This is a genomic window from Flavobacterium rhizosphaerae (assembly GCF_046000445.1).
In the GTDB taxonomy this organism is placed as follows: Bacteria; Bacteroidota; Bacteroidia; order Flavobacteriales; family Flavobacteriaceae; genus Flavobacterium; species Flavobacterium rhizosphaerae.
In genome coordinates this window covers 1-57671 of record NZ_JBELPZ010000006.1, presented here as the reverse complement: position 1 = coordinate 57671, position 57671 = coordinate 1, and the positions used below count along the sequence as shown (strand labels likewise).

General features: G+C 40.0%; 50 protein-coding genes and 1 pseudogene (1 of these 51 running past the window's edge). 28 read left to right on the top strand and 23 right to left on the bottom strand.

Annotated features, from left to right (window positions below; translation table 11 throughout):
• From ABS766_RS07715 to ABS766_RS07705, 3 genes are all read right to left on the bottom strand, one after another.
• Positions 1 to 867 carry the 5' portion of an outer membrane beta-barrel protein gene (locus tag ABS766_RS07715; protein ID WP_408084554.1) on the bottom strand. Its footprint begins 345 nt before the window's first position, so 867 of the gene's 1212 nt are visible here — the first part of the coding sequence; it begins with the start codon at positions 865 to 867; the stop codon falls past the left edge of the window.
• 35 nt (positions 868 to 902) lie between these two features.
• Positions 903 to 2135, bottom strand: coding sequence for a porin family protein (locus ABS766_RS07710; RefSeq protein WP_408084553.1), 1233 nt, complete (start codon positions 2133 to 2135; stop codon positions 903 to 905).
• 83 nt (positions 2136 to 2218) lie between these two features.
• Positions 2219 to 2617, bottom strand: coding sequence for a lipocalin-like domain-containing protein (locus tag ABS766_RS07705; RefSeq protein WP_408084552.1), 399 nt, complete (start codon positions 2615 to 2617; stop codon positions 2219 to 2221).
• Between the two features lie 216 nt (positions 2618 to 2833).
• On the opposite strand from ABS766_RS07705, the gene ABS766_RS07700 reads away from it, so the two are divergent.
• A complete protein-coding gene (locus tag ABS766_RS07700; RefSeq protein ID WP_408084550.1) occupies positions 2834 to 4990 on the top strand; it encodes a TonB-dependent receptor in 2157 nt (718 codons plus the stop codon).
• A 64-nt stretch (positions 4991 to 5054) separates the two neighbouring features.
• On the top strand, positions 5055 to 6206 hold the full coding sequence (locus ABS766_RS07695) for a peptidoglycan DD-metalloendopeptidase family protein (protein ID WP_408084549.1): 1152 nt from the start codon (positions 5055 to 5057) through the stop codon (positions 6204 to 6206).
• Between the two features lie 5 nt (positions 6207 to 6211).
• Here the strand turns inward: ABS766_RS07695 and ABS766_RS07690 are convergent, their stop codons facing one another.
• Positions 6212 to 7054 carry a fructosamine kinase family protein gene (locus ABS766_RS07690; RefSeq protein WP_408084548.1) on the bottom strand — a complete coding sequence of 281 codons (843 nt, stop codon included), beginning with the start codon at positions 7052 to 7054 and terminating at the stop codon, positions 6212 to 6214.
• 161 nt (positions 7055 to 7215) lie between these two features.
• Between ABS766_RS07690 and ABS766_RS07685 the strand changes: the two genes are divergently transcribed.
• From ABS766_RS07685 to ABS766_RS07660, 6 genes are all read left to right on the top strand, one after another.
• Positions 7216 to 7839, top strand: coding sequence for a hypothetical protein (locus tag ABS766_RS07685; protein WP_408084547.1), 624 nt, complete (start codon positions 7216 to 7218; stop codon positions 7837 to 7839).
• A 36-nt stretch (positions 7840 to 7875) separates the two neighbouring features.
• Positions 7876 to 9225: a histidine kinase gene (locus tag ABS766_RS07680; RefSeq protein WP_408084546.1), complete on the top strand. Its 1350-nt coding sequence runs from the start codon at positions 7876 to 7878 to the stop codon at positions 9223 to 9225.
• 18 nt (positions 9226 to 9243) lie between these two features.
• Positions 9244 to 9537, top strand: coding sequence for a 2TM domain-containing protein (locus ABS766_RS07675; RefSeq protein ID WP_408084545.1), 294 nt, complete (start codon positions 9244 to 9246; stop codon positions 9535 to 9537).
• 18 nt (positions 9538 to 9555) lie between these two features.
• Positions 9556 to 9855, top strand: coding sequence for a 2TM domain-containing protein (locus tag ABS766_RS07670; RefSeq protein ID WP_408084544.1), 300 nt, complete (start codon positions 9556 to 9558; stop codon positions 9853 to 9855).
• A gap of 2 nt (positions 9856 to 9857) precedes the next feature.
• A complete protein-coding gene (locus tag ABS766_RS07665) occupies positions 9858 to 10178 on the top strand; it encodes a 2TM domain-containing protein (RefSeq protein WP_408084543.1) in 321 nt (106 codons plus the stop codon).
• An 89-nt stretch (positions 10179 to 10267) separates the two neighbouring features.
• Positions 10268 to 11023, top strand: coding sequence for a LytR/AlgR family response regulator transcription factor (locus ABS766_RS07660; protein WP_408084542.1), 756 nt, complete (start codon positions 10268 to 10270; stop codon positions 11021 to 11023).
• A 271-nt stretch (positions 11024 to 11294) separates the two neighbouring features.
• Here the strand turns inward: ABS766_RS07660 and ABS766_RS07655 are convergent, their stop codons facing one another.
• The 3 genes from ABS766_RS07655 to ABS766_RS07645 all read right to left on the bottom strand — a co-directional run bounded on the left by ABS766_RS07655 (position 11295) and on the right by ABS766_RS07645 (position 13551).
• The gene (locus ABS766_RS07655) at positions 11295 to 11477 is read right to left on the bottom strand and encodes a CsbD family protein (protein WP_408084541.1); all 183 of its coding nucleotides are present in this window, start codon (positions 11475 to 11477) and stop codon (positions 11295 to 11297) included.
• Positions 11478 to 11634: 157 nt separating this feature from the next.
• The gene (locus ABS766_RS07650; RefSeq protein ID WP_408084540.1) at positions 11635 to 12588 is read right to left on the bottom strand and encodes a transketolase family protein; all 954 of its coding nucleotides are present in this window, start codon (positions 12586 to 12588) and stop codon (positions 11635 to 11637) included.
• Positions 12589 to 12702: 114 nt separating this feature from the next.
• Positions 12703 to 13551: a transketolase gene (locus ABS766_RS07645; RefSeq protein ID WP_408084539.1), complete on the bottom strand. Its 849-nt coding sequence runs from the start codon at positions 13549 to 13551 to the stop codon at positions 12703 to 12705.
• 412 nt (positions 13552 to 13963) lie between these two features.
• On the opposite strand from ABS766_RS07645, the gene ABS766_RS07640 reads away from it, so the two are divergent.
• Entirely contained in the window at positions 13964 to 14596 is a 633-nt protein-coding gene (locus tag ABS766_RS07640; protein ID WP_408084538.1) for an outer membrane beta-barrel protein, read from the top strand.
• 262 nt (positions 14597 to 14858) lie between these two features.
• Here ABS766_RS07640 and ABS766_RS07635 read toward each other — a convergent pair whose 3' ends face one another.
• A complete protein-coding gene (locus ABS766_RS07635; RefSeq protein WP_408084537.1) occupies positions 14859 to 15986 on the bottom strand; it encodes a DUF6438 domain-containing protein in 1128 nt (375 codons plus the stop codon).
• A gap of 113 nt (positions 15987 to 16099) precedes the next feature.
• On the opposite strand from ABS766_RS07635, the gene tgt reads away from it, so the two are divergent.
• From tgt to ABS766_RS07600, 7 genes are all read left to right on the top strand, one after another.
• Complete coding sequence (tgt, locus tag ABS766_RS07630) at positions 16100 to 17230, top strand: tRNA guanosine(34) transglycosylase Tgt (RefSeq protein WP_408084536.1); 1131 nt, start codon at positions 16100 to 16102, stop codon at positions 17228 to 17230.
• 80 nt (positions 17231 to 17310) lie between these two features.
• Positions 17311 to 18387 carry an LptF/LptG family permease gene (locus ABS766_RS07625; RefSeq protein WP_408084535.1) on the top strand — a complete coding sequence of 359 codons (1077 nt, stop codon included), beginning with the start codon at positions 17311 to 17313 and terminating at the stop codon, positions 18385 to 18387.
• On the top strand, positions 18374 to 19315 hold the full coding sequence (locus ABS766_RS07620; RefSeq protein ID WP_408084534.1) for a DMT family transporter: 942 nt from the start codon (positions 18374 to 18376) through the stop codon (positions 19313 to 19315). The genes ABS766_RS07625 and ABS766_RS07620 overlap by 14 nt, the downstream gene beginning before the upstream one ends.
• Before the next feature lie 73 nt (positions 19316 to 19388).
• Positions 19389 to 20342 carry an acetyl-CoA carboxylase carboxyltransferase subunit alpha gene (locus tag ABS766_RS07615; protein ID WP_408084533.1) on the top strand — a complete coding sequence of 318 codons (954 nt, stop codon included), beginning with the start codon at positions 19389 to 19391 and terminating at the stop codon, positions 20340 to 20342.
• A 152-nt stretch (positions 20343 to 20494) separates the two neighbouring features.
• Complete coding sequence (gene dnaB / locus ABS766_RS07610; RefSeq protein WP_408084532.1) at positions 20495 to 22039, top strand: replicative DNA helicase; 1545 nt, start codon at positions 20495 to 20497, stop codon at positions 22037 to 22039.
• Between the two features lie 221 nt (positions 22040 to 22260).
• The gene (locus tag ABS766_RS07605) at positions 22261 to 23523 is read left to right on the top strand and encodes an asparagine synthetase B (protein WP_408084531.1); all 1263 of its coding nucleotides are present in this window, start codon (positions 22261 to 22263) and stop codon (positions 23521 to 23523) included.
• A 232-nt stretch (positions 23524 to 23755) separates the two neighbouring features.
• Entirely contained in the window at positions 23756 to 25165 is a 1410-nt protein-coding gene (locus tag ABS766_RS07600; protein WP_408084530.1) for a serine hydrolase domain-containing protein, read from the top strand.
• 277 nt (positions 25166 to 25442) lie between these two features.
• Here ABS766_RS07600 and ABS766_RS07595 read toward each other — a convergent pair.
• From ABS766_RS07595 to ABS766_RS07565, 7 genes and pseudogenes are all read right to left on the bottom strand, one after another.
• Positions 25443 to 25553: pseudogene (locus tag ABS766_RS07595) on the bottom strand (hypothetical protein); the annotation flags it as partial.
• Between the two features lie 145 nt (positions 25554 to 25698).
• Complete coding sequence (locus tag ABS766_RS07590) at positions 25699 to 27639, bottom strand: glycoside hydrolase family 97 protein (RefSeq protein ID WP_408084529.1); 1941 nt, start codon at positions 27637 to 27639, stop codon at positions 25699 to 25701.
• Positions 27640 to 27670: 31 nt separating this feature from the next.
• The gene (locus ABS766_RS07585; RefSeq protein ID WP_408084528.1) at positions 27671 to 28003 is read right to left on the bottom strand and encodes an L-rhamnose mutarotase; all 333 of its coding nucleotides are present in this window, start codon (positions 28001 to 28003) and stop codon (positions 27671 to 27673) included.
• 121 nt (positions 28004 to 28124) lie between these two features.
• Positions 28125 to 28961 carry an amidohydrolase family protein gene (locus ABS766_RS07580; RefSeq protein ID WP_408084527.1) on the bottom strand — a complete coding sequence of 279 codons (837 nt, stop codon included), beginning with the start codon at positions 28959 to 28961 and terminating at the stop codon, positions 28125 to 28127.
• 2 nt (positions 28962 to 28963) lie between these two features.
• Positions 28964 to 29764 carry an SDR family oxidoreductase gene (locus ABS766_RS07575; RefSeq protein ID WP_408084526.1) on the bottom strand — a complete coding sequence of 267 codons (801 nt, stop codon included), beginning with the start codon at positions 29762 to 29764 and terminating at the stop codon, positions 28964 to 28966.
• Positions 29765 to 29779: 15 nt separating this feature from the next.
• Positions 29780 to 30793 carry a zinc-binding alcohol dehydrogenase family protein gene (locus tag ABS766_RS07570; protein ID WP_408084525.1) on the bottom strand — a complete coding sequence of 338 codons (1014 nt, stop codon included), beginning with the start codon at positions 30791 to 30793 and terminating at the stop codon, positions 29780 to 29782.
• Between the two features lie 26 nt (positions 30794 to 30819).
• Positions 30820 to 32484: an alpha-L-fucosidase gene (locus ABS766_RS07565; RefSeq protein WP_408084524.1), complete on the bottom strand. Its 1665-nt coding sequence runs from the start codon at positions 32482 to 32484 to the stop codon at positions 30820 to 30822.
• Between the two features lie 174 nt (positions 32485 to 32658).
• On the opposite strand from ABS766_RS07565, the gene ABS766_RS07560 reads away from it, so the two are divergent.
• The 5 genes from ABS766_RS07560 (at position 32659) to ABS766_RS07540 (ending at position 38356) form a co-directional block, all read left to right on the top strand.
• A complete protein-coding gene (locus tag ABS766_RS07560) occupies positions 32659 to 33510 on the top strand; it encodes an AraC family transcriptional regulator (protein ID WP_408084523.1) in 852 nt (283 codons plus the stop codon).
• Between the two features lie 152 nt (positions 33511 to 33662).
• Complete coding sequence (fucP, locus tag ABS766_RS07555) at positions 33663 to 34970, top strand: L-fucose:H+ symporter permease (RefSeq protein WP_408084522.1); 1308 nt, start codon at positions 33663 to 33665, stop codon at positions 34968 to 34970.
• A 13-nt stretch (positions 34971 to 34983) separates the two neighbouring features.
• Positions 34984 to 36624: a UxaA family hydrolase gene (locus tag ABS766_RS07550; RefSeq protein ID WP_408084521.1), complete on the top strand. Its 1641-nt coding sequence runs from the start codon at positions 34984 to 34986 to the stop codon at positions 36622 to 36624.
• Positions 36625 to 36720: 96 nt separating this feature from the next.
• A complete protein-coding gene (locus ABS766_RS07545) occupies positions 36721 to 37485 on the top strand; it encodes an SDR family NAD(P)-dependent oxidoreductase (RefSeq protein ID WP_408084520.1) in 765 nt (254 codons plus the stop codon).
• 16 nt (positions 37486 to 37501) lie between these two features.
• Positions 37502 to 38356 (top strand): fumarylacetoacetate hydrolase family protein, encoded by an 855-nt coding sequence (locus ABS766_RS07540; RefSeq protein ID WP_408084519.1) that lies wholly within the window; start codon positions 37502 to 37504, stop codon positions 38354 to 38356.
• Positions 38357 to 38765: 409 nt separating this feature from the next.
• On the opposite strand, the gene ABS766_RS07535 is transcribed toward ABS766_RS07540, so the two are convergent.
• The 5 genes from ABS766_RS07535 to ABS766_RS07515 all read right to left on the bottom strand — a co-directional run bounded on the left by ABS766_RS07535 (position 38766) and on the right by ABS766_RS07515 (position 46261).
• Positions 38766 to 39440, bottom strand: coding sequence for a choice-of-anchor tandem repeat GloVer-containing protein (locus tag ABS766_RS07535; protein ID WP_408084518.1), 675 nt, complete (start codon positions 39438 to 39440; stop codon positions 38766 to 38768).
• 12 nt (positions 39441 to 39452) lie between these two features.
• Positions 39453 to 41591, bottom strand: coding sequence for a T9SS type A sorting domain-containing protein (locus tag ABS766_RS07530; protein ID WP_408084517.1), 2139 nt, complete (start codon positions 41589 to 41591; stop codon positions 39453 to 39455).
• A 127-nt stretch (positions 41592 to 41718) separates the two neighbouring features.
• Entirely contained in the window at positions 41719 to 43623 is a 1905-nt protein-coding gene (locus tag ABS766_RS07525; RefSeq protein ID WP_408084516.1) for a T9SS type A sorting domain-containing protein, read from the bottom strand.
• An 811-nt stretch (positions 43624 to 44434) separates the two neighbouring features.
• Positions 44435 to 45295: a helix-turn-helix domain-containing protein gene (locus ABS766_RS07520; protein WP_408084515.1), complete on the bottom strand. Its 861-nt coding sequence runs from the start codon at positions 45293 to 45295 to the stop codon at positions 44435 to 44437.
• Positions 45296 to 45550: 255 nt separating this feature from the next.
• Positions 45551 to 46261 (bottom strand): hypothetical protein, encoded by a 711-nt coding sequence (locus tag ABS766_RS07515; RefSeq protein ID WP_408084514.1) that lies wholly within the window; start codon positions 46259 to 46261, stop codon positions 45551 to 45553.
• Between the two features lie 378 nt (positions 46262 to 46639).
• Here ABS766_RS07515 and ABS766_RS07510 point away from each other — a divergent pair, with 378 nt between their 5' ends.
• Positions 46640 to 48277 (top strand): helix-turn-helix domain-containing protein, encoded by a 1638-nt coding sequence (locus tag ABS766_RS07510; protein ID WP_408084513.1) that lies wholly within the window; start codon positions 46640 to 46642, stop codon positions 48275 to 48277.
• Positions 48278 to 48350: 73 nt separating this feature from the next.
• On the opposite strand, the gene mobB is transcribed toward ABS766_RS07510, so the two are convergent.
• Both mobB and mobA read right to left on the bottom strand, forming a co-directional pair.
• Positions 48351 to 49610, bottom strand: coding sequence for a conjugal transfer protein MobB (mobB, locus tag ABS766_RS07505; RefSeq protein WP_408084512.1), 1260 nt, complete (start codon positions 49608 to 49610; stop codon positions 48351 to 48353).
• Positions 49607 to 50050 (bottom strand): conjugal transfer protein MobA, encoded by a 444-nt coding sequence (gene mobA, locus ABS766_RS07500; RefSeq protein WP_408084659.1) that lies wholly within the window; start codon positions 50048 to 50050, stop codon positions 49607 to 49609. Before mobA ends, mobB begins: the two co-directional genes overlap by 4 nt.
• Positions 50051 to 50661: 611 nt before the next feature.
• Between mobA and ABS766_RS07495 the strand changes: the two genes are divergently transcribed.
• From ABS766_RS07495 to ABS766_RS07485, 3 genes are all read left to right on the top strand, one after another.
• The gene (locus tag ABS766_RS07495) at positions 50662 to 51447 is read left to right on the top strand and encodes a ParA family protein (protein WP_408084511.1); all 786 of its coding nucleotides are present in this window, start codon (positions 50662 to 50664) and stop codon (positions 51445 to 51447) included.
• Entirely contained in the window at positions 51434 to 51835 is a 402-nt protein-coding gene (locus ABS766_RS07490) for a DUF3408 domain-containing protein (RefSeq protein WP_408084510.1), read from the top strand. Before ABS766_RS07495 ends, ABS766_RS07490 begins: the two co-directional genes overlap by 14 nt.
• 110 nt (positions 51836 to 51945) lie before the next feature.
• Positions 51946 to 52470 (top strand): conjugal transfer protein TraD, encoded by a 525-nt coding sequence (locus ABS766_RS07485; RefSeq protein WP_408084509.1) that lies wholly within the window; start codon positions 51946 to 51948, stop codon positions 52468 to 52470.
• A 14-nt stretch (positions 52471 to 52484) separates the two neighbouring features.
• On the opposite strand, the gene ABS766_RS07480 is transcribed toward ABS766_RS07485, so the two are convergent.
• Positions 52485 to 55757 (bottom strand): dsDNA nuclease domain-containing protein, encoded by a 3273-nt coding sequence (locus ABS766_RS07480; RefSeq protein WP_408084508.1) that lies wholly within the window; start codon positions 55755 to 55757, stop codon positions 52485 to 52487.
• A gap of 246 nt (positions 55758 to 56003) precedes the next feature.
• Between ABS766_RS07480 and ABS766_RS07475 the strand changes: the two genes are divergently transcribed.
• The 3 genes from ABS766_RS07475 to ABS766_RS07465 form a co-directional block, all read left to right on the top strand.
• Positions 56004 to 56309: a DUF4134 domain-containing protein gene (locus tag ABS766_RS07475; RefSeq protein WP_408084507.1), complete on the top strand. Its 306-nt coding sequence runs from the start codon at positions 56004 to 56006 to the stop codon at positions 56307 to 56309.
• An 11-nt stretch (positions 56310 to 56320) separates the two neighbouring features.
• Positions 56321 to 56653, top strand: coding sequence for a DUF4133 domain-containing protein (locus tag ABS766_RS07470; RefSeq protein ID WP_408084506.1), 333 nt, complete (start codon positions 56321 to 56323; stop codon positions 56651 to 56653).
• A partial coding sequence (locus tag ABS766_RS07465; protein ID WP_408084505.1) for a TraG family conjugative transposon ATPase occupies positions 56650 to 57671 on the top strand: 1022 nt, incomplete at its 3' end. The genes ABS766_RS07470 and ABS766_RS07465, both read left to right, overlap by 4 nt.

Sequence of the window (57671 nt, the reverse complement as noted above, 5' to 3'; positions counted from 1 at the left end):
CTGCGTTTTAGAATAATCTTTTCCGCCGCTATTTTCGTAGCTTTGGTAATTAGGATCTATAAATAAAGACCATTTATTATTATTGAAAGGCAAAACAACTTCTGCTTCAGCACCCAGGCGTAATACCGCTTTAGTATCAAAATCAAAATCCCGCTGTAAATTTTGTATTACATAGGCTGATACCGATGTAAAGGCTACACCGGGAGTAATCCTTACATGAAATTGTTCTTTTGTCGGACGGCTTATTTTTTTAAACTCTGTGGCGTTATTGCCATTATATTCTAAAAAAAGTTTTGTAAGCGATTTGGCCTCATATTCAACTTTTTTATAACGTTCAGTATCTGTTATCCGGTCCTTCATTAAAGTATAAAGCTGGCCTTTATAATCTGTATTATAAGCTACTGCATTGCCAACCATGTAAGGCTTATAAACCAACTGCTCAGCCATACCCAAAGGGGTGCTTGTAAAAAAACGGATCAGGTTAGCATCTTCATATTTAAATAATGTAATATCGCCTTCAACAAGTACCCTGAGATAAATTGTTTCCGTTTGCCAATCCGGTTCTTTATGCTGGCTCATCCTGCTCATGTTTTCAGTAGCCCTGTCAAGGGCTACAGTATGGCGTATAAATTTAGATACATTAGTAATGCCAAATTCTTTTACCTGCTGCATAGTTGCAGTTTTAGGCTCACCGGTTTCGGTTACTTTATATTCAAAGTTTACAGGGTTACTTTTCCAGTCTTTATTTTTTATAAGACAGTTTGTGGCATTACCATTATTATCTATAAAATAACCTGGTTCATAATGGGTTTGCGCAAAAAGGGTAACTGCTGAAAAAAGCATCAGCAGGGTATATATTTTTTTCATGGTAAGTTGGTTCAAGAGTTGAAAAAAGAGGGGTATTAAAATATTTTGTATCCTATTATAATATTTAAAGATGAGTATTCTGCTCCGAAGTTGTCATAATTATGCAAAATGCCCCGCTCAAAGCCATAACGTGCTTCTATACTGAAATCGCTATAACTAAAACCTAATCCGGCAGCAAAATTTGTGGTTTTTGTAATGTTATCATTTTTTAAAGAATACCCCGTGCTGCCTACACGCTCAGGAAAAGTATATTGGACATAGGAATCGCCCATATTAAAACTAAAAACATAAGCGATATCTATAAAAAATTTAGATTTATTATTTAAGTACATATAATAACGCGCGCCTACCGGTAATTCTAAAAACTGATATTTTAGTTCCCAATCCGGGGTTACATAATTAACTCCTTTAGTTCCTTTTTTTTCGCCTTTATATGCCTGATAGTTAGGGTCTACAAATAAAGACCATTTGTTATTATTAAAAGGTAACAATAATTCTGCTTCTGCCCCTATACGCAATACTGGCTTAGTATCCATATCGATACCCGCATTGGTATTAGAAGATTGGTAAACAGAAGACGACACAAAGCTTATGCCTGGCGCAAATTTTACATGAAAACTGGATTTGTTTTGCCTGCTGCTAAGGTTATTAACCTGGGTTTCTGCATTGCCGTTATATTCTAAAAATAATTTTACAAGTGACTCTTTATTGTATTTTATGTTTTTGAAACTTTTAATATCCTGTAATTTGTCTTTCATTACATTATAAAGCTGCCCTTTATATGCGGTATTGTAAGCAACGGCACTACCGGTTTTATACGGTTTGTAAATAAGCTGTTCAGGCACTTCCATGGTTTCTGTTATATAAAAGTAGCGCACCAGATTGCCATCTTCATATTGATATAAAGTAATTTTACCCTCAACAAGCGCTTTTAAAAAAACAGTCTCTTTTTTCCAGTCCGGCTCTTTAATGACGCTTAAATGGTTAACATCGTTAGGAGCCCTATCAATATCTATACTATACCTGATAAATTTATAGGTATTATTTACATTAAATTCCTTTACATCATTTATATGGGCTTTTTGTACCTCACCAGCCTCGGTAAGCTTATACTCAAAAGATTCGGGATTGTTTTTCCAGGCAATGTTTTTAATAAGGCATTGTGTGGTTGCATTTTGGTTATTAATAAAATAGCCTTGCTCATAATGTGTTTGTGAAAAACAATGCAGCACAGATAGCAATACCAGTGCCAATAAGGTTTTTTTCATTGTTTGATTGAATTTGTTGGTGCTGCAATATAGATAAAATTTAATATTGCAAACAACGAAAAAAATATAAAAACAGGTTTTACTTAACGCTCAAAAACCTTAACAATATCATTAGATGTATTTGTCCTGATTACCAGGTTGTTTTTGTCAAAAGCAAAGATTCCCTGTTTCATGTTGTCAATAAATAATACCTTATCATTTTCTTGTTCTGCAATCCTATATATATAAGTACCACTGGGTACGCCGGCATATATATTTATTGCACTTGGGGTAGAAACACTGTTTTGAACAGTAATACTGTTTTGTGCAGTATTAAAAATCCATACAACATCATCCTCATCAAAATCCATTTCTGCACCTTCTTTGTCGGCGCTGTGTTTTAAAACCCACATACCGTCAATTGTTTTTTCCTGCCCGTCATCTTCACTACAGCCTGAAAAAAATAATCCTGAAAATAATATGCATAAAAATACGATTCTCATATACTTCTCTTTAAATCAATTGTTTAAGATTTAAACTGAGGGCTAATTTATGAAAAAATTAAGATATACAACGTTTTAGCAGAATTTTTTTAGCTGACATTATTTAAAATATAGATAATCCCGTTTCAATTCATCCTTTTAAATCAACAGTTCGGTATATATATTTATGCTAAAAGTAAACCCCGTTACATCTTTGCTGTGCAAAACAAAACAGCCATGAAACAAACAGTTACTTTTTTATTTTTTATTATGGTACTACTCCCGGTAGCAGCCCAAACAACCCTGTCTGGTCAGGTAACCGATAAAAAAGGTTACCCCATAGCTACCGCTAATGTGTATATTGAAGGTACCTATGACGGGGCAGTTACTAACTCTGACGGAAACTTTTCATTTACTACACAGTCCACAGGGATGCAAACAATGGTTATTACCTTTCTTACTTTTGGGGATGTACGCGAAAGTATAAGTATAGAAGATTATAAGCCGACGGTTTTTATACTGAAACCATCAGAAAACACGCTGGATGCCGTGGTAATTTCTGCTGGAACCTTTAGTGCAGGCGATAACACTAAGGTAAATGCACTTAATGCATTAGATATTGTTACCACGGCAGGTTCGGCAGGTAATATAATAGCTGCATTGCAAACATTGCCGGGCACCCAGACGGTAGGTGAAGATGGCAGGCTGTTTGTGCGCGGGGGCGAGGCTGATGAAACCCAAACGTTTATTGATGGGGTACGCGTGGCACAGCCGTATGGCGCTACTGCCAACAATGTACCGGCCCGCGGGCGTTTTTCACCATTTTTATTTAAAGGGATGACCTTTTCTACCGGGGGGTACTCGGCGGAATACGGAGAGGCGCTTTCCAGTGTATTGTTGCTTAATACTATAGACGAGGCAGACCAGGACAAAACCGAAATATCAGTAATGACGGCCGGCCTTGCGCTGGGAAATACCCAAAAATGGGAGAAAAGTTCTTTAAGCTTTAATGGAGCTTATATGAATTTACAGCCTTACCAATGGTTAGTACCCCAAAAGCTGGACTGGAACAAGCCCTACCAGAATTTTTCGGGTGAATCAGTTTACCGTTACCATTTTAACAGCGGCCTTTTAAAAGTATATACTGCTTTTAGCCGTACAGATTTTGACCTGAACCAGAAGGATATTAACCAGCTGCAGCCGGCTAGGGTAGATATGGTAAATGATAACCTGTATTTTAATACCTCTTACAAAGGCATGTTTGGTACACAATGGACAATAAACACAGGAGTATCATACGGGTACAGCCATAATGCCATAATGCTTAACAAAAATACCGTAGATAACGGTGAACACAGCGCCCACCTGAAACTTAAACTTACCAAGGGCTTCACAAGGCATTTTAAGCTGAGTTTTGGCAGTGATTACTTTATAACTGATTTTAAAGAAGACTATGCCGAGCCTACGGGGTTTACATTTAACAGCGGATATAATAATGGCATAGCTGCAATATATACGGAGGCCGATATTTTATTTTCAAGCAAATTTGCCTTAAAGGCCGGGTTAAGGGGGTCACATTCTGATATTGTAAATGTAACAAGCCTTGAGCCACGTATTGCCCTAGCGTATAAGGCAGGTAAAAAAGGGCAGTTCTCTTTGGCATATGGTGATTTTTACCAGACCCCAAGGCAGGATTACCTCAAGTATGATAAAAGCCCTGAGTATGAAAAAACGGCGCACTACATTTTTAATTATATGTATAATGGCGACGGGCAAACGTTTAGGGCAGAATCATATTATAAAAGTTATGATAACCTGGTAAAATACAACACATCCACAGCACAATATAACAGCGTATATAATAACAACGGTTATGGATATGCCAGGGGTATAGACTTGTTTTGGCGCGATGCCAAACTGTTTAAAAACACAGAATACTGGGTTTCCTATTCCTATATTGACAGTGAAAGGGATTATAAAAATTATGAAAAACAGGTAACGCCCAACTATATAGCCACCCATAACCTTTCGGTGGTAACTAAATACTGGATAACCAGTTTACGCTCCCAATTAGGGGTAACGTATAGTTTTAATTCAGGGCGGCCGTACAATAACCCTAATCAGGCTGCTTTTATGGATGCCCGTACCAAAAGCTATAACAATCTTAGCCTAAGCTGGGCATGGTTGTTCACACAACAAAAAATCGTGTACTTTTCGGTGTCAAATGTACTGGGTACTAACAATGTGTTTGACTATACTTATGCAGATAATCCCGGCGCGGACGGACAGTTTGCCCGCCACGCCGTTACACAGCCTGCCGACCGGTTTTTCTTTGTGGGCTTTTTCTGGACAATAAGCAATGATGAAACCTCTAACCAGCTTGATAACCTGTAATTAACCCGGATGCAGCCATCCTGCTTTTAACAAAAAGCGGCACAATATATGCACAGTTACAGGCATGAAGAAGAATGTAATAATTTACGGACTTTCGGCGCTTGCTGTGTTGCTGTTAGTAATATCATGCCCGGGATGCTCCGGTATTAAAGCAGGCGTAAACAAAATTACCGATGCTTTTACCAACCCTACTGCCCGTGAGGTATATGCCCGTGAATTTGACGGTAATAAAAACGAGCTGGCGCAGTGGGAGGCTGCTTATGCTGCTGCACAGCATGACAGCCTTGAAATACCGCTGCCTTATGGCGAAAAAGGAACGTTTAGCCCCTACCGCAATTTTGTTTATAGTTATACTATAAACCTGCAGGAGGGTGAGGTTTTGGAGGTTGCTGTTGATAAAGATTCACTAAGTCAGCGAGTGTTTATAGATGCTTTCCAAAAAAGGGATGCTGATTTTGAGTTAATGGAAAGCAGCAAGCCTGGTGAAACCAGCCTTAGCGTACCAATTAAAGAAACCGGTATGTATAAAGTTATATTGCAATCTGAAATGGCTGCTGCTACCGGCTTTCTTATTACTATAAATAAACAGCCACTATTTGATTTTCCGGTGGCAGGCAGGGGCAATGCCGATATTGGCAGCTTTTGGGGTATGGAGCGCGACGGGGGCAAACGCCGCCACGAGGGTATTGACATTTTTGCACAAAGGGGCACCCCCGTAGTAGCCGTTACCGATGGCGTAATAGGCTATACGGGTGAGCGTGGGCTTGGCGGCAGGCAGGTGTGGCTGCGTACAGCTGTTTTTGGCAGCTCATTATATTATGCCCATCTTGACAGTATAGCCGTAACCAATGGCCAGCGTGTAACAACAGGTGATACCCTGGGCTTTGTGGGTAATACGGGCAACGCACGTTTTACACCACCTCACTTACATTTTGGTATTTATAAACGCGGCGCGGTAAACCCGTTGCCCTATGTGTATAAAACTGGTGAGGTAAATAAAACGGGGTATCCGCAGAGTTTTACTACGGCAAGCCTGAGTGTAAAAAGCCGCGCCAACTTAAGGCAGGGGCCTTCTACGCAAACCAAGGTTATAGATACACTTTCTGCCAACGATACTGTTGCGCTGCTGGGCCAGCATAATGACTGGCTCCATATACAAACACCCGGCGGGCAAAAAGCTTTTTTACATAAAAGCCTGGCAAATAAACTTGAATAAGCCTTTTAAAACCGCTTCAGTATTTCTTTTACACTGTTTATATAATTTCCTCCAAAAGCATATGCATGAAATAACAATGGGTATAGCTGGCTATAGGGCAGGCGTTCCTGCCAGTTTTGCTCTAAAGGGTAAACTTCATTATACCCCTCATAAAATTTTGCCGAAAAACCTCCGAAAAGCCGGCTCATGCCCAAATCCATTTCACGGTGCCCGTAATATACTGCCGGGTCAATAAGCGCAGTATCTTCATTTTCAAGGCTTATATAATTGCCCCCCCACAAATCGCCATGCAACAGTGCTGGCACCTCATCAGGAAATAACTCCCCAATGCGGCTGCAAAAGTTTTCAGCAGCAACCCTGTTTTCTTTATAAAACGTGCGGTTATCTACAATTAATTTTACCAGGGGCATAATGCGGCATTCGGTGTAAAAATCCTGCCAGTTGGTGTGCTGTGTATTAGGCTGCCGCCAGGTGCCCAGATAATTATCTTCCGTAAAACCAAAAAAAGGCTGTGGCTTTTGATGCATAGTAGCAAGCTGGCGGCCAAATTTCACCTGAGATTCAGGCGTTTCATTACCGGCTTGCAACCACTCTAAAATCAGGTATTGGTAATTGTCAGATTCACCATAGGTAACCACTCGTGGTGTTTTTAATATATCAGACTGGGCAAGGCTTTTAATTCCATTAGCTTCTTTTTTAAATAGTTCAGGATATTTTATTAGTGAATTTACTTTCATGAAAAAGTTTCCTTCAACTGCTTCAAGTTTATAAGTCTTATTAATATCCCCACCGCTTACAGCGGTAGTTTTTAAAATTTTAAAAGGTAATTTTGATAATATTTTGTTCATTTAGTAATTTTTTAACCGGATGCAATGGTTGCTCCAAAAGTACAGAAAATTACAACTCATCCTCTTGATTCTACAATTCGGTAACACTCTTTTTATATACTGTGATATTGTGTGCAAATTTGCTTCATCAAAAACAACAATAACCTTTTAATTTATTAATTATGATACGATTATTTATTATGTTAGTGGTATTGGTTACCAGCACAGCAGGGGCACAAACCCAGTATGAAACCGGCATGCAAAAAGCTTTTGGGCTTTGGCAAGAAGGAAAACCGGCAGAAGCTTCGGCACTTTTTGAGCGTATAGCTGCTGCCGAAAAAGATAACTGGCTACCGTATTATTATACGGCATTAGTAAATACTACTGAAGCTTTTACTACTAAAGATAAAGAAACAGTAAAGGCATTGCTAACCAAGGCGCAGGCTGCACAAGATACTGCTATGTATCTCTCTATGGATAATGCAGAGTTGCTGGTAATGCAGGCGCTTATACATACCGCATGGATAACCTATGACCCTATGACAAATGGTATGAAGCTTAGTGCAAAAGTAAATGAACTGTATGCCAAAGCCAGTAAGATTGCGCCGGAAAACCCAAGAGTAGTGCTTAATAAAGCCGAATTTGAAATGGGTTCTGCCAAATACTTTGGCACTGATACAGCCCCGATTTGCAAACAGTTGGAACGTGCTGTTACACTTTTTGCTAACTTTAAGGCAGAAACACCTTTTCACCCAAACTGGGGTAAAGAGAGGGCAGAAGCCATGTTGCAGGAATGTAATAAGTAACAGGAATGTAATAAGTAATACGTTTTAAAATAAGCTATGAAAACCATTTTTAAAGAATTGTTTAAGTCAATAGGGCTGGGCCTCATCATCTTTTTTGTATTGCTTGTGGTAAGGCTGGCAACTGGTGCTGCCATAACCATAGATTATGCCCTGTTTGTAAACTTTCTTTATACAATGCTGTACAGCATAACGTTGTATATGGCTAACATGTTGGTTTTTTTAGGTTTAGACAGGTTTTGGAAAGGTAACCGTGTTTCTTTAAAAAGGCTGGCAACGGGTTTTGCAGTGTCATTGATACTATCGTTACTTATAATATTGCTGCTGCGTATTTTTGAGGACATTGCTATTGAAGGGCAAAGCTGGCAAGAGTTTTGGGCAGAAGAAACGTTAGCCGAATATTATGTTGCCATGATTATTACTATAGTAATCACATTTGTTATACATGCCTTTTACTTTTATAAGAGCTACCAGGAGAATAAGGTAAACCAGCAAAAAATTATTGCCGGAACGGCATCAGCAAAATACGAAAGCCTTAAAAACCAGATAGATCCCCATTTTTTGTTTAACAGCCTTAATGTATTAAGCTCTTTAATTGAAGAAAATCCTGAGAATGCCCAGCGGTTTACCACATCTCTTTCTAAAGTGTACCGCTATGTGTTAGAACAAAGGGATAAAGAGCTGGTTAGTGTGGAAGAAGAACTTGCCTTTGCAAAAACGTATATGAACCTGCTTAAAATGCGGTTTGAAAACAGCGTTTTTTATGAAATGCCCGAAAAACTACCGGACCCCGAAGCTAAAGTAGTACCACTTTCGCTACAGTTGTTGCTGGAAAATACCATTAAGCACAACATAGTAAGCCAGCAAAAGCCATTGCATATAAGGATTTATGAAGAAAAAGGATACCTGATAGTGCAAAATGATTTTCAAAAGAAAGAAATAATGCAGGGCAGGCGTGGTGTGGGGCTACAGAATATTATAAGCCGCTATGCCATAATAACTAACCGCAAGGTGCTGGTAGAGCAGACTGAAAAATATTTTACTGTAAAACTACCGGTATTAACTAAACAAGTAACTATTATGGAACCTTTATATACACCCAATGAAAGCGAAAACGCTTATTTAAGGGCACAGAAAAAAGTAGAAGATATTAAAGGCTTTTACGGTAATTTATTTTCTTATATACTTATAAATACAGGCCTTGCCATATTTAACGCAATTGTAAGCCCACAGTACTGGTGGTTTTTATACTCTGCAGTAGGCTGGGGTATAGGCGTGGTGATACACGGGCTTACAGTATTTAATTTTATGCCGTTTCTGGGATCTGACTGGGAAGACCGTAAGATTAGGGAGCTGATAGAAAAAGAGCAGAATAATAAATGGAAGTAACCAATAAACTGATTTATAATGAATATTAGTGAAAAAGATGCTTATAGTAAAGCAAAGAAAAAGGTAAAAGAAATTAAGGGTTTTTACTACCACCTAACTTGTTATTGTGCTACCATGCCCATTGTTATTTATATAAACCTAAAATTTGTACCTGGGTTTCACTGGTTCTGGTTTTCTCTATTGGGCTGGGGGGCAGCAATACTAATTCATGGCGTGGTGACTTTTGACCGGTTTCCATTTCTAGGAAAAGATTGGGAAGAACGAAAAGTTCAGAAGATGATGGAAAAGAAACGTAATAACAATTGGGAATAATTTTTAAATTATAAAATCATGTATAATTCTGAAAATGAATATTATGACTATAGCTTAGCAAAAAAGAAAGTAAAGAAAATTAAAAGTTTTTATTACCATCTTACCTGTTACTGTATTATTATACCAATCATCATTTTTGCCAACCTGATGTTTGATCCCCAGTTCCACTGGTTTTGGTTTTCTCTTTTGGGTTGGGGTACGGGGCTACTGATACACGGGCTGACGACTTTTGATTTTTTACCCTTTTTGGGTAGAGACTGGGAAGAGCGTAAGCTGAAAGAACTTATAGAAAAAGAACAACATAAAACTAAATTTTAATAATGGAAAATTCATCAGACCAGTATAGAAAAATGGAGCGGGCACGCAAAAGAGTAAAGGCTATTAAAGGATTTTATAAACATTTTACCATTTATATTATTGTTAATATGCTATTACTTATTGTCCATTGGTTAACAATGGAACCTGGTGAGCAGTTTTTAACCTGGAATACTTTTACGACGGCATTTTTTTGGGGTATAGGCCTGCTTTGCCATGGGTTTGCAGTATTTGGTACCGATTTTTTGTTTGGTGCCGAATGGGAGGAGCGTAAGATTAAAAAATATATGGGGGAGGATAACACTAAACACAAAAAATGGGAGTAATCTTAAAAGTCATAAAGTCATAAAAATATAAAGCCGGTAAACTCCCAAATAACCTACAACTAAGAACCATAAACAAACAACCAAGAACAATGAATGTTATTATTATTGAAGATGAAAAACCGGCGGCAAGATTGCTGCAACGCAAACTGCAAAAGCTGGACATAGCTACTGATGTTATGCTGCATTCGGTTGAAGAAGCAATAGCTTGGTTTTCATCCAACCCTCAACCCGATCTTGTTTTTTTGGATATACAGCTTTCTGACGGGCTTTCGTTTGAAATATTTGATGCCGTGCCCATAAGCAGCGCTATAATTTTTACTACAGCTTATGATGAATATGCCCTGCGTGCCTTTAAACTGAATAGTATAGATTACCTTTTAAAACCTATTGATGAAGAAGAGCTGGAGATAGCCGTAAAAAAATATAGGAACCTTAAAACGGAACCCCAAAAGCTGATGTTGGATTTTAACCAGATAAAGAATATGCTGGTAAACCCTGTTGATAAAGATTATAAAAAACGCTTTACCATTAAAATGGGGCAGCGCCTTAAAATGATTAATGTAGAAGATGCTGAATGTTTTTACAGCGAAAATAAAGGCACGTACATACATACTACAGACAATCGCGATTACCTGCTTGAACTAACCCTGGAGCAACTTGAACAGGAACTGGACCCAAAGCAGTTTTACCGCGTGAGCCGCAAGCATATTGTTTCGGTAAATGCTATTAAAGATATTGTTGTATATACCAACAGCCGCCTTAAAGTAATGTTGCCTACCTATACTGCCGATGAGGTTATAGTAAGCCGCGAAAGGGTTAACGATTTCAGGGAGTGGCTGGGATGAGTATGTCGTTAACAGTTTTTAGTTTACGGTTAACAGTTTACAGAAAAGTATTACTGTTGTTTAAAAATCCCAAGAAAATTTTGTATGTAGGGTAGGGGTTGAAATATCTTTCACACTTTTCACACACGATGTTTAATTTTTATCCATTTTGTGAAACAAAAAGGGTTTTTCGCCCTTTTTAAGTTATGGATAAAAAAAAACTGTTCGGCAAACAAATATGCTGTTTACAGAACAGTTTTAGAACTGTGGTTTGTGCTTTGAAGGAAAAGGTTTATTCAAACAGAGACATAATCTCTTTTTTGGCTTTGCCTACTTTCTTTTCAACGCGTCCCCACATTTCATCTTCCTTACCTTCTTCGTACGTTAGGTCGTCGTCAGTAAGTTCTCCATATTTTTGTTTCAGTTTTCCTTTCATTTCATCCCAGTTTCCGCGGATTTCTGTTGAATTTGGCATAATATTTTTATTTAAGTGGTTATTAATTATAGTATAAAGTTACACCTGTAAAACCATAAAAGCCAAACCTTTGGGATAAGTTTAACCCACTGTGAACAAAATCAAAAAATCCCAATCGCTACCGATTGGGATTTTAAATATAAGGAATAATTATTTCTTATTTCCTGCTAATGGCTTTTTCGGCTGCCGCTATAATTGCATCGCTATTCAGGCCGTATTTATCCATAAGCTGGGCAGGGGTGCCGCTTTCTCCAAAGCTGTCGTTTACCGCTACAAACTCCTGTGGCACAGGGTTTTTAAGCGATAGCACACGGGCAACGCTCTCACCAAGCCCACCAAGTATATTGTGTTCTTCGGCAGTAACCACACAACTTGTTTTACCAACCGATTTTAATATAGCTTCATCATCCAGCGGCTTAATAGTGTGTATGTTAATTACCTCTGCTGATATACCTTTTGCTTCCAGCGCTTCAGCAGCCAACAGGGCTTCCCAAACCAGATGGCCGGTAGCCACTATGGTAACATCGGTACCCTCGTTAAGCATTACTGCCTTGCCAATAACAAACTCACCGTTTTCAGGCGTAAAGTTAGCCACGCTTGGGCGGCCAAAACGCAGGTATACCGGGCCATGGTGATCGGCAATAGCAATAGTAGCTGCTTTTGTCTGGTTATAATCACAGGTATTAATAACCGTCATACCCGGCAGCATTTTCATAAGGCCTATATCTTCCAGTATCTGGTGCGTAGCGCCATCTTCACCCAGTGTAAGCCCGGCGTGAGAGGCACATATCTTCACATTTTTATCAGAATACGCAACACTCTGGCGAATCTGGTCGTACACCCTTCCGGTAGAAAAGTTGGCAAATGTACCGGTAAACGGTATACGGCCCCCAATAGTCATACCGGCTGCCATACCAATCATGTTAGCTTCGGCAATACCTACCTGAAAGAAACGCTCCGGGTGGTTCTTTTTAAAATCATCCATTTTAAGCGAACCAATAAGGTCAGCACACAAGGCTACCACATTAGGGTTAGTCTGCCCAAGTTCTGTAAGGCCGGCGCCAAATCCTGAACGGGTATCTTTATTTCCTGTATTTGTATATTTTTTCATTTTATTTCAGAATTGAGTAATTAGATTTTAGTATTTAGATATGAATATTGAGCAGATTCTATTGTCTCTCATTTATTATCTGAAATCTCTATACTAAAATCTCATATCTATAAATTAATAATCGCCCAGTGTACTTACGTTTTGCTCAATTGCTTTTGCAAGCTGCTCATCATTAGGCGCTTTACCGTGCCATGCGTGGGTGTGCATCATATAGTCTACACCGTTGCCCATTTCTGTATGCAACAGTACTACTACAGGGCGTCCCTGCCCGGTTTTGGCCTTGGCTTCCTGCATGCCAGCAATAACAGCTTCTATATTGTTTCCTAACAGTATTTCTACAACATCCCAGCCAAAAGCTAAAAATTTAGCGCTAAGGCTTCCCATAGGCAATACCTCGTCAGTAGGGCCGTCTATTTGCTTGCCGTTAAGGTCTACTGTGGCAATGAGGTTATCTACTTTGTAAGCTGCAGCATACATGATAGCTTCCCAGTTCTGGCCTTCCTGTAGTTCGCCATCACCATGCAGGGTGTATACCAAATGGTTATCGCCGTTAAGTTTTTTAGTTTGTGCGGCACCAATGGCTACGCTAAGCCCCTGGCCCAGTGAGCCTGAAGCAATCCGTACGCCTGGCAGGCCTTCATGTGTGGTTGGATGTCCCTGTAGCCTTGAGTTCAGCAGGCGGAAGGTAGCCAGCTCACTTACAGGAAAATATCCGCTGCGAGCCAGTACACTATAAAAAACAGGAGAGATATGCCCGTTAGAAAGGAAGAAGATATCTTCATCTTTACCATCCATATCCCATCCCTCTTTGCGCTCCATAAGTACCTGGTAAAGCGCTACCATAAATTCGGTACAGCCAAGCGATCCGCCCGGGTGGCCGCTGTTTACAGCATGTACCATACGCAGGATGTCGCGTCTTACCTGAAAGGTTAAGTCGTTAAGTTGTTGTATTGTAGGTTTCATTTGCAAATGATTGAATTAGACGCGGCAAAAATAGGCTGAATTTTAATCAGGGGCAAATGAAATGTTAAGGAAAAGGCAGCTAAAGACTTTATTTTGTAAGTGTTTATGGTACACAAAAAATATTATTTAGCCATTATATTTATTTACAGTGTCATACCGTTTTCTTTAAATCCGCTCGCACGGCATAGTTTTTGGTATAAATGAGGGTAATTTGCCGCTGTTAACTATTCCGTAATATTATCGGACTTTTTAGCATGTTATTAAATATAATTTTGCAAACAATATAAGCTACAATTATTGGCAATACACTGTTACAGATAAATGAAATGGAAATTTATTAATAATGTTTAAAGTTGTAAATCTGTACTATACAAAATGAATTTTAACTTAATTATCAATAAATAAACCAAACATGAAAAAAATTCTTTTTTCGCTATCAGCATTATTGGCTTTTGGCTTTGCTCAGGCACAGGATGACACAGACTCTAATGGATTTTCTAAAGGGGATGTTTTCTTTTCGGGGACATTAAGTTATTCTAGCCAGAAAACAGACGATGTTAAGTCGCATACATTTACTGCCGCACCTGCTGTAGGCTATTTTGTAACAAATAATATTGCTTTAGGAGTGGCATTCGGGTACACAAACTCTGAAAATAGTTATCTAAGCTATAGTAACATTGTATCAACTGATGATGTTATATCAGCGGGTGTTTTTGGCCGCTATTATGTAAATCCATCTAATAAATTCAATTTTTTTGCTGAACTAAACGTTGCTTATGTTCATGCCAAAGTAGAGCAACAGTCAACATATAATTATGACCCAATGTTTCCTCAAACTATAAATTATAATTCTAATGGCTTTGGCATTGGACTTGCACCCGGATTTAATTACTGGATAAGTAATCATTTTGCTTTAGAAGCTAATATCGCCCTTGTAAATTATAATTCGGTAAAGCCTGATTTTGATGGTGCAGAATCCACTGATTCATTTGATATTGGTATAGATTTTAGTAATATTAATTTCGGACTTATTTACAAATTTTGATTTTCACTAGTCATACAATAGTGACTACAGGATTAATAAATATAAAATATTTTTTTAGGCAGAAGTAGCTACATAGTTACTTCTGTTTTTTTATAGATTTTATTTTAATGCTGTTTGCAAATGTATTTGATTAGGATTCAGTATATTGTTTGACTAGTGTGGCCGGCTATATTGCATTTATTTATTGCCTCTGTTATCAGTTTGTTCATTAAGGTAATTCAAGATGATACGTATCAATCATAAGTACATGTTTTAATGCCCTTTATTCTTTTACATGCTCAAGCCGATTCTCTAAATTGTTCCTTTCAAAAAAATTATATCCTAGGTCAAGTGCTTTATCACCATTGTCAGGTAATGAAAAGTAACGTCCATCTGTATAAATAGCTTGTATGTGGCTATCAAAGAAAATTTTCAAAGAAAATTTTTTATCAAAAAATGTATCTGTTATTTTAGCTTTCTGTATTTCTGTGAACAACAAAAACATTTCCGATTTAGTAATTTTCCCTTCTGTTTTATCTTTTCTAAAATATATCTGACCAACTGGGAAGTTCTCAAACTGCACAGTTTTATTTTTATACTTTAATTCCTCAATAAGATGCCTTAATGGTAAGTAAGCCCAAATGAATTCTGAGGGTGCAGCTTGACCATAATCTTCTATGGTTTTTATTATAGTATTGTTTTTTATAAATGTAATGTCTATTGTTTCATCATCTGTATGGTCTGCATAATAATGGTCATCAAGATTTTCGAAAGCTGCTTTTTCAAATCCGGTCAAAATGTTATAGAACTTATCTACCGAAATCTGGGCGGAATAAAAGCCCTCTTTTACAGAATATTCAGTTCCCATATATAACACATTTCCTTTTGAATCAATACTTAATGCTTCTATAGGGCAAGTTCCGTAACAGCCCGATGATGAGATTATAATCTGGTCAATATTACTTTCATCGGTTTTAGTATAATTAACACGGGAAAATTTCTTGTCTAAATTATCTCCAAATTTTATAGCCAGTGTATCTGATGAAATATCTGTTAATTTATAGCATTCCCATTTTTTATTTATGGGGTTTTGAAGCTTAAGGCTGTCATCTTCAATTAAATATTTTGATTTACCTGAATAATATGCCCAATCACCGTATTCATTGTTTTTTTCTGCAGGAACATAATACTTCCTGTTTTTACATTCGTATGTTCCATCTTCATAAAAAGAGTATCCTAATGCCCCAATCAGAGGTGGAGCGGGGAGTTTATTTTTTTTATAATATTGTTCATTAAATGCCTTTGCTTCAAACTTCCAGTCACCAATAATTTCTTTAGCAAAATGGTTGCTTTTTTTATTGCATGATACAAATAGAAGTAAAAAAGGGATGATTATTATATACGGTTTCATATCAGTTGGTTTGGTACTTCAAATATACACTTTAAGACTTTACTACTTTTGACTTTATGACTTCTTTACATCTCAAATCTAAAATGTATCTTTGCAGGCTGTAAAAGAGTGTGATGAAATTTGACCTGATTACCAAAGACCCGCAAACTAAAGCCCGTGCCGGAGAAATAACAACCGACCACGGCACAATACAAACCCCCATATTTATGCCGGTGGGTACTGCGGGCACCGTTAAGGGCGTGCACCAGCGCGAACTGAAAGACGATATTAACCCCGATATTATACTGGGCAACACCTATCATTTATATTTGCGTCCGCAGCTTGATATCTTAGAGAAGGCAGGCGGCCTGCACAAGTTTATGAACTGGGACCGCCCCATACTTACCGATAGCGGCGGCTACCAGGTATATTCGCTTTCGGCAAACCGTAAGATAAAAGAGGAAGGGGTAAAGTTTAAAAGCCACATAGACGGCTCATACCACTTTTTTTCTCCTGAAAGTGTAATGGAGATACAGCGTACCATTGGCGCTGATATTATTATGGCGTTTGATGAATGCACTCCTTACCCGTGCGATTACCGATACGCCAAGCGCTCTATGCACATGACGCACCGCTGGCTGGACCGCTGTATTGCACACCTTGATAAAGTGCCATACAAGTATGGTTACACTCAGGCATTTTTTCCTATAGTGCAGGGCAGTACCTATACCGATTTAAGGCAGGAGTCATCCGAATATATTGCCAATGCCGGTGCGGTGGGCAACGCCATAGGGGGGCTTTCAGTTGGTGAACCCGCTGAGGAAATGTATGCCATGACCGATGTAGTGTGCAACATACTGCCCGAAGATAAACCCCGTTATTTAATGGGGGTGGGTACGCCCATAAATATTTTAGAGAACATTGCCCTGGGTATTGATATGTTTGACTGTGTGATGCCAACCCGTAATGCGCGTAACGGTATGCTGTTTACGGCAAATGGCACCATAAACATAAAAAATAAAAAATGGGAAGATGATTTTAGCCCGATAGACGAAATGGGTATTACTTTTGTTGATACCGAGTACACCAAGGCTTATCTGCGCCACCTGTTTGCCGCTAATGAGTATTTGGGCAAGCAAATTGCCACCATACACAATTTAGGGTTCTATATGTGGCTGGTGCGCGAGGCACGTAAGCATATTATAGAAGGCGATTTTCGCCAGTGGAAAGAAATGATGGTAAAAAATATGAGCCAGAGGCTTTAAATTTATAGTTGCCGGTTATAGTTTGTTGGTTGTTTGAAGCTACCGGCAACAAGAAACTGACAACCAACAACCAAATAGAAATGAAAATAATAGACTGGTACATACTAAAGCGTTACTTAGCTACTTTTTTTGTAATGCTATTTATGTTTATCCCCATTGGGATTGTGATAGACGTATCGGAAAAAATCAACAGGATACTGGAAAATGATGTAGCCTTTAGTAAGGTGGCACAATATTATGTTGATTTTACTATCTATTTTGCCAACCTGTTATTTCCTATATTCCTGTTTCTTTCGGTTATATGGTTTACCAGTAAACTCGCCAATAATACCGAAATTATAGCCATACTAAGTTCCGGTATTTCGTTCTTCCGGTTTTTACGCCCGTATATTATAGGAGCTACCTTTATATCATTGCTGGCGCTAGCTATGGGCTTTTATTTTGTGCCTAAAGCCAGCAAGGGTTTTAACGATTTTCGTTACACCTACCTGAGTAACAGTAAAGAAATACGCCAGACTACCGATGTATACAAGCAGATTAGCGACAGCGAGACCATTTATGTAAGCAGTTTTAGTTATGCATCGCAAATGGGGTATAACTTTAACCTTGAAAAAACTAAAGGTAATAAGCTGTTATACAAAATAACCGCCAATACCATAAAATACAATAAGGAAGACAGTACTTATACACTTTCCGGCTATAATAAACGTATAATAGGGGAGTTGAATGACGAACTGATTTCAGAAAACACCAAGAAATTTAAATTTAATTTTGAACCTGATGATCTTACCCCGGCGGTGTATGCCGCAGAAACCATGACCCTTGGCCAGTTAAACCGCTTTATAGAAAGCGAAAAAAAAAGAGGGTCGGGCAATATAAGTGCGTATCTCGTTGTAAAATATAAAAAGTACAGCTTACCCGTATCTGCCTTTATACTAACAGTTATTGCAGTAGCAGTATCAGCCATGAAACGCCGTGGCGGTATGGGCATCAACCTAGCGTTGGGTATTGCACTAGCATTTATCTTCATCTTTTTTGATAAAGTTTTTGGTACACTTGCCTCAAAGTCAGACATGTCACCCCTTATTGCCGTATGGATACCCAATATTACGTTTGGTATACTGGCAATAGTACTATTACGCAATGCCAGGCGATAGGCAAAAAAATTATCTGCAACTACATTTTATAGTCTTCATATGGGGCTTTACCGCTGTATTGGGCAAACTCATTACACTGGAGGCATTACCCCTGGTGTGGTACCGCATGCTTATTGCAGTACTGCTGGTATTTGGCTACGCAAAAATCAGGCACATATCATTAAAGTACAACACCAAAACACTCATAAGCTTCATACTGTCAGGGCTTGTTATTGCCCTGCATTGGTTTACCTTCTTTTTGGCCATAAAAGTGTCTAATGTATCCGTTACGCTTGCCTGCCTTTCGTGCGGGGCATTTTTTGCCTCCCTGTTTGAGTCGGTCTTTTATGGACGTAAAGTTATTGGTTATGAACTGGTTTTGGGCTTAATAGTAGCCTTGGCGCTGGGTACCATTTTATACGGCAGGCAGCTTATTTTTGGCGATGACACCCCTTTGTTTGCAGAAGATCCTTCTGGGCATAAGCCAAATATAGTGCTTGGGGTAATTATAGCATTGATATCCTGTGCGCTTTCTGCATTTTTTGCTATAATAAATGGCAGGCTTGCCAAACTCTACAATCCGGTAGCCATAACGTTTTATGAACTGGCGGGCGGTGTATTTTTTATTTCGGTTTACCTGTTTTTTAACGGCAGCTTCTCAAAAAGTTTCTTTGCCCTGCGGTGGTCAGATATCATGTGGCTGTTCCTGTTAGGTTCTGCCTGTACTGCCTACGCCCAGATAGCCGCCGTAAAAGTGATGAAGTTTATAAGCCCGTATACCATGATGCTTACCATAAACCTGGAACCGGTTTACGGTATAGCCATTGCCCTCTTTGTTTTTAAAGATAGTGAGGCTATGGGGCCATCATTTTACATTGGCGCTTTTGTTATTTTATGTACTGTGATAATCAATGGAATATTAAAAAATAACATACGTTTTAAAAAGTAATTAGCAAGGTTTTGTTTTAATCTTCAGCTAAACGTTTATCTTTGCAGCTTCAATTACTATAAAAATCTGCCTTATGGAATACCTTGATTTTGAATTGCCGATTAAGGAGCTTGAAGAGCAATTGGACAAATGCACAATTATAGGACAGGAGTCTGATGTTGATGTTAGCAATACGTGCAAGCAAATTGAGAAAAAATTACAGGAAACTAAAAAGAGTATATACAAAAACCTTACGGCCTGGCAAAGGGTACAGCTAAGCAGGCATCCCAGCCGCCCGTATACTATGGATTATATACAGGCATTGGGTGGCAGCACCTGGTTAGAACTTTTTGGCGACCGTGCTTTTAAAGATGATAAAGCTATGGTGGGCGGCCTTGCAAAAATTGGCGACCAGAGTTTTATGATTATAGGTCAGCAAAAAGGTTATAATACCAAAACAAGGCAATACCGCAATTTTGGTATGGCAAACCCCGAAGGGTACAGAAAAGCACTCAGGCTTATGAAAATGGCCGAGAAATTTGGCATACCGGTTGTTACGCTTATTGATACCCCCGGGGCATATCCTGGGCTTGAGGCCGAAGAGCGTGGACAGGGAGAAGCCATTGCCCGCAATATTTTTGAAATGACACGCCTTAAAACTCCAATAATTACCGTTATAATAGGTGAAGGCGCTTCTGGGGGAGCATTAGGTATTGGCGTGGGCGATAAAGTGTATATGCTCGAAAACACCTGGTACTCTGTAATATCGCCAGAATCCTGTTCCTCTATATTATGGCGTAGCTGGGAGTATAAAGAGCAGGCAGCCGAAGCGTTGAAACTTACCAGTTTTGACATGAAAAAGCAAAAACTGATAGACGATATTATTCCCGAGCCGCTTGGCGGCGCACATTATGACAGGGAAACAACGTATAAAAATGTTGAAGAATTTGTACTTAAAGCATATAATCAGTTAAAAGACTTATCAACAGAAGAGCTTGTAGCGAAAAGGATGGATAAGTACAGTAGAATGGGCGAATTTAAGGAATAAGGTGCCGAAACTGAAGAATCTCTCCGAAGCCTTACAGCTTCGGATTTTTTTTGGGTTTTCAACACCTTTGGCTGTTTTATTAACATAATTATAAACAGGCTTACTTAACAATTAGTTAACATTACGTTCGCAAAAATAGGTACATTAGCACTATGGAAAATATCAGGAGTATGAACCCGGTAAGGGTTGACAAAGCAACTATTATCAATTTAGAGAAAGGAAAACTTCCACCGCAAGCACTTGATCTTGAGGAGGCTGTGTTGGGTGCGATGATGATTGATAAAAAAGGAGTGGATGAGGTGATAGATATCCTGCAACCCGATGCCTTTTATAAAGATGCCCATAAAAATATTTTTGAGGCCATTGTACAGCTGTTTAATGATACTCAGCCTATTGACTTATTAACCGTTTCGGCCCAGCTTAAAAAAAATGCAAAACTGGAACTCTCAGGAGGCGATTTTTACCTCATTCAGCTTACACAAAAAATATCATCTTCAGCACATATTGAGTTTCACTCACGCATCATCCTTCAAAAATTTATTCAGCGCAGCCTGATTAAAATATCAAGTGAACTCATAGAAGAATGCTATGATGAAACTACCGATGTGTTTGACTTGCTGGATAAGGCAGAATCCCGCCTGTATGAAGTAACACAGGGTAACATTAAACGGAGTTCTGAAACGGCTCAGAGCCTTGTAATACAGGCTAAAAAACGCATTGAGGAAATTGCCGGGAAAGAAGGCCTTAGTGGTATTGCCACAGGTTTTCATGACCTGGATAAGCTTACCAGCGGCTGGCAGCCCAGCGACCTTATAATTATTGCGGCAAGGCCAGGTATGGGTAAAACCGCCTTTGTACTTTCTATGGCACGTAACATCGCTATAGATTTTAACCATCCGGTTGCTGTATTTTCGCTGGAAATGTCATCAGTGCAGCTTATTACCCGTTTAATATCAAGCGAAACCGGATTGTCGTCAGAAAAACTGCGTACTGGTAAACTTGAAAAGCATGAATGGGAACAACTTAGTATAAAGGTGCGTGACCTTGAAAAAGCGCCTATTTATATTGATGATACCCCATCGCTTTCAATTTTTGATTTACGGGCTAAGGCCAGGAGGCTTTCGTCTCAGTTTGGCATAAAACTTATCATTATCGATTACCTTCAGCTAATGACTGCCGGGGGTAACGGTAAAAACGGGGGTAACCGTGAGCAGGAAATCTCAACCATTTCGCGTAACCTTAAAGCGCTTGCCAAAGAGCTTGAGGTGCCGGTTATAGCCCTGTCACAGTTATCGCGTGCGGTAGAAACCCGTGGCAGCAGCAAACGCCCGTTACTTTCTGACCTTAGGGAATCAGGTGCTATTGAGCAGGATGCCGATATTGTATCATTCATTTACCGTCCTGAATACTATAAAATTGAGGAGTGGGATGACGAAGAGCAATCGCCAACACAGGGCCAGGCAGAGTTTATTGTAGCCAAGCACCGTAACGGTGGCCTGGATAACATACGCCTTAAATTTGTGGGCAACCTGGGTAAATTTGATAACCTGGACGATTTCAGTTCACCTTTTGATGAGCTTCCGTCGAGCATGAACAGCAATGCCGATTTTACAAGAAGTTTGCCATCGGCCAATGATGCCTTTGGCAGTAATATGAATACTAACTCCGGAAACAACGATGATGATGTTCCGTTCTAAATAATATATAAAATATGAGTAAACAGCATAACCAGCCTATAGTAGAAATTACTGAATTGATTAAACAAATTGTGGTAACCGATCCCGAACTTATAGGGTCTGAAAAGTAATAACAAGCAAAGCGCATCAAAATATGGTGCGCTTTTTTTATGGCTGTTAAAACGTACTAAGCGTTATAATTATATCGTTAGTTTAGTATATTTACATAAATTCTGTTTACAATGTTACCTAAAAAACTCACTATATTTTTTGTTTTCCTTTTTGTGACAGCGGCAAAAGCCAGTATGATTTTACTGCCAATGGATGAAACCGGCCAGCAAAACCATTTAAAAGCCTATGGCATTACCTATTGGGCGCTTGATAAGCAGTATAAAGCCAACTGGCTGCTTAATTACCGTGGAGGCTCTTTTTTGTTGCCCGATGCTGAAGAAATAAGGCGCGAATGCCAGATACGCGGGGTAAGCTTTGAAATACTGAGCGATGGCGAAGCAAATAGCATTCTTGACGAAATAAGCAGCCCGAGCCAGAATATGGAAAACGTAGTATTGGAAAAAGCGCCTAAAATAGCCGTATACACCCCTACAGGCAAACAACCGTGGGATGATGCTGTAACCCTGGTACTTACCTATGCAGAGATACCTTATACCACCATTTATGATACCGAAGTACTGAATGACGGCCTGCTGTTGTATGACTGGCTGCACCTGCACCATGAAGATTTTACCGGGCAATATGGAAAGTTTTTCGGGGCATACCGCAATGCCCCCTGGTATATAGAACAAAAAAAAGAAGCCGAAGAGCTCGCGGCCAGCCTGGGATATAATAAAGTATCAGATGAAAAGCTGGCAGTAGCCCTTAAAATACGTGATTTTGTAATTGGGGGAGGCTTTATGTTTGCCATGTGCTCGGCTACTGATAGTTTTGATATAGCCCTTTCTGCCGAAGGGGTTGATATATGCGAGCCCATGTTTGACGGCGACCCAAGTAGCCCAAATTACCAGTCAAAAATTGACTATAATAGTACTTTTGCCTTTAAAGATTTTATACTGGAACGCAACCCTATGCAATATGAATTTTCTGATATTGATACCACTAACGACCGTAAAATTTTACCCGATGTAGATTATTTTACCCTTATGGAATATTCTGCCAAGTGGGATCCAATACCCACTATGCTGTGCCAAAACCACACCCAGCTGGTTAAAGGTTTTATGGGGCAAACTACAGCGTTTAGGGGCAACCTTGTAAAATCTAACATACTGGTAATGGGCGAAAATAAACAAAATGGCGAAGCACGCTACATACATGGCACCAAAGGCAAGGGTATGTTTACTTTTTACGGGGGGCATGACCCTGAAGATTACCAGCACAGGGTGGGTGATGCCCCTACGGTTTTAGACCTGCACCCAAACTCTCCCGGTTACCGGCTAATTTTAAATAATGTATTGTTCCCCGCAGCCAGAAAGAAGAAGTTAAAAACATAGTAAGTTATATACCAGTTAGTTTTTATCCAATTCTTATTCAGCAGCTACTTATTGTTGAATACTAAATTCGGCATTAGTAATAATCTCCTGATGTAGCTTTATTGTGAATCAGGATTTTATCAGTTAAAGTTTCATTACAGATATTTTTAACTATTTTTTTAGTTGATAAACTGCTTAATTAGTTTTTGAACTAAAAAAATAGTTATATTTGAAATATTAATCAAATATCATCATGAAACAGTTAAAACTATTATTGGCAGTTACTTTATTATGTAGTAGTTGCTTTTCGCAAACTAAATCTTTCATCCAGCTTGATAGTATATTTACTTTACTGCATGGACAAAATCAGTTTAATGGAGAAGTATTCATTGCAGAAAGAGGAAAGATTATTTTTAATAAAGGCTATGGTTTTGCCAATGAAGAAACAAAAAGCCGTATCAATGGAAAAACAATATTTGAGCTTGCCTCATGCTCAAAACAATTTACGGGAGCGGCTATAGTATTACTCAAAAGGGAGGGAAAGGTTAATTATACTGATAAACTTTCTAAATATATACCTGAACTAAAGTTTTGGGAAGATGTAACCATATATGATTTATTGAGGCATACCAGTGGTATACCGGACTTTATATTTAGCATGGATAATAATTGGGATCCTCAAAAAATAGCTTCAAATGACGATGTCATTACATTTTATTCATCACGAAAAGATACTTTAGAATTTAAACCCAAAACAGCGCATAGGTACAGTAACACAAATTATGTATTGCTTGCTTCAATCATTGAAAGAGTATCAGGTAAAAAGTATGGAGAGTATCTTGCCGACAACATTTTTAAGCCTTTAGGTATGAATAATACATTTGTATATAACAGGCGAAAAAAAGCAAAGAAAATTGAGAATTACGCCATAGGTTATGTATGGGCTTACAATTCATTTACTAAAGTTACCATGGAAAATCCTGAATATAATGAACAAAGAGTTTATTATCTGGATGGTGTTGAAGGAGCGGCAAAGGTAAACTCTTGCGCCGAAGATATTTATAAATGGATACTGGCTTTACACTCTAATACACTGCTTTCACAAAGGGAATTTGAAGAAATGACCGAAATTACGCAAACAACAGCGGGTAGCCCAATACCTTATGGTTTTGGGCTTGATCTGCGAAAAAGTGAAAATAAAATGGCATTTGGGCATACAGGCAGTTGGGATGGCTACAGCACTTTAATCTATCATGATAGTATAAAAGACAGGACTATAATTATACTGGAAAATTTTAATCAGGGTGCTAACGCAGTTACAAATGTTTTCGAAATACTGGATGGGCGGCCCCTTACTATGGAGTATGAAAAGAAGATAGATATAGAGGAACCAATTTTTATACAGTTTACAGGCACATATGCTGATGAGGAAGGTAACGAGCATATTATAACTTACAAAGACAAACACCTTATCTATAACAGCAATGTTGCACAGTGGGATATGAGGTTTTTTCCATATGCTAAAAACGAATTCTTTGCAATAAGGCAGGGTGGCAGAAACGGTGTTTTGAGATTTAGCAAACTTGATAATGGGGACATTAAACTTGAAATGCTGGAATATGGTTCTTTAATAGGGCAGGGAACCAGAAGAAATAAATCATAGAATACCTTAGATATTTTAAGCAATGATTCTTTGTTTAATGATTGTAAGGCTTCTTTATATTATTTGTTATCTATCACAAATTCTTTACCTCGATAGGACACTTTTTTCCGGATTCGTTTTCGGCAGCCCCATAACCGTTTTGAGTATCTACAAACACTATAGTAAAGGTTCTGTCCCTCAAAGCGCCTGTATAATCCCCTGCCTGTCTTTAATGGTAAGTGTATTCTTTTTTATAATCCCATTTAAATGGGATGATTGTATACTCTCCTTTTTCATAGTTATAATTATCGCCTTCATCTTCATTTAGTTCAAAACTTCCGTCAGCATCTTTTACAAAATGTTCCCGTTTTAGGTAATGTGTTTCATCAAACTTAGTTACACCCTGTATTAGTTTACGGCTTATATTACAAAGATTATAATTTCCGTCCTGAAACTGCCTAAGCCAAATAAAAACTTATTATCTGCCGAAATAAGACTTAGTTGTGCCATAAAGCAAGCATTACATTAAACAATCTTTTCATAAGTAAATAATATTATTCTACAGGTGTTATACATGCTACAAAACCACCACGCCTAAGTAATTTTACATTTAAAGTTGACGATTTATCTACTACCGTATATGTTGTTTTAAAATCTTTATCGTGTTCTCCATCGGCAATAAGGGTAAGCTTGTAAGTAATGTTATCTTTTAGAAAATCAAGTTTTAGAGTCTTGCTTTTTTCTTTTTGCTCACTACTAATGCCGCCAATATACCATTTTTCTCCCTTTCGCCGGGCAATTATTATCTCTTTACCCGGATAGCCGTCTATAAGCCTAGTTTCATCCCAGGCTACTGGTACTTCCATAAGGAATCTTCTGGCGGCAGCAGGCAAATCCAGATACCCCTCTGGCCTGTCGGCCATATGCTGTAGGCCCGATTCAAAAACCACACTTAATGCCAGCTCGTGACCATAAGAGGTAACGTGCGGGTATTGGGAATTTGTAAACGTAACCGGAGTATAATCCATTGGGCCTATAACATTTCGCGTAAAAGGCAATATGGTGTTATGTTCCGGGGCCGCCATGGTAAAATCAGGTACATTATTATACCATTCCGCACCCCTTACCGCTTCACTTGTCATAAAATGAGGGTAGGTGCGCGACCATCCCCTGGGTACCAGAGAGCCATGAAAGTAAACCATCATCTCGTATTGGGCGGCATCTTCTAAAATATCGATATAATATTGTATCATATCCTGTTTTTCACTCTCAAAGAAATCAATCTTAACACCTGCAACCCCCATTTTTTTGAGCTTTGTAAATTCTTCAACACGGTTTTGGTGGGTAAGCATACGGTCTTTAGGCGTAGCCGGAACCCAGGTATGGTTACCACCCGAATTATACCAGATTAGAGGTTTAACGCCTTTTGATAAAATATAGCGTGTTGCATCTTCAAGGTTGCCCCCGTTTGCCATAGCATCCCATTCCCAGTCCAATAGGGTATAAGGCCATCCCATCTCGGCAGCCAGGTCTGCAAATTTTATAACTGTTTTATAATCTTTAGTGCCGTGGTTGTTGGACCAGTAGTTCCATGATACCAGCCCGGGCTTAATCCAGTCGGTATTTTTAAGTGTGCTGGGGGCCGATACATCATCTATTAAAGTAGAGGCAACAATATCCTTCAACGAGCCGATTATAACCGCCCTCCAGGGAGATCTAAAAGGCAGGGTAACGGTAGGTTGCGAATTTCCTGTGCCGCGTGCATCGGCAGGGTTAGGGAAGGTAATTTTATATTTAGATGGTTCGGCGGCGTTGCTTAGTTTTGAACCGCAATAATTTCTGTTAAGGTCTGCTTCATGCAGCAAAAACCAGCACGATTTATTTGCAGCGCTAAAAAGGGCAGGGTAGCACCATTCACCCTGTTGCATACTTTTGTTGTCCATCGTGGTGTACAGCCCCTCATTTGCAGGGTTCCATTTTTCCAGCCACCGTTTGTTATCTGCCGGTATAGTGTAAGCTGTTAACTCGTCCTCAACAATTGCCTGCCCCTTTTTTTCTGGCAACTCATAGCGGAACACAACCCCGTCGTTATACGCCCTTACAATTATATTCAGCCTTACGTTATTATTGTTTTTTAAAAAAATGACCTGCTCATTGCCACTATTACTACAGGCCGAGCGCTTGCCGTGTAACATTGTATAACTTTCATTTACGGGCAATGTTTTGCCGTGTTTTATGTAGGTAAGACGTTTAGAAAAATCCTGTGTTTTTGTAACCAGCCCCAAATCTATCCGGGGGATGACCACTGTACTACGGCTGCTGTCAGTATAGGATATTGCAAGGTACCAATCTCCTGTTAGCTGGTTTTGGTTAGTGTTATAAAGGGCTACACTAATTTTTTTATTAGGCGATACCAACACTGTTTGTTGTGAATGCAGCAATTGCGGCAAAAGGGTACAGCATATAAATAAAAACAAAATCTTTAATCTGATCATTATACTGTAGTTTTTAATTTAATTGGAAGTTTTATTGTAATGTGAATATCTTATTCATAATAATCCATTTTTCACCCGGTTTTGCGCCGGGCAGGGCCTGCTGATAATTCCACATAAGATTTTCCCATTCCTGTACTTTGGGATTGGCGGCATCTGCCCTGGTTTTTTCCTTAAATGAAAATGTTTCTTCCGTTTCCATTATCATAAACAGGCGGTTACCGGTACGGTAAATTTCCATTTGGGTAATACCAGAGTTAATTATACTTACTTTTATTTCCGGCCATACTTGTTTGTGATACTCCTCGTATTCAGCTATTAGTTGTTTGTCATCAACCAGATCCAGTGCCAGACAATATTTTTTCATATTTTGTCAGTTTTTTACATTTTGTATTCAAGGCAGTTGAGCCATAAGTCTTTTCTTCAAGCCCTTCAACTTTTATAATTAATCTCCAAAGTGCCTCATCCCTTGTAGCAACTATATATCCTTACATTTCAAGATTATAAAATTTTTTTGCATTGCCAAACCAGATGCGTTCCTGTTCAGATGGTGTTAGTGCGGATATATAATTTTCTAAAGTACGCACTACCGTTGTATAACTTGCAGCCACGTTGCAAACCGGCCAGTCTGACCCGAACATTATCCTGTCAGGTGTAAAATTTTCAAATACTACGTCCAGACAGGGCGTGAAATCATCTATGGTCCATGTATCCCAATGTGCCTCTGTAACCATACCAGAAACTTTACACATCACATTTTCTGCCCGGGCTAATTCTTTAATATCTTCTTTCCACTTTTTTATATTTCCGGTTTTAAGGTTTGGTTTAGCTATATGGTCAATAACAAAAGGCTGATTTGGAAAAAGGTTTGCAAGTGTTATGGCATCAGGCAGCTGGTGATGATAAATTAATATATCATACGTATAACCAAACTTTGTAAGCGTCTTAATTCCGTTTTTAAAGTCATTACCCAGCATAAACCCATCAGGCTCACCCTGTACTACATGCCTGAAACCTTTGAGTTTTTTTTCTGTTGAAAAAAAACGGAGCCGGTCGGCTACATTTTTGTCGAGCAGGTTTACCCAGCCTACTACCCCTTTTATAAAACTATTGCTGTTTGCAAGGCTAAGCAGAAATTTTGTTTCCTCCTCAGTCTGGTCGGCTTGTACCGCTACACATCCGGAGAAACTGTTTTCTTTTAAAAGAGGCTGTAAATCTTCGGGCATAAAATCTCTTTTTATCTTGTGCATTGTTTCATCAATCCAGTCGTGCGTTGTTGGATTATACTTCCAGAAATGCTGGTGTGAATCTATGCGTTGCTGCATTTTTATACGTTTATATCATTAATTAGTGCCCTGTCTAAGTGTACATAACCGCCATCTACAAATACAAATTGCCCTGTGGTATGCGAAGAACGGTCTGAAATAAGGAATAATACAGTATTGCCAATCTCCTCCGGTTTTGTCATGCGCGCTTCAAACGGTATGCTTTTATTTATTTTTGCTAAAGCGGCACCGCCATCAGGAAGTGTTTTGAGCCACTCATCATAGGCCGGGGTAAAACTTTCTGCAATAATTATCGCGTTGCTCCTTATGCCGTATTCTATTAATGCTACTGCCCATTCCCTGGTAAGTGCTAAAACCCCTCCCTTTGCAGCAGCATAGCCTGATGTAGCTCCCTGGCCTGTAAGCGCTACTTTAGAGCCAATATTGAGTATATTGCCTTTAGATTTTTTTAAATAGGGGAGGGCAAATTTAGCCAGGAGGAAATAACTTGCTAAATTGAGTTTGAGTGATGCCATAAACGCTTCATAAGTAGCGCTTAAACCCACGCCATCATTTACACCCACATTGTTTATTATAACATCTATACGCCCGTATTTCTGTGCAATTTTAGAAACAGCCGATTGCATTTGCGTGGGGTCTGTTACATCGGTTTGACAAAAAAGCGAATCAATACCTTTGTCTTTAAATTGGTTAACATATACATTTCCCCTTTCGTTACGGTCTATAATCACAGGGATGGCTCCTTCATCAGCAAGCATTTTTATAATAGTCACACCTATGCTGCCTTCTTTTCCTGCACCGCCGGATACAACAACCACTTTATTTTTTAAGCCTAAATCCATAATAATTCTTTTTTTCTAATCTACGTCGATAATTATTTTTATGGCATTATTTTCAGGATTAATCCAATTCTTAAAATTATCTATGGTGTCATTAAACGCTCCCCTGTGTGTAATATATTTTTTAGGCTCTATTTTTCCGGACCTAAGGGTTTGCAACACATAATCAAAATCTTGCTTTGTAGCATTTCGGCTGCTCATTAATGTCGATTCGCGTTTATGAAAGTCAGGATGGCTAAAGGCCAGCTCCCCTTTTTGAAGCCCCACCAATACAAACCGCCCCCCATGCGCAATATAATTAAAGGCAGAGTTCATAACATTTTGATTGCCAGTAGCATCAAAAACTACAGTGGGCATATCTCCATTTGTAAAGGTTGATAAACTATCGGCTACCTCCTCTTTCAGTGGATTAATACTATGGCTTATACGTAATGTTTCTTGGCAAAAATTAAGGCGGTACTCATTTATATCCATAATAATTACTTCTGCACCGGCGAGCTGGGCAAACTGGATAAGGCCGAGCCCTATAGGGCCGGCTCCCATAACTAAAACGGTATCCTTTTTTGTAACGCATGCCCTGCGGACTGCGTGTGCCGCTATGGCCAGTGGCTCAACCAGGGCAAGTTCCTCATAGTCGAGTCCTTCTCCGTGGAGTAAAAACTCATCTTTTATAGAAACGTATTCTGCCATGCCACCGTCAATATGTACACCAAACACCTGCATGTTTACACAACAATTAGTCAGCCCATTGCGGCATGCTATACACTTGCCGCAGTGAAAGTAGGGTATAAACGTTACTTTGTCCCCGGTTGTAAACCCGGGGGCTTTCCCTTCAATATATTCGGCAGCGAGTTCATGGCCTAAAATCCTGGGGTAATTAAAATAAGGCTGGTTGCCACCAAAAGCATGTATATCAGTACCACATACCCCTATTTTTTTTATCTTCAATAATGATTCACCCGGTTTTTGTTGCGGCATAGGCTTTTGTTTCAGCAAAAATTCGTGTGGTTTTTCACAAACAATATATTTCATAAATGTTATGTTTCTTTTAAACCGGGTTAACTAATTTTTAAAGGGTTGGCATAAGATGCCGCAGGCTGTTTGTCTGGAAAATATACCTTTAGGCCTTCATCGGTCTGTTCAAATTTCAAAGGTTCTTTTGTGGAAACAAATGTTACTGCATTAATTTCAGATGTATGGTATGGGCTGCCTGAACGCAGGCTCTTTATCACTACCTGCCCTGTTAGCGGCCAACTCATTACTGTAGCAAACAGGTTGTTTTCTTTTATAACAAAACGTATATCTTTATCGGTAAATGGTTTTCCTTTTCCCTCATTAAACCCTTGTGCGGTTAGTTCGGCAGCACCTTCCTGTGCAGGGCCTTCACCAAATATTTTCCATGGGCGGCTTCCGTAAATGCTTTCACTGTTGGCACGCATCCAAACACCAATATCTTCAACTACTTTACGCTCCAGCTCATCAATAGACCCATCACCGCGCACCGGAATATTCAGCATAAGGTTACCGTTTTTACTTACCACATCTATAAGGGTATGTATAACAGTTTGCGCTGTTTTGTACTCTTTACGGTCATAAATACCCCTATCATAATGCCATTGCCCTATGCAGGTATCTGTTTGCCAGGTAAGGGGTTCAATAGCATTACTTTGTCCCCGCTCAATATCCCAAACCATTGCCTTGCGCTGGTTTTCGTCCAGTATTTTGCCGGTAATTACTGCTGTTAATTTTCCATTATCCTTAATGCTCTTATTATACATGTGAGCTGCTATACGTAGCCCTGCATCGCTTACGGGCCATAAAGGCAGGGCAGTATCATCAAAATAAATAAGATCAGGATTGTATTTGTTTATGAGGTCTATAGTTCTGTTATAAAATTTTTCGCAGTACTCTTTTGTAGGCGGCGTAACCCCATTGCCCCAGTTCCATTGCCTGTGTATCATGCCGTTATCAAGGCTTTTTTCGCTCAATGCATGGTTTTGGGCATACAATTCCTGTGGATCCAGCCCTTCCCACCATTTCCCCTTACCGTCTTTCGTAGTTAGTTTACCATCGTAGGGAATACCCGCATAAGGTCCTTTTTTGTCGGAGCGTTGTGCCGTTTCAAACCAGCTCCAGGTATGTGCAGCGTGGACACTAACGCCAAAAGGCAGCCCGTTTTTTTTAGCTGCTTTTGCCCAGCCATCAATAATATCTTTTTTTGGGCCTGTTTTAGTTGAATTCCAGTTTTTTTGGTGCTTACTATCATAAAGGTCAAGGTTATCATGGTGGTTTGCCAATGCCATAAAATACTGGGCACCTGCGTTTTTATACAGTGTAACCAGTTCATCCGGATTCCATTTTTCGGCTTTCCACTCATTAATAACATCTTTAAAGCCAAATTTAGAGGGGTGGCCGTATTTTTTAATATGATACTCATACTGCCAGTTGCCTTCCATATACATGTTCCGGGCATACCAGTCTCCGGCTTCAGGCTGGCACTGTGGCCCCCAGTGTGCCCACATGCCAAACTTTGCGTTTTTGTACCACTCCGGCACTTCATAGCCTTGCAAAGATTCCCATGTAGGTTCAAATGGCCCTTTAGCTATTGGTTCATATGCTGTATCAAAAAGGTTAAGGTCTATTAACGGGCCAGCATAGCCTTTTTCTAATAATAAAGCAGAGAGGAATGCAGCCCCGCCTTTTAGTAAACTTCTTCTTTGCATGTCTTAATTTATTATGGGCTCCTAACTACAGCCTTAATATAACCATAGCTCTACAAAATAATATCAATTTTGTCAGTCAAAAATTAATATTGTTATCCAATCATTGCGGAATATTATCCTAATTGGGTTTATTATTTGATAAAAGGTGTATATTTACTTAAAAAATCGTTATCGTTGAAACCTTATTATATCGCCAAATCTACTGATTCTACAAGGTCGTTTTTTGCCAAACGGGAAATTAAGCCCGATGTTAATAACTGGTGGCACTACCATGATGAACTTGAACTTATTTACTTTAAAAAAGGAAGCGGGACACAATTTGTAGGCGACAATATCAGCAGTTTTAAAGATGGGGATATTGTATTAATTGGGAGCAACCTGCCGCACTACTGGCAATATAGCGAAGAATTTAAAGACAGTCCTATTGAAGTATATGTAGTACACTTTAATAAAGATTTTTGGGGAAAGGATTTTCTTAATATACCTGAAAATGCTGAGCTTGCACGAGTTATAGAAGAGTCTAAACGAGGTATTCAGATAGAGGAAAGCACAAACACTTATTTAAAAGAGACCATTATAAAAATTATAGAAAGCCAGGGTACAAGAAAATTGCTAGGCCTCATAGAAGTGCTTGTTGAAATAGGTAAATGTTTGCATTCCAGGCGCTTGGTATCGTTAGGATTTAAAGCTAATTTTCAGGAATCAGAACGCGACAGGATTCAAAGCATTTATAATTATACCCTTAAAAACTATAAGGAACAGATAAGCCTTGAAACAATTGCAAAAATAGCGAAGATGAGCAGGACTTCTTTCTGCAAGTTTTTTAAATTAAGGACAGGGAAAACTTATTCTGTTTTTTTAAATGAGATAAGGATAGGCAATGCGTGCAAGCTGCTTATTGAGAACAGGATGAGTGTAAAGGAGGTTTGTTTTGAAAGTGGGTTCCTGAATTTTTCAAGCTTTCATAAATGCTTTAAAGACATTACGGGGCAGACCCCTTTGAAATACCAACGGTCTTATACATAGGATACCCGGAAGGTTACTTTTACTTAATTAATGGATAATTTTCCGCATTTTATATCTCTCCGCATTTTATAGTTTTGGTTTTAGCCCATAAGAGGCATTAAGTTCTGTTTGATATTAATAATATTATCACCCCCGTCATAACCTGTTAATTTATGAGCCCTATACCTGATAGTAATACTGATAAGCCGGTAAAAGAAAGAAGGAACTATCTTTTACCGTTGATTTTAGTTACAAGTTTGTTTTTCTTTTGGGGCTTTGTACATAATCTGGATCCGGTTCTGATTCCACATTTAAAAAAATCATTCCGGTTAACAGACCTGGAAACAGCCTTTGTAGATTTTTCGGTATTTATTGCCTATTTTGTTATGGCGCTGCCCGCCGGTTACTTTATGAGGAAGTACGGCTATAAGAATGGAATTGTATTAGGGCTGGCGCTTTTTGCCACTGGTTCGCTTTTATTTCTTCCCGCAGCAGATACCCGGCAGTATATATTCTTTTTAGGGGCACTGTTTATCATAGCTTGCGGACTTACTTTTCTTGAAACTGCGGCAAATCCCTACGTAACCATATTAGGCAATCCGGAAACGGCAACGCAGCGTTTAAATTTTTCGCAATCGTTTAATGGGCTGGCTGCTTTTCTTGCCCCGGTTATTGGCGGTAAGTTTATATTTTCAGGAAAAAATTATACAGATATTCAACTGGAAGGTATGTTGCCTGTTGAAAGGGAAACCTATTTGCTGGAAGAAGCCAGTAGCGTTAAAGGCCCTTACATGGTGTTAGGAATTGTGATAATCATTGTAGCCATTGTTTTTATCTTTACAAAATTACCCGATATAACAGAAAACAAAGAAGAAATAGAAACCTCAAACATACGGCACGCTTTACGGCACAGCCACTTATCCTGGGCAATAGTAGCACAATTTTTTTATGTTGGCGCACAGGTTTGTGTACTCAGCTTTTTTATACGCTTTGCAACAGTATCGGCAGAAATTAGTGAACAGCAGGCAAGCTGGTATGCCGGGGCAGCCGGCCTAGCCTTTATGCTGGGGCGGTTTGCGGGTACTTTTTTGATGAAGTATATAGCACCTAACCGTCTTTTGATGCTTTATGCCCTTATAAATATGGTATTAAGTACAGTTACTATTTTTGCCCATGGCATGCTTATTGTTTATGCCCTTATTGGCATTGCATTTTTTATGTCAATTATGTTTCCTACTATATTTTCAATGGGTATTACCGATTTGGGAAAAGATACAAAACTTGGCTCATCTCTTATTGTTATGTCAATAGTTGGCGGGGCTATTTTACCATTGGGCCTGGGCTATATTTCAGATATATCCGGTAGTATACACTATGGGTACATTGTGCCGTTTATATGCTTTTTTGTAGTATTTGTTTTTGGATATAAAAAATGGAAACCTGTAATTACAGAACCTGTGATTGCGCTAAGAGACCTATAAATGAAAAATTGAAATGAATCCTCTGGTTTTAAAAATAAACGATAAAGATAATGTACTTGTTGCCCTGCAGGACCTTGCCTCTGGCTCACAGGTAATGTATGAAGGTATAAGCTACCGTATCTTAGAATCAATACCCGCCAAACATAAGTTCTTTATGCAGGATATGAAAACCGCTGAAGCAATTATAATGTATGGGGTGCTTGTGGGCAAAGTGCAGTGTAATGTTAAGCAGGGTATGCGCATGAGCGTAGAAAATACCAAACATGCCGCTGAACCCTTTGCCTACCGGGAAGTTGCTTACAGGTGGGAAGCCCCTGATGTAAGCCTTTATAAAGCAAGGACATTTAATGGTTACCACCGTACAAACGGTACAGTAGGTACTGCAAACTATTGGCTGTTTATACCTACTGTCTTTTGCGAAAACCGTAATCTTGACATTATTAAAGAGTCTTTATATGCTGCCTTGGGCTATGCTGTTGACCATAAGTATAAGTTTTTCACCCATGAGTTGGTAAAAGCCTACGAAGAAGGGCAGGATATTAATGAGATATCTTTTGAACCGAATGCATATCCTAAAGAAAAGCGCCTTTTCAAAAATATTGACGGTATAAAGTTTTTAAATCATACCGGGGGCTGTGGAGGTACCCGGCAAGACTCCCGGGTACTCAGCAGGCTGTTGGCTGCTTATGCCGACCATCCTAATGTGGCAGGCGTTACGTTACTCAGCCTCGGCTGCCAGCATATACAGCTCCCTGAATTTAAACAGGATATTTTGGCCCGTAACCCCGGTTTTGATAAACCTTTATTGCAATTTGAGCAACAAACAGCGGTATGTGAAGAGTTTATGATAAAGCATGCCATACACGAAACGTTTAAATGCCTTGTAGAAGCCAACCGGCAGGAGCGTGAACCTGCTACGCTGGATAAACTTACTATAGGTGTTAAATGTGGCGGCTCTGATGGTTTTAGCGGTATCTCTGCAAACCCGGCTGTAGGGCATTGCTCTGATTTACTGGTGGGACTTGGGGCTAAGGTATTATTAGCCGAGTTTCCTGAACTGTGTGGTGTTGAGCAGGATATAATTGACAGGGCAGTAGATAAACCTACGGCAGAAAAATTCATACAGTTAATGACCAGCTATGATACTCAGGCGCATAGCGTAGGTTCCGGTTTTTTTATGAACCCATCGCCCGGTAATATTAAAGACGGGCTGATAACCGATGCCATAAAATCGGCAGGTGCTGCTAAAAAAGCAGGCTCATCGCCTGTTGTTGATGTACTGGATTATACTGAGCCGGCTACAAAACCCGGCCTCAGCCTTGTATGTACCCCTGGCAACGATGTGGAGGCAACTACAGGGCAGGCGGGATCCGGCGCTACGCTTATCCTTTTTACAACAGGGCTTGGTACCCCTACAGGTAACCCGGTTTGCCCTACTATCAAAGTGGCTACTAATTCTAACCTAGCTAGCCGCATGCGGGATATTATTGATATAGATACCGGTGCAATTATACGCGGCGAAAAAAGTATAACCGAGATGGGCGAAGAGATATTGGAGTATTGTATTAAAGTAGCCAGTGGCGAAGAAATTCCAAAAGCGGTACAATTAAACCAAGACGACTTTATCCCCTGGAAACGCGGGGTAAGCCTTTAAGTAACTTTAAAGTATCGATATGTTTTAATTATTTGTAAATCAAACATTTATAGTCAAACTTCAGTGCGGTGTTGACTAAACAAATAAATACCTATAATGTTTTCATTACAAAATAAAACGGCGGTAGTAACCGGAGCCGGCAGCGGTATTGGCAGGGCCATTGCGGTACTATTGGCTAAACAGGGCGCCCATGTGCACGTTTTAGAAATAAGCAGGCAAGAGGCCGAAGAAACAGTTTCTGAAATTCTTGAGAACAAAGGTAAGGCTGTGTCGCATATTTGTGATGTGTCTGACCAGCAAACGGTTGTGAAAACCTTTAAGGGAATCGGCCCTATTGATATCTTGGTTAATAATGCAGGTATTGCGCATATAGGAAGGGCAGACACCACATCAGAGGATGATTTCGACAGGGTAATGCGCATAAATGTAAAAGGTGTATATAACTGCCTGTTTGCTGCTATTCCACGATTGAGGCTGGCCGGTGGCGGAGTTATTATTAATATGGCATCTATTGCGGCCCTGGTAGGTATACCGGACAGGTTTGCTTATAGTACCACTAAAGGTGCGGTTAAAGCTATGACCATGAGCGTAGCTAAGGACTATATTACAGAGAATATCCGCTGCAATTCCATTTCCCCGGCAAGAGTACATACCCCATTTGTAGATGGCTTTTTACAGAAAAATTATCCGGAAAATGTTAATGAAATGTTCGATAAACTTTCCAAGACACAACCTATAGGCCGTATGGCTCAGCCGGAAGAGATAGCGTCATTAGTGCTCTATCTATGCAGTGATGAGGCACGCTTTATCACTGGCGTTGATTATCCTATCGACGGTGGATTTACAACCCTTAACAACTAACAAATATATTATTCATATGAAACTAATTCGATTTGGAGCCAAAGGCGACGAAAAGCCAGGCGTTATTATAAACGATAAGTGGTTTGATGTATCGCACCTTGTTGCTGATTATAATGAATTTTTTTTTGGCGGCAATGCACTTTCTGAACTTAAAGCTGTTATAGAAAATGCCAGCCTGCCCGAAATAGATAAAGATACTCGTTTGGGTGCCCCTATGGTAAGGCCCTCTAAACTGGTTTGTGTGGGGCTCAATTATAAGGACCACGCTAAAGAAACCAATGCACCTATTCCGTCAGAACCTATATTGTTTTTTAAATCTACTACCGCGATTGTTGGCCCTAATGATGATCTTATTATTCCTAAAAACAGTAAAAAAACCGACTGGGAAGTGGAACTTGCCCTTATTATTGGTGAAAAAGCAAGTTATGTTTCAGAAGAAGATGCGTTAAGACACGTGGCAGGTTATGTATTGCATAATGATTACAGTGAACGCGAATTTCAACTAGAGCATAATGGGCAGTGGGTCAAAGGAAAAAGCTGTGATACCTTTGCACCGCTAGGTCCGTTTATTGCCACTACCGATGAAATTGAAGATGCATACAATCTTAAGCTGTGGCTTACCGTTAATGGTAAAAAAGTACAGGAAGGGAATACATCCAACCTAATTTTCGGGATTCCGTATTTGATAAGTTACATCAGTCAATTCATGACGCTTTTACCGGGTGATGTTATAAGCACGGGTACTCCTGCCGGTGTTGGCCTGGGTATGAAACCGGAACCGTGGTATCTTAAACCCGGCGATGTTGTAGAGTTAGGTATTGACGGTTTAGGCAGTAGCAGGCAGCTCGCGAAAGCATTTAGCTTCCTTTGAAAGGTTTATTTTTAATATATTTTAGATCAATTCTGCGATTCTGCGGGCGAGTGGACAAACCTATTCCGATTGAATCCCTTTCGCCAATTCGGGGTAAACCACTATTTCTATTGGCTACAGATAATTTGCACTGTAATTAAAGTTGGTGGAGAGAGTCAATGTAATTAATTCCATTAATACCGCAAGAATTCGACTGTTCATTAAAAAGTGGTACAATCAGCACAGTTTGGCTATAGTATTAATGAATAGTTTTAATTTATTAAATACAGTGTTTTAAATTCATTTTGTGAATGCTTTTTAGAAATGGAATAGGTACTCACCTAATAACTCACATTTATATTGATTTAATATGGTTTATTTTGGCATTTAACACAAAAAAAAAGCCATAAATACTTGATATTTACGGCTTTCAGTGCATTTTGGGATTTGTACTGGTCGGGGTGGCAGGATTAAAACGGACAATGCAGCCCATGTAAGGAGAGCTAGCAGGACACATAGAATAATTTTTAGTAGTTCCGTAAATATACCCATCAGAAGCTTTCATGAGCTCACCGTTTATACTGTTTGGAAAAGCATTCATGCCTGTGTAGGATACTGTAACCAATGCTGCCAGGCTTGTTTCTTCATCCGTTAGGTTATGCTTGTAAATGCCAACGCCTGCAGCGCCGAACAACTGTCCTTCGAGGGCTTCAATGACACCACACTTAGGATTCCTGATTGTTGGAAAATCACCCGTTCCAAAGAGTGATACCACACTGAATTCATTGCCAATAGGATCGTATTCAAATAAAACACCATCGGTATTTCCGTTAAGCTGTACATTTCCGCCAAAATATGTGGTCCCGTAAAGCTTTCCGTTAGAAGCTAAAAGAAGGCGGCCATTGGGCTGCATTCCATTTATACTATCAAAAACGTGTACCATTTGTGCGTTAGCGCCACTGGCATCCGTTTTTATAATCGCTCCGTAGCCCAGGCCCAGGTTACCGGTTGCAGTTCCGCCCCTGTTTGCTAATCCCCAAAATTCTTTTTGTGCTGAGAGTGAGTTTACCACAAGGAGGAACGTTATAAGTAGTTTTGTTTTCACTAATAATATGAATTACTGTTTAATAAATTTCTTTTGAAATGTCCCTCGATCTGTTGTAGCTTTAAGAAGGTAGCTTCCGGCTGGTAATTCAGCTACATCTATTTCGGTATCAATATTTGTCATAATTTTTTGCCCTAGCATATTGGTAACTTCCATACTGGTAATAACGGCATCACTTTGAATTATCAGTATATTTTTAGCTGGGTTAGGGTAGAGGATCAAAGAAGTTCCGTTCAAGTAATTGCCAACCGAGAGTTCACTTTCGGTAACTGTGCGGCATTCCGATAAAGCTGTGCATTCGTTTTCATTAGTCACTTCGACAGCGTAACTCCCTGCCTGCGTTGGTGTAAAGTTTACAGTAGTTTGTCCCTCAATAGGTTCTTGTGTATCACAATTTACCCATTGGTACGTAACATTTTCCGCTATTGCAAACAAATCCCCATTTTCAAAATTGACTTCTATTTCCGGTGCAGAAAGTTGTGTAATCCATATCTCCTGTGATTTTCCGTAGCATTCGTCATTTTCCTGGGCAATGACATAGTAAATGCCTGCATTTGTAATGGTAATAGTCTCTGTGGTTTCGCCAGTATTCCAGCGATAAGAAAGGTTGGGATTTGTAAAATTAACAGAGAGTTCCAGTGTTCCCCCCTGGCAGATTTGGGTTGTCTCGGGAATATTAATTACTGGAGATTCCGTATTGCATGTGCCATACTGCACTAAAAATCCATTATAATGATTAAGGTTAGGTGTAAGAAAGTGTGCCGTAGCATCAAAATATGCATTACGCCGGAAAAAACCTGAAACCCATACATTACCTCCGTTGATTTGTTGGCGTACGGAGACAGGATAGATTCCACCGAGTGGTTCGGAAGGGCTGTAAAGCCCTGCAACTGTTTTAGACCAGATTAAATCGCCTTCAGTACTAATCTTCTGCAGCAGCATCTTATTTTCACTGATATTGCTGTTTTGTCCAACAGCATAAATATTGTTGAGCCCATCGGTAATCAATCTGTCAAAAGTATCATTTGCCGTCAACATTGGAATAAATACCCAATCCACATCCCAAGTTCCGTTAGACAGTTTAATTAGTACAGCATCGGATTCATTACCATTGCCATTACCGTAGTAAGGCTGTTGTTCCAACATTAGAAAACCGTAAAAATTTCCACTTATATATACATTTCCCATCTGGTCAATTGCAAACCCCATCAACTTGGGATCCTGTGATGCAAGGTTTTGGACATAAAAGATATCAATAGTTTTTGATGCCTGGAGATCTCCAAAGGCATTATAAACGTATAATGTTTTAGCTGACTCTGAATTGGACCAACGATAAAGATTACCCTGAGTGTCTGATTTAACTTGTTCACTATCACTTATTGAATTATCAATAGGTGTATATAAAAAACCGTCTAATTTTTTACAAAGTACTATATCACCTGTTGGAGTATACTTAGTTATAAATACAGCGCCTTGCTCCGGTGAATGCGTGAGTGTTTGTTCTGTGGAAAAAGTGATGGATTCCCTAAAATAACCGCTAAGATTGATATTGCCATTTAGATCGAAATGAATCTCACTAAGGGCATTCAGCAACGGATATGTGTTAGACCTCTCGGAAGTCTTTACCCACGTTACATTGCCATTGCTATCTAACTTGGCTAAGAAATAGTTTCTGTCGGATTGTAAATCGACATTAAATGTACTTAGAGGGAAATTGTTGATTTTGCTGTCTTGTCCACTAAAGTAGTCACCAGTAAAGTATATGTTACCCGCGTTATCGACAATGATTTTGTCGTTATTGATTTGAGAATCTGTAATCAGACCTTCCGTAACTTTTGCCCAAATTATTTGCCCCTCAGCATCGTATTTAGCAATGTAGCCTTTATAAAGGCTGTTAGACTGTAATACTATCCCATCCAGATTGAAAGATGAACCATAGAATACGTTTGCTATATAGCTGTTCCCTTCATGATCTATAGCCAAAAGTCCTGCTGTTGCCGCGATTGTGCTACTTCCGAAACGCTTTACCCAAGCGAAGTCTGGCTCTTGCGAATAGAGATGTTCATGAGAAAATAGTAGCATTAACAATAGATAGGCAGAGATAATATATTTGCTTCCGGATGAAGGAATATTTTGGTAATTTTTTGCCATGATGATTTATATGAATAAAGAAGTGATATAACAGTTAAAATTATTAAAACCCTATGTAAGAAACAATAAAACAAAAAAGAGTTTTGGTGTTTTACACCAAAACTCTAGATGAATTAGAATGAAATTTTTATTTTATAATTATCTGTCGGCTTTCTTTTTTCCCGTCAATAATTAATGTTACAATATAGGTGCCTTCTGATAGCTCTGTACGGTCTATCTTGTTTTCGCCTTGCTCTAATTTATAATTCTCGATAAATTTGCCTGTTGCGTCACTAATAGTTGCAGAAGCCGAATCGGCAAATGCAGCTATATTAATAACAAAGTCACCGTTGCTAGGGTTTGGATATATAGAGACCCCTTTAATAACGTTTTGTTGGTTATCTGGATTACCTTGCCTGGCAGCACTATGGGTTCCTACCAAAGGGGCACATAATCTTGTCCTGCAACTACCATTAGTTACAACTACACAAACTGAGGTGGGTGCAGTTCCGCTTCCACAAAGCGTAAGTGCATTACCTGACGGGCTGAAGAATACGGTTGTTCCATTAGCAACAACTGGTGTTGAAGAACCATTCAGGAACCATTGATATGTGGAACCTGCCGTTGCATTAATGACAGTGTAGGTGTCGCAACCACCTGGGCTCGGATCAAAAGAGCCACCGGTAATTGTGGGATTGTTAAATACAGCAGAGTTTCCTGTAACTGTAATTGGCAACGTTGCGACAGCTGCAGGGCAGGTTCCTCCTGTTACATGCGTGATCGTTAAATTATATGTTCCAGGTGTAGCAGTAGCTGTAGTATTTAAGGTAATTGCTCCTGTTGTAGCATTGACTGTGTAATTAGAGAAAAGGCCTGCAGGTGAAGAAGTAACCGTATACGTACCATAGAAAGGGCTTGGCGCATTCGCAACAGTAATAACTGTTTGCCCAGTAACACCAATGCTCCAACAACTCGCGCTTATTGAATTAGGTGTAACACCTGTATAATTTACTATGCGTGTTGCAGCAGTGCTATTACAGCCTCCTGCGCCAATTGCCACAACACTCACCACGCCCGACGCAGTAGTACCTCCCGGTGTTACCGAAATCGTAGGTGATGTAGTAGTTTGCGTTGAGGGAGTCCAGCCAGTAGGGAACGTCCACTGGTAAGAAGTTGCCCCAGCGACCGGGTTAACGGTATAAGTTACAGCCGGTCCGCCGTTCCTGGTAACACATGTCGGAGATTGGCCTGATGTTGTTACAAATGTAGGCGTTGCCGGCCGTACATTTACCACTAAACTTACTGCCGTACTTGGGCATTCTGTAGAACGAGCTGTGATTGTATAGGAACCGGCAGGGGTACCTGACGGTATGCTGATGTTAGCAATTGAACGGGGTGTGTTTGATCCTATGGGGTTTATCGACCAACCTGACGGTAATGTCCAAGTTGTATTATTGATTTGTGCATTTACCGGTAAACTATATACATTAGAAGAGCCGGCAGTAACACAGGTTGCACCAGTAATTGCTATAGCTGATGTGAAATTTCTATTTATATTATAAGTTACTATTGTAGGGTCACAATCTCCTTCAATAGTAAGAGTAAGAATTGCTGGGTTATTGTCTATACCGTTAACGGTAACGTCTGGGCTTGCATCCGATGGTTGGACTAAGTTCCAGCTTGCTCCCTGAATAGTCCATGTATAGGTAAAATCTGAGTCTACAGATCCAGGATTTGCAGTAATTGAAAACGAGCTTGTGCCAGTAGGCATACATGTCGGAGGTGCCGCCGACCATGTTGGAACCGATGGGAGCGCACCTACTGTTTTACTTACAACGGTGGTGTGTGATGCAAAAGGTATACTATTACCATCCCAGGGATTAGCACGACCATAAGCACACTTAATTTCCCATAGACCTTCTAAGACAGCCGGAATTTGTACTGTAATTGAACTTTTATCAGCAGAAGTATAAAAATTAGTTAATGTTATAGTTGGATCATCCTGACGCGCAATTGACCAATAATATTCATCAATTCCAATACCATCCTGCAAGTTATCACTCGCTACTTGGTCAACTGAATAAGTATAAGTTTCTCCAGCTTCCCAACAGTCAGGCCCTACTATAGGGGGTACATATGCGTTATTCCCCGGAACAGTGCTCGTCCCAGAATATCTTTTGTAAACATCAAAACTCATCGAGCCGCCACATGCAGATGCAGTATAAGCGATACTGACACGTCCCTTGCTGCGCGCAAGATTATAAGTTTCTGAAGTTCGAACTGTTTTGTTAAATGAGTAGATATTTCTTGTAGTAGTCGTTGCAGATGCAGATTGAGAGATTGTAGTGTTTGGAGCTGTCTGTACAGTAAATGAAAGATCTCCTGATAGCGACCACGTTGTTAATGTTAGTCCGGATGGATTATTTATAGTAAAGCTTCCGCTTCCCGGATCTGGCATAACTACTGCACCACCACTGCCAACTGTACCTCCAAAACCAGCGGTTCCTCCGGATCCGGCAACTACTACCTGTACCGTTGAAGGCACAGTGACCGTCGGCTGCGCCCATCCTAGTGAGCTGACCAGCATGAGTATGGCAAAGGCAATTTTGCCCGGCATACTCTTTCTTTCATTAGTAAAGTTTTTCATAAAAAGAGATATTGATTAAAATTAAATTGATTAGAGTGATACCTAGTCTCTGGTTCCCCATAACTATAATGCAGGTCGGAAGGTTTGTCCAGGCCATGTCAAACTTAGTTCTTTAGGCTTGCAATACGATTATCCAAATCCCGCCAAAATTTTGCAAAAACCGTCATAACTTGTTGTATTACAGGATTTGTTCTATTTCTTGTTAGATTTAATTTAATTAAACACTGCAGGAGTTACGGAAAGCGGTTGGCGTCATCATCGTTTGTTTCTTAAAAAATTTACAGAATGCGGAAACTGTGCTAAATTGAAGTTCTTCGGCAATGTCCAATATAGATAGGCGTTCTGTATTAAGAAGGTTTTTTGCTTCGGCTATAAGTGCATCCTCAATAAACTGTTTCACGGTTTTACTGCTTGCGTGTTTAATAATCTTGGTAAGGTGCCCGGCGGAGACACACAGTGCTTCAGCATAAAACTGTACACTATGTTGTTGTTTGAAATTTTCTCTTACCAATTGAATAAATCTTCCCAGCGTATTTTGGTTTCTTATGTTGTGATAGGACTCATATCCTGTATCCTCTTTGCATAATCCGATTATTTCACAGATCATAAGGTTAAAATAAAGCTTCTTGATTTCATCATCTGGTGCATGGACTGATTCTGCCTGTTTAATACGTAAGAGTCTGTAAAACGTTTCGAGAGAAACATATGTAGTTGCGCTAAGTCGTAGTAAAACCACTTGGTTATGAATACTGCGTTGGAACGCCAAGGCCTGTTCGGTATCAAGTAGGTTTGCGCAACAATAACCATCGGTAAAAGAATAGCTATAGATGGTTGTGGATGAGGGCGAATTGAATATATGGACTACAGATCCTATGGGCATGTATAGAAAATCTCCTGTCCCAACCTGATAATCAGTATTATTGACCCTTATGTTAAAGCCTCCTGAAACTATTAACAGAATCGAATATATTTCCATAGTAAACCTAGCCTCTTCAATCGCAGTAATTGTATTTTCAGCTACCGTTACTCCCTGCTTGTGTGCGGGGCTGAGAGTGTTATTGGTTAGGTATCGTATCATGGCTATGTTTTAAAGTAAAGTTTCATTAGATAAATGCATACGAATAACAAGTTAGCTATGGTTACAAAGAATAAGATTTCAAGTGATAGCTGTAGTGGTTCAAAATGTTCAGCTCCGTTTGTCAGGTATTTGACAGCGACATCGTAAGCGTGAAGGTCTATGATAAAATAGATACCAATAATATCGAGAAAGAGTATAAATCCCCCAAGAACAAACTTGATTTTAGATTCACGTTGGTATATCCAAGTCACCATATCAAATTCTTCTGCCATGATAGATCCCGCCGGCTATTGCCATGATAATTGCTTTTGCTTCGCTTTCGGTGGCACCCGATGCTGCAGCTACAATATTGTTGATTGTCAGTTTCCAGTCCTTGTCCTTGCCTTTTCCTTTGTCAAGCGCCGCGGCATAGCGCGCTATTGCAGCCGTCACTAAGATGGTCTTTTTTTCATAACCATTTAAGTTCGCGTCCAGCAAGACGTCCTGCTCATAATTTATAAGTGAATTGTAGACAACACTAAATTCGGCCTGCTGATAACCGGGTGCTGAAAATGTTGAAAACAACACGCTGAAACGGTCCTTCGCGGTGTCGGAAAACTGGCCAGCGTCCAGTACCGCTTCAATGTTGCTGTTCTCAATTATTTTTTCCTGTGCTGAAGATATCGGCAAATAGTTCTCCAACGCCAGCGTACTGAAATCCTCATGTAAGAATGCGTGCGTTTCTACAAATGATAAAATGCTATTAAGTGTGGATTGGGGCGGGTCATTTTTCAGGGTCAAAAGTAAATTGTTGTGGGTCTTTCCTATGCCGTCATATGGATTAGCAGGATTTTCCGGATCGATACCTGTTTTACGCAATCTTAAAACGGCATCGTTGCCCTGTCCCGTAATTTGATCTGTACTTTCGGGGCTGCATGAATACAGGCACAGGGCCAGAACTGCAAGCCTAAGGATGTTTTTAATCATGATGCAAAATGTTTTGGTTACTGGATAAATGTCTTCAGTTTCATTTCGCCCGGGTTTATGAACAACAGTTTTTACCGCTGCCTGAATTCAAAGCAAATCTATTTGTATAGGATTTGACTAACAAATGAAGTGTTATTGAATTCTGGAATTTCATACTTGAAATTCCAGAATTCAATACTGTAATTAGATATTTATTTGATTGGTAAATAATACGTTAGGCGCGTGTTCTGAAAAAATAAAGAGAAAGTCAATTGTCACTAAAACATAGACGCAAGTTGGATAAAATTGAATACATTAGCGTAGAAAAACCACACCGAATAAAGCACTAATGTGAAAAAAGTCCTTTTCCTGTCCTTATGTTTTGCCAGCTTGGTGGTAATGTCACAGGATAAAACAACATCAGAAAAATACAGTTTGTATTCCAAGTCATACAGCTATTTGGATCAGAAAATAGAAGAATCTTCAGACTTGAATGCCGCACTTCCCTATCTCAGGGCATATCTCGTCAAAGCACAAAATGAGCAAAACGGGGCTGAGATAGTGAACGGCTATAAAAATCTCCTTCATGCTTCTCCGGAGTCGCAACGGCTTATATATGCGGACAGTATGGTGCTCGCCGCGACAAGAGCAAATGATAATGAACTTATTGGGGCTGCCTACCTCACAAAGGGGATTGTATATTTTTCCAGAAAACAACATATCAAGGCCCTTGACCATTACCTACTGGCCAACCGTTACCTCATTTCAAGTAAGGACCCCTATCTAAAGAATAAAGTAAAGTACAATATCGCCAATATTAAATATTACCTCGGATTCTATTCTGAAGCTATTGTCCTTTATACCGAATGTGAAGCTTTTTTCAGAAATGAGAACCCCACAGCTTACATAAGCTGCCTTCATTCTTTGGGCCTGTGTCATAACAGGATGGGTGATTATACCCAAAGCAACATAATCAACAAATTTGCACTGGAGGAAAGCCAACGTCTGGGAACTCCGGATATGATTCCGTATATCATGCTTTCGCAGGGGATTAATCAATATTTTTTAAAGCAATATCCCGAATCTGTAAAACAGATTTCGGCTACCCTGAAAGCCATTATAGAGGACGGTGATTTTGCGAACGAATCAGTCGCCTATTTCTACCTCGGAAAAAACTATATGGCTTTAAAAGAGAAAGCAACCGCTATAAACTACTTTAAAAAGGTAGACAATATATTCGACAAGAAGGGTTATCTGCGTCCGGATTTACGTGAAAGCTATGAAATACTGATAAAGGACAATAGGAAACACAACATTCAAGGTGAGTTGTATTACATTAACAGGCTATTGAAAGCTGATAGCATTTTGAACACCAATTACAAAAACCTGTCTGAAAAGATACATAAGGAGTATGACACTGTTGAATTATTAAGAGCCAAAAATGCTGTAGAGAAACAGCTGTCTGATAAGAAATTGGGAGAGCGTTTGTTCATTTTCCTATTTTTAGTCCTGTTTTTAATTATTTTATTTCTGTCGTACAGGTATTACAGGGTACGTGAAAAATATAAAAAGAGATTTGAAAAACTGCTGCGGGATGTAGAACCTGAAAATATAACGGTAAATGCAGCCCGGCCTTCAGCCCCGACTCTGGATCCACTTAATCTGAAAGAAGAGGTGATAGAATCTATTTTAGAAAATCTTGCTAAGTTTGAACAAAAGCATGGCTATTTGCAGAAAGACCTTACGGTTGGAAAGGTAGCGGAGGCTTTCGGTACAAACGGTAAATATCTTTCAAAAGTGATTATGGCTTATAAGGGGAAGAAGTTCATAAATTATATTAACGACTTGAAAATAGACCATATCGTTACCTTGCTAAAAACCGAAAGGAAATATAGAAGGTATACAAACAAGGCCTTGGCTGAAGAAGCAGGCTTCAGTACCACCCAGCATTTCACCACAGCGTTCGTAAAAAAGGCCCTTATAACACCAACCTTTTTCATCACGGAATTGAACAAGGTCTACATTAATGACGAATAGTTGCATCTAAAGTTAAATAATATTACCTTTAGGGAACATTACTAATATACCTGTTTCGAAGTAAAGAAAATCATCAATTCCTTTTTCTATTATTTTTCCTCTTCATCTTATTGGCAAATTCCTGTTCCTCATAATCTTCACCCTGGCTGTCCGGTAATAAACTTCCCCAAGCTTCGAATATATTGTCATTCTTTCTAGGAACCAAAAATCTAAATGGGTCTTTCTCATCACTAATGACTGGTGAAGGAGACAGTTCATTAGATTGTACGGTACCCGAATCGATTTTAATTCCGTTATTCCACCGCTCCTTAAAGATGTTAGCGGAAAGGTTTTTACCCAGTTGGGAACCATTCCATACACTCCGGGATTCATGGTCAATAAACGTAATTCCGTATATTCTTCCTTCATTATTACGGCGCACCACAACATTTACACCCTGTTCCAGCAATTGCTTTTTAAACTCAGGCTCGTTCTTCACCATGTGCATTGCCGCTTCAATACTGTTCTTAAGTATTGCCTTTGCGGGATGCTTCGCCATAAGCACTTTTGATTTTTCAAAGTGCATTACGAGAGCATCCAGCCCGGCATACTTTCCGAATAAGGAAGACTTAAAAGGCATCCCGGTTTTTTCTCCTTTGGTATCCAGAGTAAAGTACACCAGCCCTTTTTTAGCAACCCCATTGGCTTCGCCGCTGATCTGTTCGGCAGTAATGTTGAAGAGTGAAAGCAACGCATTATAGGTGCCCAGATTGGGAAAGCTGTAGTATTTAGGAAGATACCGTACGACTGCTGCCATTTGGCTTTTAACATCACCTTTGATATAATCCACTGGTTTGAAAATAGGTTTTTCATGCTGTTGCGTTTTTTCGTCGGCAGGTTTAAGACCGAAAGCCTTCTCCAGGTTTCGGCAGGCGGCCATGGATCGGTGGTGGTCGTAACTGTCGGGGATTTTACTGCCGTCCAGTTGTACGCAGGTGGTCACAATGTGAATGTGGGCACGTCCAATATCGGTATGTTTGTATACTATATAAGGCTGGCTGGAATAACCCATTTCTTTCATGTACTGCTCAGCGATTTTTTTAAAGCGTTCATCACTGACCTTATCGGAAGGATCCGGGTTAAGGGATATGTGCCGGACCGGTTTCTCGGTTTTATTGTTAGCGATCAGGTAAGGGTCAAAGGCACGGCATATTTGTGCTACAGTGAAGTTACCGTCAACGGGTTCGGGTATTTTATGGGCTAGCAATACCTTGCCGTTTTCCTTATCCACTTTGACTTGGTTATAGGAGACAGCCCCAAAAATATTGATCCCCTTTCCGATTTTAGCGATCATTTTTCCTCACCATTTAGTAAGTGTTTTGATTCAAATGCCTGTGTTAATTCAATAATTTTTTTACACAACACAGCCATTTCAATAGTCTGTTTTTCCAGCCTGTAGAGGTAGGCTGCCGCTTTTTTCTCTGAGAAATTACGGTATAATATCTTTACCACCTGATTATAATTCACACCGATTGAACGGAAAAGGCTGAAAAACTTGGTCAGTTGTGTATGGTATTCTATTGCCTGTAGGTCAATTTTAACTGTTTTAATTTCCCTTTCAAGTAGCATTGATACAATAAATTTTGCCTTGTTGTGCATCCCCGAACTTTCAAAAAGCGATAGCAGCCGGGCATTTTCTTCGTCATTCAGGCGAAACACATGGCGGTGTGTGCTGGGGTTAAGCTTGGGCTTACGCCCCCCTTTGTTCCTTTTAATGTTATCCTTTCCATCCATCATACATCCAATTATATTTAAAAACAGCCGACTTTGGAGGGTGTTTCCAGCCCCCTGCAAGGGCAAGTTGTTTTGAGGCACCGATAAGGTTTCGGGTGCCTCAAAACATAACTTGCTCCTTTCCCGCGAAAGGAAAATCCGCCTTATCCGGCGGATTACAGGGAGCCAGGGAAAACGGCTTCAGGCCGCTTCCTTAGCAATCCAAACAGTCAGTAGTATACTGACAAAGTAAAGGAACCTTTTTATCAGCAGCATCATGGAAAGCATGGCCAAAGCCTGACTGTGAAGGCCAAACCGTACCGGGATCAAAAGCCCTTAGTAATGTGTGATTTACTTTGTATCGTTGGATGTGATTACGCACATACGTAGTTACTTACGCACATGCGTACCTAAATATACAGCTACCCATGCAGACACGTAAGTATATGGGTATTGATATATGTGTGAGGCTATTTATTTACATATGTATGTACCCGTATATGCTTGTATTTGTATAAGCAGGTACCTAAACCTATACCTATGCACATCTGTATAATTGTACCGGTGTACGCGGGTATGCAGCTACCCATCTACACCTGCGCCTATGCGAGTAATAAACTATTTATATACATATGGAACGATTTGACAGAACACTATTTGTGGCCTTCGCTTCCCAAAAGGGAGGTGTAGGCAAAACAACCTTTACAAGCCTTGTTGCGAGTGTCCTTCACTATCGCCTGGGTTACAATGTAGCGGTGATCGACTGTGATTACCCGCAATACAGCCTCGTACAGATGCGTGAACGCGATATGAAAATGGTGATGGAAAATGATGCAATAAAGAAGCTGGCGCACCGGCAGTTTCAGGCGTTGGGCAAAAAAGCCTATCCTGTTATACAACAGAAACCTGATACGGTACTGGAGGCTGCGGAGCAAATGGCTGCGGATGCGAGTAACGGCCTTGACATCGTGTTCTTCGACTTACCCGGTACGGTGAACGCGCCGGGCATTATCAAGGCATTGGCAGGCATGGACTATATTTTTACCCCTATTGTGGCGGACCGCGTGGTGATGGAAAGCACCTTGGTTTTTACCCAACTGGTCACCGATGTGCTGATGAAACAAAAGCAGGTGGCGATCAGGCAAATTCACCTGTTCTGGAACCAAGTTGACGGGCGCGAACGTAATCCGCTATATGAACAGTACAGCTCCATTATTAAAACACTCAATCTTAAAATCATGAATGCTTCGGTAGCCGCCAGTGTACGCTTCAGGAAGGAAAATGATGCGGACAACCGGGGCATTTTCAGGTCCACTTTGCTTCCGGCGGATGAAAAGCTACTACAGGGGTGTAATCTGGATACATTTATAAATGAGTTACTAGTAATACTAAAAGATTATAGTGATGGAAAAGGATAAAAAAGACAAAAATGCCGATATTGATGAGCAATATCTGATCTCTATGATGGCTGGTGGTGTACAGAAAGAAGGACTGTCTTCTAATACCGGCCCTGTTGAAAATACTGAGGCCAAGCACGTAACTAAACCTAAGGCAAGGAGTAAAACCAGAGGTGCAGACAATTATGAGCAGGAGTTTTTAAGAAACAAGGACGGTAGTGCCCGTGCCGGCAAGGTGGTATATGTACGGCCTGAATTTCACGAAAGGCTTACGCGTATAGTGCAGGTGATAGGTGAAGATAAAATAAGCGTATTTGAATACATGGATAATGTATTGGAACACCATTTCAAAGAATTTGGTGATGAAATAATCCAAAGTTTTAATGATAAATATAAACCAATACTGTAGTTATGGAAAAGATAATAATAGCCGTACTTCTAGCGGTAATAGCCTTTTTACTCTCATTAAGGGCAAAGGCTAAAAATGACCACGCCCTAAACAAAACAGAAAATGATCCATTGCCCGGAGTACCCGATATTATGGGCAGGCCAAAGCTAGGCGGGCGCCAGGCACTTCCAACTCAGGCCATCGAGACCGAAAACCATGATAATGCAGCTATTGATTCTACCTTTGAAGCTGTAAATAGAAGGGAAACTAAAATCCCGATTCCGCAGGGAGAGCCTGATGAAGAACACGCACCCGACTGGGACGATGAAGAAGAGGAAATGAAAGGGTATGCGTCAAATGCAATTTACAGCATTCATGATGGTTTAGCCACAGGGGTTACCTATGATGAGCTTGCTGCCATGGGAAAGATGCTTGAGCGTAATGTGCTTCAGCCATCTGAAAAACAGGCCACGGTAAGTTTAGCTTCTAAAATTGACGGAACCGAACTCATGCTCATGCTGGAGACTGCCGTGGGAGATGCCTCTAGAAAGATAGCAAAGCTACTAGACCGGGCTGACTACCAAGAATCAGATTCAGGTTCTTCCTATCTGCGGAATGATAATGAAGGGAATTTTAATATAGAGGATTATGTTTAATCCTCTATATTTATTTATAAATTTATGTCAGCAAGCGGATTATTTTTCGTGTAGTCATCTACGGCCAGGTTAAAGCGAATATCCAAAAATTCTCGTATCGCCTTGAAATCGGGGGTTGTCAATTTTGTCTCCAGGCCATATGTCTGCAACACTGAGGGTAGGCTGACGTTAAACTGATAAAGAAATTCATCAGTCTTAAAGGCCTCTACAGGGAAATGGACATAACAATCCTTTTCATCCATCTTCGATATTTTAAAGAATAGTTTCTGAAATTCCTCAATACCGCCACCCCGTTGTTCGAGCTTGATAGATTGCCTGGTTTTATAGTTTACCATGTAATTCTGTATGTTCAAAATGATCTGCCAGTCTTTCCATCCTTTCGCTCTGAAGCCGTTAATCAGGCTTTGAAATTCAGGCTTCGGTTTAAGCTCTTTCAGGGTAAGGTAAACCGACTTTTGTACATTGTTGAACCTGTTTTTAATAGCCTCTATACTGAAATCGCGGTTATATTTTGCGCTGAGATCACTCTTCCATTTCATCACGCTGTTCTCCCGGGGCAGGTTAACATCAAAAACAATCTTTTCAAAATGAGGAGCCATAAGGTCTTGAAACTCTTTTTCTGAATAAATATCACGATGGATGCGTTGATAAAGGTTTACAGCAAAATATTTCATATTTAACTTTGATTCCCCGAAAAACTGCCAGAATGTTTTCATGAACTCATCCTGTTTTAATACGCTGACCTTATCCAGGATGTAGGAAAGTGAAGCCATATTATAAGCTATATGTTCGTTAATTTTTTTAATGTCACTGTCATCAAATTTATAGATGTACACTTTCCATGCTATAAGGTCATTTGAGGGCAGCTGCTCCGGGCTTTTTACACTGTCACTCATTACCAGTGAAATTTTGATTTTTGATTTTAATAAATGAAAATCCAACCCGGATAATGCAATTTCGGCAAGCACTGTTTGAATCGTTGAAATATATTCCTCCGCCACAGAAAGCACTTCATAATTATTTAGGAAGTCTATTTTCCACAAGCTACCCAAAGCATAAAAATTACAGTAGCGTATGGCGCCAATATCATTTAGCGGGAAGTCGTCCGCCTGTGCGACAATGGCTTGGTTGTATTCTTCGTGTGACAGTTCGGAATCAATTTTGCCGTGTAATGGAATAATGATTTCTTCTCCCACATAGTCAAGATACGTGATGTAACTATCGACGAGGTAATTGAACTGCGCAGAACTTTTTTTCATGACATACAGTATCCAGGCCATCCTTTGCGTGCTTTTGCCCTCTATATCAATATCTTTAATATCAAAATTGGAGTCAAGCCGTAGATGTATGTACTTACTGTAAGCCTGTAGGGCATTGAACCACCCACCCGATTTGAAATCCGAATAGAATAGCATTGCGAGGCTGGTTTCAACCCGCTTTATTAATTGCTTGTTTGTGCTCAGCCGGAACGCAGCCAGAGCATAGTTTTTTGCTGCGAAGTGCATACCAACGCTGTTATATAATTGCCCGATGTTTAGAAGTGCAAGGATATAACCCTCAATTGTATCTTCCTGCAGGTAATTGTCCTTTGCTTTGTGAAAATATTGCAATGCCTTCAAAAGGTTGTACGGCTCCTTCGTTTGCAGATAACTGTAGCCGCGTTGCACCTGGCTCTTTGCCAATCGCGCACTACCTTCGCGCTTGTCCACCAGCGGGAAAAGCCTCTCTGAGAATTCTTCCAGTACACCAATTATGCCCATCTCGTCAGTTGGGTCAATATTGATTTGGAGTTTAATAAACTTTTCTATACGGTCACCAAACTGGGAAAGTTTAAATAAAGGAGCTGTTTCGGCAAGTTCCAGTATCTGATTAAAATAGGTCATGAACTCCGTCATTTCTCCGTTCCTGATACGGTTAACGCCGAACAGCATAAGCCCCTTTATCTGAATAAGGAAGCATTTTTCATTGGTGTTACATTCTGCTGATATCCTGCGCGAAACAAGCGTGTAAAGGCTGACGAACCATTTCCGGAGTTCCTTCATTTTCAGCTTGCTCCGTTTGCTTCCAATGGCGACGAACAGTAAATTAATAATAATATCAGCATTTTCTATTTCCTGGGCATCCTTGAACAGGGAAATATCAGAGAAATAAAACCTGAGCTCTTCTTCAAATCCAATTAAACTTCCACTTGGCCGTGACCTTTTATTTAGGTTCTCGTAGTCTACCTCGTAAAATTCGTTGTTAAGGAAGACAATTTCGTATATTGCTTTCCTCCTGAAAATCCCGTTAATACTTTTTTCCCTTGCGTAAAAGATCAAATGTGGATTCCATAAATCTTTATGCCGGTGCAGGTATTTCTTCCTACGGGAATAATTTACAAGGTCAAGGATTTCGGAAAACTCCCCAATCCTGAACTCGGTTACCGGTTCTATCTCACTATAATATTGGTGACGGCGTGCATACCATTTATCTTCTTCATTACCGGTATTTAGCAAAGTTTGTTCAAAAAGCGTGTGTGTCAGTTTTCGATCTTCTGATTCCTGTTGCGTCACTTTCAGGAATACGCATTCCAGCAGCGCGCTGAATACTTGATTATCATCTGTTTGGGCAATTGGGTGCGGTAGTCTTAGCAGTAACGCCTCAATATTTGACTTCAAATTTAAAAACTCCTGTTCGGGATCAACATCGGAGAACCTCCATTGTGTCATTTTTGTAAAGTCGTTCCAAAAAGCGTCCTCCAAGCCGTTAAAAACTTTTATTGCCTCCTGTGCAGCCAATTTACTACCTATATCACTGCTTTTGATATTTTTCTCTTCCCTTGTGATGTATTCGCTTACGATGCTTTTGACTTTAGCTGAAAATTTATCCAACAGCTCGTCATTTGGATTATCCTGATTCTCAAACCACTCCCTGAGAAGGTCGGCGTCATTTTCGCCATATTTTTTTGCGATGTTTGAATTGGTCTCGAAGATAAATTCTTTGGAAAAATCGCTATAATCTGATTTAATATGAAGCATGAAAAAGTGGCAAATACATTTTTTTATTTCTTCACTGCTGAAGGAAAAATTACTAGAATACAATTTTACCTGCCGGAACTTAACATTCTTATTGGCTTCATCTTTTTGAAAAATGTCTTCTTCAAATTCACAGAAAATATCTTCCTTATTGTTATCGAGAAAATTCTGAACCCATGTCTCCAGCGTTTTTAATGTCTGATAATTATAACCTCTTTGAGAATTGAATGCATCTGTATCTTTAGAGAAGATGTAAAGTTTATGAGTTTCCATAATGGGAATAATGATAATAATTACTGTACGTATCATCCTTCTGGTACCATAGCCAATTAGCATTTTCTTTTTTGGCGCAGTTGGTTTCCAGTCCTGCTAATATAGTTTATTTGTTGTTTATGCATCACTTAGCTGCAAAACAATTCCACTAAATACCACTTATATTCCCCAGTGTTTCTATTGCTTGAAATTTGACATAACCCTGCACTTAGCAGGCAATTAATAACCATTAATTCGGTAAATGTTATGAGGAATAAAAGCAGAAAATTACTGTTTACGGCAGCATTGCTGCTGGCAGTATCGGGGGCATTCGCCCAGGGAGACGGCTCTGCCGGTATCACGGAAGCCACCCAGATGGTCACATCGTATTTCGGGCCGGCCGTACAATTGATCTATGCCATTGGCGCCGTGGTGGGATTAATTGGTGGAGTCAAAGTATACAACAAGTTTAGTAGCGGTGACCCGGACACCAGCAAAACAGCAGCCAGCTGGTTTGGTGCATGTATCTTTTTGATTGTGGCGGCTACCATACTCCAATCCTTCTTCCTGTAAAGCCAAATGTTATGAATAGTTATAACATCAACAAGGGCATTGGCAGGACGGTGGAGTTCAAAGGGCTTAAAGCGCAATACCTGTTCATTTTTGCAGGTGGGCTTTTGGGTGTATTAATAATAGTGATGGTGCTATACATTGCCGGAGTAAACTCCTATGCTTGTATGGCGATTGGCGGTGGTGGTGCCGGACTCATCATCTGGCAGACCTTTTCTCTGAATAAAAAGTACGGGTCGCACGGGCTGATGAAGCTGTCGGCTAAAAAGCGCCACCCGCGATACATTATTTGCCGCAGACAGATCCGCAGGTACATCCGGTCGAACCCTAAAAAGGAAACGGCATGAGAAGCACAGCAAAAGCCACCACGCTGGAGCGCAAGTTCCCGCTGCTGGCAGTCGAAGAAAACTGTATCCTGAGTAAGGATGCCGACATTACCGCCTGCTTTGAAGTGCACCTACCGGAACTATTTACGGTAGCTTCGGCCGAGTACGAAGCCATCCATGCCGCCTGGCACAAGGCCGTCAAAACCCTGCCAGACTACACGGTAGTACACAAACAGGACTGGTACATCAAGGAAAACTACGCCCCCGAGCTGAATGAGGAAGGCTTGAGTTTTTTGGGAAGGTCGTACAGACAGCACTTTAACGAACGCCCGTTCCTGAACCATTACTGCTACCTGTTTTTGACCAAGACCACCAAGGAGCGGATGCGCATGCAAAGCAACTTCTCGTCGCTGTGCCGTGGCAGGCTGGTACCCAAGGAAGCGCGGGACAAAGAAGCCGTGCATCAATTTATGGAAGCCGTGGCGCAGTTTGAACGTATCGTCAACGATTCCGGGCTGACCAGGATGGAACGGCTGACCGAGGATGCCATAGTGGGTACCGATGGAAAAACAGGTTTATTGGAACAGTACCTGACCTTATCCCGAAGCGAAAACGAACCGATGCAGGACATTGCATTGGGCGGTGAAGAAGTGCGTATCGGGAACAAACGGCTGTGCCTGCATACGCTCTCCGACACGGATGACTTGCCGGGTACGGTGTCGGCCGATACGAGGTACGAGAAACTATCGACCGACCGAAGTGACTGCAGGCTGTCGTTTGCCGCGCCTGTCGGGCTGCTGCTTAGCTGCAACCACATCTACAACCAGTACCTGTTTTTGGACAACAGCGAGGCCAACCTGCAAAAGTTTGAGAAGTCTGCCAGAAACATGCACTCGCTGGCACGCTATAGCCGCAGCAACCAGATCAACAAGGAATGGATTGAACGCTACCTGAACGAAGCACATTCGTATGGGTTGTCGTCCATCAGGGCACACTTCAATGTGATGGCCTGGTCTGATGACCCGCAGGAACTGAAGCA

What these genes read in the sequence shown, in the direction of transcription:
- ABS766_RS07710 (WP_408084553.1), bottom strand. Translation starts at nt 2,135, where the DNA reads ATGAAAAAAACCTTATTGGCACTGGTATTGCTATCTGTGCTGCATTGT.
- ABS766_RS07705 (WP_408084552.1), bottom strand. Translation starts at nt 2,617, where the DNA reads ATGAGAATCGTATTTTTATGCATATTATTTTCAGGATTATTTTTTTCA.
- ABS766_RS07700 (WP_408084550.1), top strand. Translation starts at nt 2,834, where the DNA reads ATGAAACAAACAGTTACTTTTTTATTTTTTATTATGGTACTACTCCCG.
- ABS766_RS07695 (WP_408084549.1), top strand. Translation starts at nt 5,055, where the DNA reads ATGAAGAAGAATGTAATAATTTACGGACTTTCGGCGCTTGCTGTGTTG.
- ABS766_RS07690 (WP_408084548.1), bottom strand. Translation starts at nt 7,054, where the DNA reads ATGAACAAAATATTATCAAAATTACCTTTTAAAATTTTAAAAACTACC.
- ABS766_RS07685 (WP_408084547.1), top strand. Translation starts at nt 7,216, where the DNA reads ATGATACGATTATTTATTATGTTAGTGGTATTGGTTACCAGCACAGCA.
- ABS766_RS07680 (WP_408084546.1), top strand. Translation starts at nt 7,876, where the DNA reads ATGAAAACCATTTTTAAAGAATTGTTTAAGTCAATAGGGCTGGGCCTC.
- ABS766_RS07675 (WP_408084545.1), top strand. Translation starts at nt 9,244, where the DNA reads ATGAATATTAGTGAAAAAGATGCTTATAGTAAAGCAAAGAAAAAGGTA.
- ABS766_RS07670 (WP_408084544.1), top strand. Translation starts at nt 9,556, where the DNA reads ATGTATAATTCTGAAAATGAATATTATGACTATAGCTTAGCAAAAAAG.
- ABS766_RS07665 (WP_408084543.1), top strand. Translation starts at nt 9,858, where the DNA reads ATGGAAAATTCATCAGACCAGTATAGAAAAATGGAGCGGGCACGCAAA.
- ABS766_RS07660 (WP_408084542.1), top strand. Translation starts at nt 10,268, where the DNA reads ATGAATGTTATTATTATTGAAGATGAAAAACCGGCGGCAAGATTGCTG.
- ABS766_RS07655 (WP_408084541.1), bottom strand. Translation starts at nt 11,477, where the DNA reads ATGCCAAATTCAACAGAAATCCGCGGAAACTGGGATGAAATGAAAGGA.
- ABS766_RS07650 (WP_408084540.1), bottom strand. Translation starts at nt 12,588, where the DNA reads ATGAAAAAATATACAAATACAGGAAATAAAGATACCCGTTCAGGATTT.
- ABS766_RS07645 (WP_408084539.1), bottom strand. Translation starts at nt 13,551, where the DNA reads ATGAAACCTACAATACAACAACTTAACGACTTAACCTTTCAGGTAAGA.
- ABS766_RS07640 (WP_408084538.1), top strand. Translation starts at nt 13,964, where the DNA reads ATGAAAAAAATTCTTTTTTCGCTATCAGCATTATTGGCTTTTGGCTTT.
- ABS766_RS07635 (WP_408084537.1), bottom strand. Translation starts at nt 15,986, where the DNA reads ATGAAACCGTATATAATAATCATCCCTTTTTTACTTCTATTTGTATCA.
- tgt (WP_408084536.1), top strand. Translation starts at nt 16,100, where the DNA reads ATGAAATTTGACCTGATTACCAAAGACCCGCAAACTAAAGCCCGTGCC.
- ABS766_RS07625 (WP_408084535.1), top strand. Translation starts at nt 17,311, where the DNA reads ATGAAAATAATAGACTGGTACATACTAAAGCGTTACTTAGCTACTTTT.
- ABS766_RS07620 (WP_408084534.1), top strand. Translation starts at nt 18,374, where the DNA reads ATGCCAGGCGATAGGCAAAAAAATTATCTGCAACTACATTTTATAGTC.
- ABS766_RS07615 (WP_408084533.1), top strand. Translation starts at nt 19,389, where the DNA reads ATGGAATACCTTGATTTTGAATTGCCGATTAAGGAGCTTGAAGAGCAA.
- dnaB (WP_408084532.1), top strand. Translation starts at nt 20,495, where the DNA reads ATGGAAAATATCAGGAGTATGAACCCGGTAAGGGTTGACAAAGCAACT.
- ABS766_RS07605 (WP_408084531.1), top strand. Translation starts at nt 22,261, where the DNA reads ATGTTACCTAAAAAACTCACTATATTTTTTGTTTTCCTTTTTGTGACA.
- ABS766_RS07600 (WP_408084530.1), top strand. Translation starts at nt 23,756, where the DNA reads ATGAAACAGTTAAAACTATTATTGGCAGTTACTTTATTATGTAGTAGT.
- ABS766_RS07590 (WP_408084529.1), bottom strand. Translation starts at nt 27,639, where the DNA reads ATGATCAGATTAAAGATTTTGTTTTTATTTATATGCTGTACCCTTTTG.
- ABS766_RS07585 (WP_408084528.1), bottom strand. Translation starts at nt 28,003, where the DNA reads ATGAAAAAATATTGTCTGGCACTGGATCTGGTTGATGACAAACAACTA.
- ABS766_RS07580 (WP_408084527.1), bottom strand. Translation starts at nt 28,961, where the DNA reads ATGCAGCAACGCATAGATTCACACCAGCATTTCTGGAAGTATAATCCA.
- ABS766_RS07575 (WP_408084526.1), bottom strand. Translation starts at nt 29,764, where the DNA reads ATGGATTTAGGCTTAAAAAATAAAGTGGTTGTTGTATCCGGCGGTGCA.
- ABS766_RS07570 (WP_408084525.1), bottom strand. Translation starts at nt 30,793, where the DNA reads ATGAAATATATTGTTTGTGAAAAACCACACGAATTTTTGCTGAAACAA.
- ABS766_RS07565 (WP_408084524.1), bottom strand. Translation starts at nt 32,484, where the DNA reads ATGCAAAGAAGAAGTTTACTAAAAGGCGGGGCTGCATTCCTCTCTGCT.
- fucP (WP_408084522.1), top strand. Translation starts at nt 33,663, where the DNA reads ATGAGCCCTATACCTGATAGTAATACTGATAAGCCGGTAAAAGAAAGA.
- ABS766_RS07550 (WP_408084521.1), top strand. Translation starts at nt 34,984, where the DNA reads ATGAATCCTCTGGTTTTAAAAATAAACGATAAAGATAATGTACTTGTT.
- ABS766_RS07545 (WP_408084520.1), top strand. Translation starts at nt 36,721, where the DNA reads ATGTTTTCATTACAAAATAAAACGGCGGTAGTAACCGGAGCCGGCAGC.
- ABS766_RS07540 (WP_408084519.1), top strand. Translation starts at nt 37,502, where the DNA reads ATGAAACTAATTCGATTTGGAGCCAAAGGCGACGAAAAGCCAGGCGTT.
- ABS766_RS07530 (WP_408084517.1), bottom strand. Translation starts at nt 41,591, where the DNA reads ATGGCAAAAAATTACCAAAATATTCCTTCATCCGGAAGCAAATATATT.
- ABS766_RS07520 (WP_408084515.1), bottom strand. Translation starts at nt 45,295, where the DNA reads ATGATACGATACCTAACCAATAACACTCTCAGCCCCGCACACAAGCAG.
- ABS766_RS07515 (WP_408084514.1), bottom strand. Translation starts at nt 46,261, where the DNA reads ATGATTAAAAACATCCTTAGGCTTGCAGTTCTGGCCCTGTGCCTGTAT.
- ABS766_RS07510 (WP_408084513.1), top strand. Translation starts at nt 46,640, where the DNA reads ATGTCACAGGATAAAACAACATCAGAAAAATACAGTTTGTATTCCAAG.
- mobB (WP_408084512.1), bottom strand. Translation starts at nt 49,610, where the DNA reads ATGATCGCTAAAATCGGAAAGGGGATCAATATTTTTGGGGCTGTCTCC.
- mobA (WP_408084659.1), bottom strand. Translation starts at nt 50,050, where the DNA reads ATGGATGGAAAGGATAACATTAAAAGGAACAAAGGGGGGCGTAAGCCC.
- ABS766_RS07495 (WP_408084511.1), top strand. Translation starts at nt 50,662, where the DNA reads ATGGAACGATTTGACAGAACACTATTTGTGGCCTTCGCTTCCCAAAAG.
- ABS766_RS07490 (WP_408084510.1), top strand. Translation starts at nt 51,434, where the DNA reads ATGGAAAAGGATAAAAAAGACAAAAATGCCGATATTGATGAGCAATAT.
- ABS766_RS07480 (WP_408084508.1), bottom strand. Translation starts at nt 55,757, where the DNA reads ATGGAAACTCATAAACTTTACATCTTCTCTAAAGATACAGATGCATTC.
- ABS766_RS07475 (WP_408084507.1), top strand. Translation starts at nt 56,004, where the DNA reads ATGAGGAATAAAAGCAGAAAATTACTGTTTACGGCAGCATTGCTGCTG.
- ABS766_RS07470 (WP_408084506.1), top strand. Translation starts at nt 56,321, where the DNA reads ATGAATAGTTATAACATCAACAAGGGCATTGGCAGGACGGTGGAGTTC.